General features: G+C 66.5%; 56 protein-coding genes (1 of these 56 cut by a window edge). 23 read left to right on the top strand and 33 right to left on the bottom strand.

Annotated features, from left to right (window positions below; translation table 11 throughout):
- Positions 1 to 52 precede the first annotated feature (52 nt).
- From P1K30_RS10445 to P1K30_RS10435, 3 genes are all read left to right on the top strand, one after another.
- Positions 53 to 307, top strand: a complete 255-nt coding sequence (locus P1K30_RS10445; RefSeq protein WP_275632668.1) for a GlsB/YeaQ/YmgE family stress response membrane protein — start codon at positions 53 to 55, stop codon at positions 305 to 307.
- Between the two features lie 126 nt (positions 308 to 433).
- Positions 434 to 772, top strand: a complete 339-nt coding sequence (locus P1K30_RS10440) for a hypothetical protein (RefSeq protein WP_275632667.1) — start codon at positions 434 to 436, stop codon at positions 770 to 772.
- Positions 769 to 1,401 carry an HAD hydrolase-like protein gene (locus P1K30_RS10435; protein WP_275632666.1) on the top strand — a complete coding sequence of 211 codons (633 nt, stop codon included), beginning with the start codon at positions 769 to 771 and terminating at the stop codon, positions 1,399 to 1,401. Before P1K30_RS10440 ends, P1K30_RS10435 begins: the two co-directional genes overlap by 4 nt.
- A gap of 75 nt (positions 1,402 to 1,476) precedes the next feature.
- Here P1K30_RS10435 and P1K30_RS10430 read toward each other — a convergent pair whose 3' ends face one another.
- On the bottom strand, positions 1,477 to 2,550 hold the full coding sequence (locus P1K30_RS10430) for a Hint domain-containing protein (RefSeq protein ID WP_275632665.1): 1,074 nt from the start codon (positions 2,548 to 2,550) through the stop codon (positions 1,477 to 1,479).
- Positions 2,551 to 2,581: 31 nt separating this feature from the next.
- Positions 2,582 to 4,174 carry a Hint domain-containing protein gene (locus P1K30_RS10425; RefSeq protein WP_275632664.1) on the bottom strand — a complete coding sequence of 531 codons (1,593 nt, stop codon included), beginning with the start codon at positions 4,172 to 4,174 and terminating at the stop codon, positions 2,582 to 2,584.
- A gap of 310 nt (positions 4,175 to 4,484) precedes the next feature.
- Here P1K30_RS10425 and dapE point away from each other — a divergent pair, with 310 nt between their 5' ends.
- From dapE to P1K30_RS10405, 4 genes are all read left to right on the top strand, one after another.
- Positions 4,485 to 5,636 carry a succinyl-diaminopimelate desuccinylase gene (gene dapE, locus P1K30_RS10420; RefSeq protein ID WP_275632663.1) on the top strand — a complete coding sequence of 384 codons (1,152 nt, stop codon included), beginning with the start codon at positions 4,485 to 4,487 and terminating at the stop codon, positions 5,634 to 5,636.
- 38 nt (positions 5,637 to 5,674) lie between these two features.
- On the top strand, positions 5,675 to 6,250 hold the full coding sequence (locus P1K30_RS10415; RefSeq protein ID WP_275632662.1) for a TIGR04282 family arsenosugar biosynthesis glycosyltransferase: 576 nt from the start codon (positions 5,675 to 5,677) through the stop codon (positions 6,248 to 6,250).
- Between the two features lie 32 nt (positions 6,251 to 6,282).
- Complete coding sequence (gene rnr, locus P1K30_RS10410) at positions 6,283 to 8,556, top strand: ribonuclease R (RefSeq protein WP_275632661.1); 2,274 nt, start codon at positions 6,283 to 6,285, stop codon at positions 8,554 to 8,556.
- Positions 8,557 to 8,645: 89 nt separating this feature from the next.
- Positions 8,646 to 9,920: a lytic murein transglycosylase gene (locus P1K30_RS10405; RefSeq protein ID WP_275632660.1), complete on the top strand. Its 1,275-nt coding sequence runs from the start codon at positions 8,646 to 8,648 to the stop codon at positions 9,918 to 9,920.
- Positions 9,921 to 10,154: 234 nt separating this feature from the next.
- Here the strand turns inward: P1K30_RS10405 and P1K30_RS10400 are convergent, their stop codons facing one another.
- The 15 genes from P1K30_RS10400 to mdh all read right to left on the bottom strand — a co-directional run bounded on the left by P1K30_RS10400 (position 10,155) and on the right by mdh (position 27,119).
- Positions 10,155 to 13,112, bottom strand: a complete 2,958-nt coding sequence (locus P1K30_RS10400) for an error-prone DNA polymerase (RefSeq protein ID WP_275632659.1) — start codon at positions 13,110 to 13,112, stop codon at positions 10,155 to 10,157.
- Between the two features lie 65 nt (positions 13,113 to 13,177).
- Positions 13,178 to 13,534 (bottom strand): SH3 domain-containing protein, encoded by a 357-nt coding sequence (locus P1K30_RS10395; protein WP_275632658.1) that lies wholly within the window; start codon positions 13,532 to 13,534, stop codon positions 13,178 to 13,180.
- Position 13,535: 1 nt separating this feature from the next.
- Complete coding sequence (gene lpdA, locus P1K30_RS10390) at positions 13,536 to 14,924, bottom strand: dihydrolipoyl dehydrogenase (RefSeq protein ID WP_275632657.1); 1,389 nt, start codon at positions 14,922 to 14,924, stop codon at positions 13,536 to 13,538.
- A 75-nt stretch (positions 14,925 to 14,999) separates the two neighbouring features.
- Complete coding sequence (locus tag P1K30_RS10385; protein ID WP_275632656.1) at positions 15,000 to 15,425, bottom strand: MAPEG family protein; 426 nt, start codon at positions 15,423 to 15,425, stop codon at positions 15,000 to 15,002.
- Between the two features lie 3 nt (positions 15,426 to 15,428).
- Positions 15,429 to 15,692 (bottom strand): hypothetical protein, encoded by a 264-nt coding sequence (locus tag P1K30_RS10380; RefSeq protein ID WP_275632655.1) that lies wholly within the window; start codon positions 15,690 to 15,692, stop codon positions 15,429 to 15,431.
- 81 nt (positions 15,693 to 15,773) lie between these two features.
- Positions 15,774 to 17,297 carry a 2-oxoglutarate dehydrogenase complex dihydrolipoyllysine-residue succinyltransferase gene (odhB, locus tag P1K30_RS10375; RefSeq protein ID WP_275632654.1) on the bottom strand — a complete coding sequence of 508 codons (1,524 nt, stop codon included), beginning with the start codon at positions 17,295 to 17,297 and terminating at the stop codon, positions 15,774 to 15,776.
- 11 nt (positions 17,298 to 17,308) lie between these two features.
- Positions 17,309 to 20,260 (bottom strand): 2-oxoglutarate dehydrogenase E1 component, encoded by a 2,952-nt coding sequence (locus tag P1K30_RS10370; protein ID WP_275632653.1) that lies wholly within the window; start codon positions 20,258 to 20,260, stop codon positions 17,309 to 17,311.
- Between the two features lie 121 nt (positions 20,261 to 20,381).
- Positions 20,382 to 20,912, bottom strand: coding sequence for a DUF805 domain-containing protein (locus P1K30_RS10365; RefSeq protein ID WP_275632652.1), 531 nt, complete (start codon positions 20,910 to 20,912; stop codon positions 20,382 to 20,384).
- 115 nt (positions 20,913 to 21,027) lie between these two features.
- Positions 21,028 to 21,909 carry a succinate--CoA ligase subunit alpha gene (gene sucD, locus P1K30_RS10360; RefSeq protein WP_275632651.1) on the bottom strand — a complete coding sequence of 294 codons (882 nt, stop codon included), beginning with the start codon at positions 21,907 to 21,909 and terminating at the stop codon, positions 21,028 to 21,030.
- A gap of 17 nt (positions 21,910 to 21,926) precedes the next feature.
- Positions 21,927 to 22,472 (bottom strand): hypothetical protein, encoded by a 546-nt coding sequence (locus tag P1K30_RS10355; protein ID WP_275632650.1) that lies wholly within the window; start codon positions 22,470 to 22,472, stop codon positions 21,927 to 21,929.
- A gap of 11 nt (positions 22,473 to 22,483) precedes the next feature.
- A complete protein-coding gene (locus tag P1K30_RS10350; protein ID WP_275632649.1) occupies positions 22,484 to 22,882 on the bottom strand; it encodes a hypothetical protein in 399 nt (132 codons plus the stop codon).
- A 125-nt stretch (positions 22,883 to 23,007) separates the two neighbouring features.
- Positions 23,008 to 23,331, bottom strand: coding sequence for a hypothetical protein (locus tag P1K30_RS10345; protein WP_275632648.1), 324 nt, complete (start codon positions 23,329 to 23,331; stop codon positions 23,008 to 23,010).
- Positions 23,332 to 23,436: 105 nt separating this feature from the next.
- Positions 23,437 to 24,630, bottom strand: a complete 1,194-nt coding sequence (gene sucC / locus P1K30_RS10340; RefSeq protein ID WP_275632647.1) for an ADP-forming succinate--CoA ligase subunit beta — start codon at positions 24,628 to 24,630, stop codon at positions 23,437 to 23,439.
- Between the two features lie 206 nt (positions 24,631 to 24,836).
- A complete protein-coding gene (locus P1K30_RS10335; protein WP_275632646.1) occupies positions 24,837 to 26,027 on the bottom strand; it encodes a hypothetical protein in 1,191 nt (396 codons plus the stop codon).
- 129 nt (positions 26,028 to 26,156) lie between these two features.
- Entirely contained in the window at positions 26,157 to 27,119 is a 963-nt protein-coding gene (gene mdh / locus P1K30_RS10330; protein WP_275632645.1) for a malate dehydrogenase, read from the bottom strand.
- A gap of 178 nt (positions 27,120 to 27,297) precedes the next feature.
- Between mdh and P1K30_RS10325 the strand changes: the two genes are divergently transcribed.
- The gene (locus tag P1K30_RS10325) at positions 27,298 to 28,047 is read left to right on the top strand and encodes a sulfite exporter TauE/SafE family protein (RefSeq protein WP_275632644.1); all 750 of its coding nucleotides are present in this window, start codon (positions 27,298 to 27,300) and stop codon (positions 28,045 to 28,047) included.
- A 32-nt stretch (positions 28,048 to 28,079) separates the two neighbouring features.
- On the opposite strand, the gene P1K30_RS10320 is transcribed toward P1K30_RS10325, so the two are convergent.
- Positions 28,080 to 28,394 (bottom strand): hypothetical protein, encoded by a 315-nt coding sequence (locus P1K30_RS10320; protein ID WP_275632643.1) that lies wholly within the window; start codon positions 28,392 to 28,394, stop codon positions 28,080 to 28,082.
- A gap of 318 nt (positions 28,395 to 28,712) precedes the next feature.
- On the opposite strand from P1K30_RS10320, the gene P1K30_RS10315 reads away from it, so the two are divergent.
- The 8 genes from P1K30_RS10315 (at position 28,713) to sdhA (ending at position 35,040) form a co-directional block, all read left to right on the top strand.
- A complete protein-coding gene (locus tag P1K30_RS10315; RefSeq protein WP_275632642.1) occupies positions 28,713 to 29,573 on the top strand; it encodes an HpcH/HpaI aldolase/citrate lyase family protein in 861 nt (286 codons plus the stop codon).
- Positions 29,570 to 30,130: an NnrU family protein gene (locus tag P1K30_RS10310; protein ID WP_275632641.1), complete on the top strand. Its 561-nt coding sequence runs from the start codon at positions 29,570 to 29,572 to the stop codon at positions 30,128 to 30,130. Before P1K30_RS10315 ends, P1K30_RS10310 begins: the two co-directional genes overlap by 4 nt.
- An 18-nt stretch (positions 30,131 to 30,148) precedes the next feature.
- Positions 30,149 to 30,355 carry a DUF1737 domain-containing protein gene (locus P1K30_RS10305; RefSeq protein WP_275632640.1) on the top strand — a complete coding sequence of 69 codons (207 nt, stop codon included), beginning with the start codon at positions 30,149 to 30,151 and terminating at the stop codon, positions 30,353 to 30,355.
- Positions 30,355 to 31,383, top strand: coding sequence for a MaoC family dehydratase (locus tag P1K30_RS10300; RefSeq protein ID WP_275632639.1), 1,029 nt, complete (start codon positions 30,355 to 30,357; stop codon positions 31,381 to 31,383). Before P1K30_RS10305 ends, P1K30_RS10300 begins: the two co-directional genes overlap by 1 nt.
- A gap of 143 nt (positions 31,384 to 31,526) precedes the next feature.
- The gene (locus P1K30_RS10295) at positions 31,527 to 32,255 is read left to right on the top strand and encodes a DUF4344 domain-containing metallopeptidase (protein WP_275632638.1); all 729 of its coding nucleotides are present in this window, start codon (positions 31,527 to 31,529) and stop codon (positions 32,253 to 32,255) included.
- A gap of 199 nt (positions 32,256 to 32,454) precedes the next feature.
- Complete coding sequence (gene sdhC / locus P1K30_RS10290; protein WP_275632637.1) at positions 32,455 to 32,841, top strand: succinate dehydrogenase, cytochrome b556 subunit; 387 nt, start codon at positions 32,455 to 32,457, stop codon at positions 32,839 to 32,841.
- An 11-nt stretch (positions 32,842 to 32,852) separates the two neighbouring features.
- A complete protein-coding gene (sdhD, locus tag P1K30_RS10285) occupies positions 32,853 to 33,224 on the top strand; it encodes a succinate dehydrogenase, hydrophobic membrane anchor protein (RefSeq protein WP_275632636.1) in 372 nt (123 codons plus the stop codon).
- 10 nt (positions 33,225 to 33,234) lie between these two features.
- Entirely contained in the window at positions 33,235 to 35,040 is a 1,806-nt protein-coding gene (gene sdhA / locus P1K30_RS10280; protein WP_275632635.1) for a succinate dehydrogenase flavoprotein subunit, read from the top strand.
- A gap of 84 nt (positions 35,041 to 35,124) precedes the next feature.
- On the opposite strand, the gene P1K30_RS10275 is transcribed toward sdhA, so the two are convergent.
- Positions 35,125 to 36,249, bottom strand: a complete 1,125-nt coding sequence (locus P1K30_RS10275) for a glycosyltransferase (protein ID WP_275632634.1) — start codon at positions 36,247 to 36,249, stop codon at positions 35,125 to 35,127.
- Positions 36,250 to 36,327: 78 nt separating this feature from the next.
- Between P1K30_RS10275 and P1K30_RS10270 the strand changes: the two genes are divergently transcribed.
- The 5 genes from P1K30_RS10270 (at position 36,328) to P1K30_RS10250 (ending at position 39,895) form a co-directional block, all read left to right on the top strand.
- Complete coding sequence (locus P1K30_RS10270) at positions 36,328 to 37,347, top strand: polysaccharide pyruvyl transferase family protein (protein ID WP_275632633.1); 1,020 nt, start codon at positions 36,328 to 36,330, stop codon at positions 37,345 to 37,347.
- Between the two features lie 4 nt (positions 37,348 to 37,351).
- Positions 37,352 to 38,134 carry a succinate dehydrogenase iron-sulfur subunit gene (locus tag P1K30_RS10265; RefSeq protein WP_275632632.1) on the top strand — a complete coding sequence of 261 codons (783 nt, stop codon included), beginning with the start codon at positions 37,352 to 37,354 and terminating at the stop codon, positions 38,132 to 38,134.
- Positions 38,135 to 38,227: 93 nt separating this feature from the next.
- Positions 38,228 to 38,428 carry a hypothetical protein gene (locus P1K30_RS10260; RefSeq protein WP_275632631.1) on the top strand — a complete coding sequence of 67 codons (201 nt, stop codon included), beginning with the start codon at positions 38,228 to 38,230 and terminating at the stop codon, positions 38,426 to 38,428.
- A gap of 251 nt (positions 38,429 to 38,679) precedes the next feature.
- A complete protein-coding gene (locus P1K30_RS10255; RefSeq protein ID WP_275632630.1) occupies positions 38,680 to 38,910 on the top strand; it encodes a hypothetical protein in 231 nt (76 codons plus the stop codon).
- Between the two features lie 127 nt (positions 38,911 to 39,037).
- Entirely contained in the window at positions 39,038 to 39,895 is an 858-nt protein-coding gene (locus P1K30_RS10250; protein WP_275632629.1) for an urea carboxylase-associated family protein, read from the top strand.
- Between the two features lie 3 nt (positions 39,896 to 39,898).
- Here the strand turns inward: P1K30_RS10250 and P1K30_RS10245 are convergent, their stop codons facing one another.
- From P1K30_RS10245 to gspG, 12 genes are all read right to left on the bottom strand, one after another.
- A complete protein-coding gene (locus tag P1K30_RS10245; RefSeq protein ID WP_275632628.1) occupies positions 39,899 to 41,110 on the bottom strand; it encodes a type II secretion system F family protein in 1,212 nt (403 codons plus the stop codon).
- A complete protein-coding gene (locus tag P1K30_RS10240; RefSeq protein WP_275632627.1) occupies positions 41,110 to 42,540 on the bottom strand; it encodes a GspE/PulE family protein in 1,431 nt (476 codons plus the stop codon). The genes P1K30_RS10245 and P1K30_RS10240 overlap by 1 nt, the downstream gene beginning before the upstream one ends.
- A 101-nt stretch (positions 42,541 to 42,641) precedes the next feature.
- Entirely contained in the window at positions 42,642 to 44,573 is a 1,932-nt protein-coding gene (locus P1K30_RS10235; RefSeq protein ID WP_275632626.1) for a secretin N-terminal domain-containing protein, read from the bottom strand.
- Positions 44,560 to 45,426, bottom strand: a complete 867-nt coding sequence (locus tag P1K30_RS10230; protein WP_275632625.1) for a hypothetical protein — start codon at positions 45,424 to 45,426, stop codon at positions 44,560 to 44,562. The genes P1K30_RS10235 and P1K30_RS10230 overlap by 14 nt, the downstream gene beginning before the upstream one ends.
- Positions 45,427 to 45,513: 87 nt before the next feature.
- Positions 45,514 to 46,248: a type II secretion system protein N gene (gene gspN, locus P1K30_RS10225; RefSeq protein WP_275632624.1), complete on the bottom strand. Its 735-nt coding sequence runs from the start codon at positions 46,246 to 46,248 to the stop codon at positions 45,514 to 45,516.
- Positions 46,245 to 46,742, bottom strand: a complete 498-nt coding sequence (gene gspM, locus P1K30_RS10220) for a type II secretion system protein GspM (RefSeq protein WP_275632623.1) — start codon at positions 46,740 to 46,742, stop codon at positions 46,245 to 46,247. Before gspM ends, gspN begins: the two co-directional genes overlap by 4 nt.
- Entirely contained in the window at positions 46,739 to 47,869 is a 1,131-nt protein-coding gene (gene gspL, locus P1K30_RS10215) for a type II secretion system protein GspL (protein WP_275632622.1), read from the bottom strand. The genes gspM and gspL overlap by 4 nt, the downstream gene beginning before the upstream one ends.
- Positions 47,870 to 47,942: 73 nt before the next feature.
- Positions 47,943 to 48,860, bottom strand: coding sequence for a type II secretion system minor pseudopilin GspK (gene gspK, locus P1K30_RS10210; protein ID WP_275632621.1), 918 nt, complete (start codon positions 48,858 to 48,860; stop codon positions 47,943 to 47,945).
- Entirely contained in the window at positions 48,857 to 49,453 is a 597-nt protein-coding gene (locus P1K30_RS10205) for a type II secretion system protein GspJ (protein WP_275632620.1), read from the bottom strand. The genes gspK and P1K30_RS10205 overlap by 4 nt, the downstream gene beginning before the upstream one ends.
- Entirely contained in the window at positions 49,450 to 49,833 is a 384-nt protein-coding gene (locus P1K30_RS10200; protein ID WP_275632619.1) for a type IV pilus modification PilV family protein, read from the bottom strand. Before P1K30_RS10200 ends, P1K30_RS10205 begins: the two co-directional genes overlap by 4 nt.
- The gene (locus P1K30_RS10195) at positions 49,824 to 50,264 is read right to left on the bottom strand and encodes a prepilin-type N-terminal cleavage/methylation domain-containing protein (RefSeq protein WP_275632618.1); all 441 of its coding nucleotides are present in this window, start codon (positions 50,262 to 50,264) and stop codon (positions 49,824 to 49,826) included. Before P1K30_RS10195 ends, P1K30_RS10200 begins: the two co-directional genes overlap by 10 nt.
- Complete coding sequence (gspG, locus tag P1K30_RS10190) at positions 50,249 to 50,704, bottom strand: type II secretion system major pseudopilin GspG (protein WP_275632617.1); 456 nt, start codon at positions 50,702 to 50,704, stop codon at positions 50,249 to 50,251. The genes P1K30_RS10195 and gspG overlap by 16 nt, the downstream gene beginning before the upstream one ends.
- A 169-nt stretch (positions 50,705 to 50,873) precedes the next feature.
- Between gspG and P1K30_RS10185 the strand changes: the two genes are divergently transcribed.
- Positions 50,874 to 52,007, top strand: a complete 1,134-nt coding sequence (locus tag P1K30_RS10185; protein ID WP_275632616.1) for a hypothetical protein — start codon at positions 50,874 to 50,876, stop codon at positions 52,005 to 52,007.
- Positions 52,008 to 52,028: 21 nt separating this feature from the next.
- Here the strand turns inward: P1K30_RS10185 and P1K30_RS10180 are convergent, their stop codons facing one another.
- The gene (locus P1K30_RS10180; RefSeq protein ID WP_275632615.1) at positions 52,029 to 53,507 is read right to left on the bottom strand and encodes an NAD-dependent succinate-semialdehyde dehydrogenase; all 1,479 of its coding nucleotides are present in this window, start codon (positions 53,505 to 53,507) and stop codon (positions 52,029 to 52,031) included.
- A 79-nt stretch (positions 53,508 to 53,586) separates the two neighbouring features.
- On the opposite strand from P1K30_RS10180, the gene P1K30_RS10175 reads away from it, so the two are divergent.
- The gene (locus P1K30_RS10175) at positions 53,587 to 54,381 is read left to right on the top strand and encodes an alpha/beta hydrolase (protein ID WP_275632614.1); all 795 of its coding nucleotides are present in this window, start codon (positions 53,587 to 53,589) and stop codon (positions 54,379 to 54,381) included.
- Between the two features lie 24 nt (positions 54,382 to 54,405).
- Here P1K30_RS10175 and P1K30_RS10170 read toward each other — a convergent pair whose 3' ends face one another.
- A protein-coding gene (locus P1K30_RS10170; RefSeq protein WP_275632613.1) for a P1 family peptidase crosses the window boundary here: on the bottom strand, positions 54,406 to 54,773 show its final stretch. The gene runs 622 nt beyond the window's last position; only the last 368 of its 990 coding nucleotides appear in the window; its start codon lies off the right edge, out of view; its stop codon occupies positions 54,406 to 54,408.

Genomic DNA, 54,773 nt, shown 5'->3' with positions numbered 1-54,773 from the left:
TCTCCCTGCAACAGCCCGCAACGGCGGGCCCTTCAAATCAAGGGAGACGACCATGACCGGCATCGGCTGGCTTGCCGCCATCATCATCGGCGGTATCGCGGGGTGGCTCGCGGAACAATTCATGAAATCCAACATGGGCATCCTGATGAACATCATCCTCGGGATCGTCGGCGCCGTCGTGCTGAACGCGATCCTGATGGCGGTGATGGGCGGCACGCTGGGTGGCTGGATCGGCCAGCTGGTCGTGGGCTTCATCGGCGCCTGCCTGCTGATCTGGGTCGCACGGATGTTCCGTCGCACGGCCTGATCTCCGCAGATCGACACCAGTTACGTAACGAGTTCGAACGGCCCGACCGCATCCCGCGGCGGGCCGTTTTACATTGGTCGGCGCCGGCACTGGCGGCGGACCGCGCGCGATGCTACGACCGCCGGCATGGCGAAGGAAAAGAAACCCCAGCAGGTCTACACGCTGCTTGTTCAGGTCGGCCGCAAGGCTGGCGACGGTCTGCCCGACGGCGCGACCGGCGCGGCGCTGATGTGCTACGCCTCTGGCGTGGACGAGGCCGAAGCCGTGCGCGAGACGGTCGCGATCCTGAAGCAGGCCGACCTCAACCCGCTCGACGTGACCGGCTACGGCACGCTTGAAGAGCGGCTGGAGGAAGGCCACGACATCGCGGACGAGGAACGGGACCTGATGGCCCGCGCCCTTGCCGAGAATTCGGTGATCGTCGCGCAGATGACGCCCTTCTTCGGAGATGAGGACGACGCGTGAACGCAGTCTTCCTCGACCTCGACGGCACCCTCACCGACCCGAAGCCGGGCATCACGGCCGCGGTGATCCACGCGCTGACCCGGCTTGGCCATGAAGCGCCTGCGGCCGACGACCTGACATGGGTGATCGGCCCGCCGCTGATCGACAGCTTCGCGAAAATGGGCGTGGCGGACCCGAACAAGGCGCTGGCGCTCTACCGCGACTACTTCTCGGATCGCGGCCTGTTCGAGAACGCGGTCTACGATGGCATCCCCGCCGCGCTGGACGCCCTGCGCGCCGACGGTCACCGGCTGTTCCTTGCCACCGCCAAGCCGCATGTCTACGCGCGCCGGATCACCGCCCATTTCGGCCTCGACCGGCATCTCGAGGCACAGTTCGGCCCCGAGCTTGACGGCACCCATAACGACAAGGCCGATCTGCTGGCGCATGCGCTGGCGGACCGGGGCATCGACGCGTCGGACGCCGTGATGATCGGCGACCGCAGGCAGGACGTCGCGGCGGCGCAGGCCAACGCGATGCCGTCCATCGGCGTCACGTGGGGCTACGGGGCGGATGGCGAACTGGCGGACGCCACGGTGTTGTGCCACGCGCCGGATCAGCTGGCCAAGGCCGTGCGCCAACTGGCCTGACCCGGCTTCTTCTCTTTCGAAATACCTCGGGGGGCCGCGCAGCGGCGGGGGCAGAGCCCCCTCCGGCGCGGGACGTCAGGCGCAGCGGCCGGACACCAGCACCATCGCCTCGAACGGCTTCAGCAACGGCCCGGCCACCTCGGCATGCACCGGAAGGCGGGCGGGCGCGACCCCGGCCAGCACCGAGCTTGCCAGCCGCACCGGCCGACGGGCGAGGCGACCGATATACAAGCTCTCGGACCACGTTCCGGCGGTGTACAGGCAATCGTGCATGTCCAGCACAAGCTGATGATACCGGACGACGGGCCCTTGAGCCGTCTCGGCCCCCGTCGCGGCGGTCGGGGCGGCCATCGGCTGCAGATGCCGCGCCTCGACCATCACGGTGTCGGTGCCGAACAGGTACTCGGCGTCCGATCCGTCGATCATCACCCGGTGGTGCGGGGCGACGCACATGTCGGTGCGCAGCCCGAGAAACGGCGCGCGCAGCCGGACGGGGCGGTACTGTCCCACCGCCGGAACGGCGCGGGACACGACGTGCCGTACGGGCTGCAGACCGCGACCGGCGGTGACGACAAGGTCGCCGGGCCGGATCGTTTCGATCCGCCGAGTGCCGGCTGCGGTCTCGATCAATGTGTCGCGGGCGAAACCGGGCATCGGGCCGATGGGTTCCAGCCGGTTCGACGCGGCCAGCAGCGACACGCGCGGGTCGATCCGGCTGCCGCAACCGGCTTCGGCCAGCAGGCGCAGATCGGCGGTCGGCATCGGGTGCGGCGCCGCGACGGCGACCTGCTGGGCCGCGGCGCTGTCGACGTTCTCGGCGGTCAGCGTGCCGCGCCGCGCGGGGGCGTCCCAGCCATATGTCAGCCGCAGGGTGTCGTTGGCCATCAGGCGCGGCGCGTGAACCGTCGCGCGCGCGGCCGACCGGCCCTGCCGATGTTCGACCGTGACACGGCCGTCCGGTGACAACGACACGCGCAGGCTTCGGGGCCAGCCGTCCCGGCACTCCATCGTCAGAAGATCCACGGTGGCGTCACGGTCGCCGTGCGTCTGTGCCTCCAGCACAAGGGTGCCGGTCGCCAGCAGCTCGGGCGCCGTGTTCGACGGACGGCGCAGGCAGGACCGACCGTCGCTGATTGCCAGCCAACTCATCGGGCGCGCATCCCCGCGCAGTGCGGCGATCTCATGCGGCCAGCCGCCCCTGTGCCAGAACCGCGCGGGCCAGAACCCGGCCTTCGAATTCTTTCAGCGTGCGCCGCGCCGCGGGGCCGTATCCGTCGCCGGTGCGCGGGTCGAGTTCGGGGAACAGGGTGCAGATCTCGTCCAGGATGTCGGCTTCGAACACCGCCGTGGTTTGCGGGCCGGGCAGGAAGCTTTCGGTCGGCAGCCCTTCCGAGAACACCACCTCGTGCGCGTCGAACAGAAGGTGCACGTATTCCACCATTCCGCCTTCGACGCGCCGCACCGACCGGCCGTTGACCAGATGCCGCGCGGCGACCAGCACCTCGGTCTCGCCGAACAGCAGTTCGGACGCCGCGTTGCGGACCAGCACCCGGTGCTGCGGCGATACGCGCAGCGGACGGTGCGTGCCAAAGGTGTTGGCGTCGATGTGGATGGGCGCGAAGCGGTCCGTGGCGGCGGTCTTGCGGCGCCCGATCCAGCGCAGCGGCTGCGGGCCGTGATCCTGCGTATCGACAAGGTCCCCGACCCGCAGGCGTTCGACGGGCACCTCTCCGCCCGGGGTGCGGATCATCGTGCCGGACACGAAGCACGGCACCGTCGAGACCGTGACAAAGCCGGTGTCGGTATGGCCGGTGTCGTCTTCGATGGAATAGGTGAAATTGGCGACCTCTTCGTCGGAATCCACGGCGATGGTGAAGGTTCCGTCGGCGTTCAGAGTCACGGCTTGTCCGTTCGGCAGGGTCACGGTATCCCCCGCCGAGACCGCCACGCCGTTGATGTGGGTGACGGTGATCACCCCGTTCGAGGCCGAAAAGTCGTTGCCAAGCACGTCCAGTACGGCCTCTTGGCCGGGGTCGATGCGAACGGCATCCTCATGCGCGACCAGCACCGTCTGCACGCTGTCCCCCGCGATCAGGATGTTGGAATCGTAGTTCGAATCCATCACGTCCGCGATCCCGATGCGCAGCGTGTTCACCTGTCCGGGGATCACCTGCATGGTCAGCGTCATCGTGACGGTGAAACCGTCCATCTCGGTGTTGAACGCGTCCGAGGTGTTGTCGTTGTACAGGTTGATGTTGTTGACGTGGTTGACGTTGCCAACGCTGGTGTGGCCGTTGCCCACCTCCATCGACGCAGGCGCGCCGTTGACCCAGACCCCCACGGCGTCGTTGTAGATGGACCCGGTGTATTCCGGGTATTCCTCGGACGAGAACACGAACTCCATGGTCAGCGTGTCGCCGGTCGGGATGAAATCAACCGTCAGGAACGATGCGTCGTAGGTGTTCGCGCCCACAAGGTCGTTGAACGCCGCGTCATTGTTCACGCCGCCGGTGTTGGTCGACTGGTTGTTGTCCTGGTTCGCCTGTCCGCGGTTGTTGGCGAACTGGCTTGCGCGGCCCGTCGACAGGATGACCCCGGTGTCGCCGGGCGTGACGTCGCCCGAGATCTTGTCCCCGTTCGAGTAGATCCCCGACGACCCGTTGTCGCCGCTGTAGGACGCGGCGACCACGTTCACCCCGTCCCCGAAGATGGCGTCCGCCATTTCCGTGGCGGATGCGCCCGTGTCGACGGGCAAGCTCTTGGCCTTGACCATTCCGTGTCGTCTCCTGCCTCTTTGGGGCAGGGCGACGGGACAGGCAGCCGGGCACCGCCCCGTCCGGGACGGTGGTGATGGTCTGGTTTTGCCTGTCCGCCTGCGCGTGGCCGTCTTTGCGCGGCCTGCCTGCCTTTTGATTTTTCGGGAAGCTGCCGGAGAAGCGGTCGAATTGCCTAGTATTAATCATGTTAGTTTCCGGCTTCGGGCATGATTGTTTCGAAATCGCCACAAGTTACGCAACTTTCGCGTGTGATTGCAGTGCGCGCGGTGCGGGGCTAGCAAGGCAAAGCAACAAGGAGTCCCGCCGATGTCCCAGCCCGTCGATCCCGTCGACCTGACCGCCCGCCTGATCCGCTGTCCCTCTGTCACCCCTGAAGAGGGCGGTGCGCTGGTGCTGCTGGATAAGCTGCTGACCGATGCCGGGTTCACCTGCACCCGCGTGGACCGGGGCGGCGTGTCGAACCTGTTCGCGCGCTGGGGGGCGAAGGGCAACGTGAAGACCTTCGGCTTCAACGGGCATACGGATGTGGTGCCCGTGGGCGACGCCGGGGCGTGGACCCACGATCCCTTCGGCGGAGAGATCGAGGACGGCATCCTGTGGGGCCGTGGGGCCACCGATATGAAATCCGGCGTGGCCGCCTTTGCCGCGGCGGCGGTGGACTTCGTGCGCGAGACGCCCCCCGAGAACGGCGCCGTCGTGCTGGCGATCACCGGCGACGAAGAGGGCGACGCGATCGACGGTACCACCGCGCTTCTCGACTGGATGGCAGAGCAGGGCGAGCGCATGTCGGCCTGTCTTGTCGGGGAACCGACCTGTCCCGAGACGATGGGCGAGATGATGAAGATCGGCCGCCGCGGGTCGATGAACGCGAAGTTCGTGGCGCAGGGCGTGCAGGGGCATTCAGCCTATCCGCACCGCGCGAAGAACCCGGTTCACGCGATGGCGCGGCTGTGCGACCGGCTGGCCAGCCATGTTCTGGACGAGGGCACCGACCACTTCGACGCCTCGACCCTTGCCGTCACGGGGATCGACACCGGCAACCCGGCCACCAACGTGATCCCGTCCAGTTGCAGCGCGATGGTCAACATCCGGTTCAACGACAGCCATACCGGCGCGGGCCTCAGCGACTGGCTGCGGGCGATGGCGGATCAGGTCGCGGTGGAAACCGGCGTGTCCTTCGAGGTGTCGATCAAGATTTCGGGCGAAAGCTTTCTGACGCCGCCGGGCGAATTGTCGGACCTGATCGGTCGGGTGGTTCAGGCGGAAACCGGCGTGACGCCGGAACTGTCGACCTCGGGCGGCACCTCGGATGCGCGGTTCGTGAAAGATCACTGCCCGGTGGTGGAATTCGGGCTTGTCGGCAAGACGATGCACAAGGTGGACGAACAGGTGCCGGTCGAACAGATCGAGCAGCTGAAGCGGATCTACCGCCGCATTCTCGAGGGTTACTTCGCTTGAAGCCCCGGGCGCGGTCCCGCAAGCCCACGTTGATCGTCATGCTGAAGGACCCGCGTCCGGGTCGGGTGAAGACCCGGCTGGGGCGCGAGATCGGCATGGTCCCCGCCGCGTGGTGGGTCCGGCACCAGACCGCGCGCCTGTTGCGCCGCCTGACCGATCCGCGCTGGCATCTGGTGCTGGCCGTCGCCCCCGACACCGCGCTTGCCAGCCGCGCGTTTCCCGGTGATCTGCCGCGCGTGGCGCAAGGTCCCGGAGACCTTGGCGCCCGGATGGCACGGCTGCTGCGCGCGGCGCCGCCGGGGCCGGTCCTGCTTGTCGGGGGCGACATTCCCGGCCTGACCGCTGCCCATGTTGCGCGCGGCTTCGCGGCGCTGGGCGGACACGATGCGGTGTTCGGCCCGGCCACCGACGGCGGCTTCTGGCTGGTCGGTCTGAAACACCCCCGTGCCGTACCGGCAGACCTGTTTCGGGGCGTCCGCTGGTCCACCCCGCACGCCCTTGCCGACAGCTTTGCCACGCTGCGGGACCGGCGCGTCGCGCGGGCCGATATGCTGTCCGACGTCGACACGGCGGCGGACCTGCGCGCGGCCTCGGAGGCTTGCCTTTCCGAATGACGTCTCTGCGCGTCCGTGCTACCGCTGACGCCATGAGCAGCCTGCCGACAAAACAGCAGATCCTCGAGTGGATCTCGGATAACCCGACCCAGACCTCGAAGCGCGACATCGCCCGCGCGTTCGGCATCAAGGGTCAGTCCCGCATCGACCTGAAGCGGATGCTGAAAGAGCTTGAGGCCGAGGGTCACCTTGAAAAGCGGCGCAAGACCTACCGCGACCCGGACAAGCTGCCCCCGGTCTCGGTGCTGGAGGTCCTGCCGCCCGATGCCGACGGCGACCTGTTCGCGAAACCGCTGGAATGGCAGGGCGAGGGGCTCGAGCCCCGGGTGCTGATCATCCCACGCTCGTCCGATCCCGCGATGGGCGGCGGCGACCGCATTCTGGGCCGCCTGACCGAGGTGAACGAGGACAGCCATGCCTATGAGGCGCGGCTGATCCGCAAGATCGGCACCAACCCGCGCCGCATCCTTGGGATCTTCCGCAAGGGCGCCGAGGGCGGTCGCATCATCCCCATCGACAAGGGCGTCGACAAGGAATGGCGCGTCGGCCCCGGCGCGACCCACGGTGCGAAGGATGGCGAACTGGTCGAGGCCGAGGGCGCCGGTCCGAAGGCCCGTATGGGGCTGCAGAACGCGCGCATCGTCTCGCGGCTGGGCGACCCGACCGAACCGCGCGCGGTGTCCCTGATCGCGATCCACCAGCACGGCATCCCGGACGACTTCCCGGACAAGGTCGTGGCCGAGGCCGACCGCGCCAAACCGGAAGGGCTGGGCAACCGCGAGGACCTGCGCGACCTGCCGCTGGTCACGATCGACCCGGCCGACGCCCGCGACCACGACGACGCCTGCTTTGCGCGTGCCGATGACGACCCTAAAAACCCCGGCGGGTTCCGTTTGTGGATCGCCATTGCCGATGTCGCCGCCTATGTCACGCCGGGCTCGGCGCTGGACCGCGAGGCGCGCAAGCGCGGCAACTCGACCTATTTCCCCGACCGGGTGGTGCCGATGCTGCCCGACCGGCTGTCGGGCGACCTGTGTTCTTTGCACGAGGGCGTGCCGCGCGCCTGTATCGCCGTCGAGATGACGCTGAACGCGGACGGCGACAAGATCCGGCACCGGTTTACCCGGGGCCTGATGAAATCGGTCGCGTCGCTGAACTATCGCGAGGTGCAGGAGGCGCAAGACGGCACCCCGAACGACAAATGCGCGCCGCTGCTCGACGATATCATCCATCCGCTGTTCGCCGCCTACGAATGCGCCAAGCAGGCCCGCGCCCGACGCCAGCCGCTGGATCTTGATCTGCCGGAACGGCGCATCGAACTGTCCGAGGACGGCAAGGTCGCGTCGGTCGCCTTCAAGGACCGGCTGGATGCCCACAAGCTGATCGAGGAGTTCATGATCCTCGCCAACGTGGCCGCCGCGGAAGAGCTGTTCGCCCGCAAACGGCCGCTGCTGTACCGTGTGCACGAGGAACCCGACCCGACGCGGCTGGACGCCCTGCGCGAGGTGGCGCAGGCGTCAGGCTTCAACCTTGCCAAGGGGCAGGTGCTGCACACCCGGCACCTGAATTCGTTGCTGGGTCAGGCCGAAGGGTCCGAGTTCGACGAACTGATCAACATGTCCACCCTGCGGTCGATGCAGCAGGCGTATTATCACCCGGACAACTTCGGCCACTTCGGGCTGGCGCTGAAATCCTATGCCCACTTCACCTCGCCGATCCGGCGCTATGCCGACCTTCTGGTGCACCGGGCGCTGATCTCGGGGCACGGCTGGGGCAAGGACGGGCTGTCGCCGGAAGACATCGAACAGCTGGAACAGACGGCGCAGCACATCAGCGACACGGAACGCCGCTCGATGGCTGCCGAGCGCGACACCAACGACCGCTATCTTGCCGCCTATCTCGCCGACCGCGTCGGCAACGAGTTCGCGGGGCGGATCTCGGGCATCCAACGGTTCGGCGCCTTCGTGCGGCTGGACGAGACCGGCGCGGACGGGTTGATCCCGGTGCGCACGATGGGGCGCGAGTTCTTCCACTATGACGGACAGTCGCAGACGCTGATGGGGTCGGACAGCGGTCTGGTGATCAGCGTCGGCGACGAGGTAACCGTGCGCCTGACCGAGGCAGAGCCAGTGACCGGCGGGCTGATGCTGGAGATGCTGGAACTGCGCGGCAAGGCGATACCCAAGGGCCCGTCGCGCGGCGGTAAATCGGGCGGCAAATCTGGTGGGCCCCGGCGGTCCAAGGCGGTGAAATCGGGGGTCCGGAAACAGAAGGCGGCGCGCAAGGTAAAGCGGACACGACGCTAGCGGCCTCTCGCTCATGGTGTGCTGCGCGGTTCCGTTTTATCAACCCTTTGGCTAGTATCCGCGCGGGGAGAGGACCGAAAGGACGTGGAATGCAGTTTCGCCGCTTTGCCGCTCTTCTGGCCACGGGTCTGGCCGCATTGTGCTGGACACCCGCGGGTCTGGCCGAGCCTGCCGTCGCCAGCTCTCCCGTACCCGAACTGCGGCCCGGAAGCGATATCGTGACCGCCACCAACAGCCCCGATCCCGAGCTGGCCTTCCCGGCCTGGATCGAGCAGTTTCGCGCCCGCGCGCTGGCCGAAGGCATCCGCGCCGACGTCTACGACGCGGCGATGCGCGGTATCTCCTTCCAGTCGAAGGTGGTCCTGCGGGACCGTACGCAAGCCGAGTTCACCAAGCAGATCTGGGACTACCTCGACACCGCCGTGTCCGACCTTCGGGTGAAGAACGGCCGCGCCGCGCTGGCGGCGAACGGCGACCTGCTGTCCGAGATCGAGGCGCGCTATGGCGTCGAGGCCGAGGTCGTCGCGGCGATCTGGGGGCTGGAGACGGCGTTCGGCACCTTCAAGGGCGACACCCCGATCGTGGCGGCGATGGCGTCGCTGGCCTATGACGGGCGCCGGGCGGACTTCTTCGAAGAGCAACTGATCGCCGCGCTCGAGATCATCCAGTCCGGCGACACCGACGCGGACCAAATGGTCGGCAGTTGGGCGGGGGCGATGGGTCACACCCAGTTCATGCCCGGGTCATACCTTGCCCACGCGGTGGACTTCACCGGCGACGGCAGGCGCGACATCTGGGGCGACGACCCGGCGGACGCGCTGGCCTCGACTGCGGCCTACCTGCGCCACCACGGCTGGACCAAGGGTCAGCCCTGGGGGATCGAGGTGGTGCTGCCCGAGGGCTTCGACTTTTCCGAGACCAGCGAACGGGTGAAGAAGCCCGCGTCCTACTGGAACGAACGGGGCGTGCGGGACACGGCGGGCAACCCGTTGCCCGACAACGGCCCGACCTCTGTCCTGCTGCCCGCGGGGCACCGGGGCGCGGCCTTCGTGATCTACGACAATTTCCACGTCATCGAGAAATACAACACCGCCGACGCCTACGTGATCGGCGTGGGCCACCTGTCGGACCGCATCGCGGGCGCGGATGCCCTGCGCGCGGGCTGGCCGCGCGAGGATCGCGCGCTGTCCTTCGACGAAAAGCAGGAAATGCAGCGCCGTCTGCTGGCCGCTGGGTTCGACCCCGATGGGGTCGACGGCATCATCGGCCCGGACACCATCGCCGCGGTCAAGGCCTACCAGTCCTCTGTCGGCATGGTGCCGGACGGCTATGCCTCATTGGAAATCCTGAAGCGCCTGCGCTGATCGCCGGCCGTCGCGCGCGCGGCGCGTGCGGGAGCCTCCGGCGGGGATATTTCAGGACCAAAGAGGCAAGGTTTTGGTAACCACTTTGGTCCAGATTTTCCGGGCGGTACAGGCGGGGACGCCGATGACCGTGACCGAAGACGGTGCCCTGTCCCGGCAGTGGGGCAGGGCGCTGCTTCTTTGGTCCTAAAATATCCCCGCCGGAGGCAAGAAAGGTCCTGCGCGCGTTTGGCGTCATGCGAAATGGCGGACGTCGCGCGGATGGCTTCGCATGCTCACCGCAGCCGGGCGTGCCGGTGCGCGGGGCTGGGGCGGCGGCGTGCCCGTCGGGGTCAGCCGGTCGCGCAGCAGCGAAAGCGGGTGCGCGCGCAGGGTCAGGCGGAACGAGACGTAGTCTTCGACCACTTCCTCGCCAATCGTCATCGCGGGCAGGGGGACCGCCGGTTCGCGGATCCCCTCGCCATCAAGGTCGCCCCTGAACAGGGGCAGTTCGCCGCTGTCGGGCAGGGCGCGCGCGGCCCAAAGCGCCTGTCGGCGGGGAATCTTCAGGCCGGCGAAGGCGTCCGCCTCGGCCAGTGTCCTGATGTGTTTCGAGGCAAGGCCGGCGCGGCGCCACACGTCCTCGATCGCGCGATAGCCGTTGCGGCGGGTCGCGATCAGCCACTGGGCGTCTTCCTCGGGCAGGGCGCGCACCTGCCGGAACCCCAGCCGCAGGGCAAGGTCGCCTTCGTCGGTGCGTTCCAGCGCGTTGTCCCAGAAGCTGCGGTTGACGTCTACGGGGCGGACCTCGACCCCGTGTTCGCGGGCGTCGCGGATGATCTGGGCGGGGGCGTAGAAGCCCATCGGCTGGGCGTTCAGCAGCGCGCAGGCGAAGATCGCCGGGTGGCGGTATTTCAACCAGGCAGAGGCGTAGACCAGCAGTGCGAAGCTGGCGGCGTGGCTTTCGGGAAAGCCGTAGGAGCCGAAGCCTTCGATCTGCGAGAAGCACCGCGCGGCGAAGTCGGCGTCATAGCCCTTGTCGCGCATCCCGTTCAGAAAGCGGGCGCGGAATTCGCTGACGTTGCCGTGCTTCTTGAAGGTGGCCAGTGCGCGGCGCAGGCGGTCGGCTTCGTCCGGGCTGAAGCCGGCGCCGGTGATCGCGATCTGCATCGCCTGTTCCTGAAACAGCGGGACGCCCAGCGTCTTGCCCAGCACCGCGCCCAGTTCGTCCGAGGGAAAGGTGACCTGTTCCTCGCCGTTGCGCCGCCGCAGGTAGGGGTGAACCATGTCGCCCTGGATCGGGCCGGGGCGGATGATCGCCACTTCGATCACCAGATCATAGAAGCAGCGGGGCCGCATCCTAGGCAGGAAGTTCATCTGCGCGCGGCTTTCCACCTGAAACACGCCCAGGCTGTCGGCCTTGCACAGCATATCGTAGACGCCCGGGTCCTCGGGCGGCAGGCTGGCGAGATCGTAGTCGATGCCGTGGTGTTCACGGATCAGGTCGAAAGCCTTGCGGATGCAGGTCAGCATTCCCAGCGCCAGCACATCGACCTTCAAGATCCCCAGCGCGTCGATGTCGTCCTTGTCCCACGGGATCACCGTGCGGTCCTCCATCGTCGCGTTTTCGACCGGGCACAGTTCGTCCAGCCGACCCTCGGTGATGATGAAGCCGCCGACGTGCTGGGACAGGTGGCGGGGGAAGCCGATCACCTCGTGGATCAGCGCCATCGTCTGCTGCAGGTGGCGGTCGCCGGGGTCTAGGCCGATCTCGCGGAACCGTTTCTCTTCGACGGCGTCAGCCGAGAAGAAACCCCAAAGCTGCGAACTGAGGGCGCCGATCGTGTCCTCGGTCAGGCCCATCGCGCGGCCGACCTCGCGGATGGCGCGCTTGCCGCGATAGTGGATCACCGTGGCGCACAGCCCGGCGCGGTGGCGGCCGTAGCGGTCGTAGATGTGCTGGATGACCTCTTCGCGGCGCTCGTGCTCGAAATCGACGTCGATATCGGGCGGCTCGTCGCGGGCTTCGGACACGAAACGTTCGAACACCATCGTGCCGATCTCGGGCGAGACCGAGGTCACCCCAAGGCAGTAGCACACCACCGAGTTCGCCGCCGACCCGCGGCCTTGGCAGAGGATGTCGCGGGACCGGGCGAAGGCCACGACGTCGTGCACCGTCAGAAAGTAGGGTTCGTACTTCAGCTTGGCGATCAGGGCGAGTTCGTGGGCCAGCAGGTCGCGGACCTTCTGCGGCGCGCCGGATGGATAGCGGCGGTCCAGCCCTTCGTATGCAAGACGCGACAGGCGGTCGGACGGGGTTTCGTCACCGGCGATCTCGGACGGGTATTCGTAGCGCAGCTGGTCTAGGTCAAAGACGCAGCGGGCGGCGATCTCGGCGGTGCGGGCGACCGCGTCCTCGTGGCCTTCGAACAGGCGCAGCATTTCCGGTTCGCTGCGCAGCCGCTGTTCCGAGTTGGCGAGCGCGGCGCGGCCAAGCTGGTCGACGCGCACGCCTTCGCGGATCGCGCTGAGCACGTCGGTCAGTTTGCGCCGCGCGCCGTGGTGCATCACCGGCGCGGCCGAGGCGGCGGTGGGCAGGCCGAGATCGGCGGCCAGCGCGGACAGGCGGCCAAAGCGGGCGCTGTCCTGCCCGTCGTAGCGCGGCGCCATCAGAAGCGTCACCTGTCCGGGAAAGCGGTCCGACAGACGTTCGGCGCGGGTGCGCCAGTCGCCCGGCGCGCGTCCAGCGGGATGCAGCAGCATCTCTTGCCCTTCGCCCCACTCGAGCAGGTCGTCGAACCGCAGGTCGCATTCGCCCTTGGGCGCGCGCAGGCGACCGGCCGAGATCATCCGGCTGAGCCGTGCCCAAGCGGCCCGGTCGCGGGGCAGACAGGTGACGGTGAAGCCATCGGTCAGGACGATGCGCGCGGCGGGCACCAGCCGGGGAACGTGAAAGATCGGCGCCGAGGGGGGATCGGGCAGGTGATCGGGTTTCGGGGGGCCGATGGGATCCGCCGCGCGCCGCAGCCGGACCTCGCGCGCGATCTCCTTCGCGTGGGTATGGGCGCGGACGATTCCCGCCACCGAGTTCACGTCGGCGATGGCCAGCGCCTGAATCCCCAGGATGGCGGCGCGGGCCATGTATTCCTCGGGGTGCGAGCCGCCGGTGAGGAAGGTGAAGTTGGAGGTGGAATCGAGTTCGGCGAAGGGCATGCGTGAAGTATATTCACGTTTTGTTCTCATGGCGAGTCCATCGACGAGGCATGCGCGGGACCCTGTCAGGAAGTGGCCAAGCACTCGTCGGGCACCCAGCCCGCCGCGCCATCCGGGGTGCGGCAGAAGGACCAGCCAAGACGGCGGGCGGTGATCTCGACGGTGTCGCCTTCGGCCACGGTCAGTTCGGTGGTGTCGAAATCGTCGATTGCACGGGCGGGCGGAGCGTCGGTGTCAGTGGGGATGTCGCTTGGGATGTCGACCAAGGCGTCGGGCAGCCAGTCGCCAAGGCCCGTCGCATCCGTGCACCAGCGCCAGCCGGGATGTTCGTCGTCCAGCTGGCCGGGGGTGAGGGGATCCCCGGCCCTGACACGCAGGGCCGGGTCATAGCTTTTCGTCCAGGCCTTCGCGACCCGGGCCATGTCAGACGTGAATCGGACCGTCGCCGCAGGCCAGAGCGGCCTCGCGCACGGCTTCCGAATAGGTCGGGTGGGCGTGGCAGGTGCGGGCGACGTCCTCGGCGGCGGCGCCGAATTCCATCGCGACGCAGATTTCGTGGATCAGATCGCCGGCACCCGGGCCGATGATGTGGCAGCCCAGAACGCGGTCGGTGTCCTTGTCGGCAAGGATCTTCACGAAGCCGTCGGCGGCGAAGTTGGCCTTGGCGCGGCCGTTGCCCATGAAGGGGAACTTGCCGACCTTGTAGGCGCGGCCCTGTTCCTTGAGCATCTCTTCGGTGGCGCCCACGGCGGCGACCTCGGGCCAGGTGTAGACCACGGACGGGATCACGTCGTAGTTCACGTGACCCGCCTGACCGGCGATGATCTCGGCTGCGGCGAAGCCTTCGTCCTCGGCTTTGTGGGCCAGCATCGGGCCGGTGATGCAGTCACCGATGGCATAGACGCCCTTCACACTGGTGGCGAAGTGACCGTCGGTCTTGATCTCGCCGCGCTCGGTCATCTCGACGCCAAGCGCCTCGAGCCCCAGGCCGTCGACATAGGGACGGCGGCCGGTGGCGACCAGAACGGTGTCGGCGTCGATCGTCGCTTCCGAGTCGTCCTTCTTCAGCTTGTAGGTGACCGTGGCCTTGGTCTTCGTCGCGTCGACCTTCTGCACGGCGGCGCCCATCACGAAGTCCAGCCCCTGCTTTTTCAGCGTGCGCTGGAAGGTCTTCGAGACCTCGGCGTCCATGCCGGGCGTGATGTTGTCGAGGAACTCGATCACCGTCACCTCGGAGCCGAGCCGCTTGTAGACCGAGCCCAGTTCCAGACCGATGACACCGGCGCCGATCACCACGAGTTTCTTGGGGATCTTGCCCAGTTCCAGCGCGCCGGTGGAGGTCACGACGACCTTCTCGTCGATCTCGATGCCGGGCAGGGCGCTGGCCTCGGAGCCGGAGGCGATGATGATGTTCTTCGCCTCGTGCACCTCGTCGCCGACCTTGACCTTGCCGGCTTCGGGGATCGAGCCCCAGCCCTTGAGCCAGTCGATCTTGTTCTTCTTGAACAGGAACTCGATACCCTTGGTGTTCTGGCCGATCACGTCGTCCTTGTAGGACAGCATCTGCTTCCAGTCGACCGAGGGGGATTTGCCCTTCAGGCCCATCTTGGCGAAGTTCTCTTCCGCCTCGTGCAGCTGGTGGCTGGCGTGCAGCAGCGCCTTCGAGGGGATGCAGCCGACGTTCAGGCAGGTGCCGCCAAGGCTTTCGCGGCCCTCGACGCAGGCGGTCTTGAGGCCCAGCTGGGCGCAGCGGATGGCGGCGACGTAGCCGCCGGGGCCCGCGCCGATCACGATGACGTCGTATTGTGCCATGTTCGGTTTCCTTTCCTAGATCGGGGAGGGGGCTCTGCCCCCGCCGCGCGTCCCGCGCGGCCCCCCGGGATATTTTCAGACAGAAGAAGGCGCGAAGAGCGCGGCCAGAAGGAGAAGCCCGGTGGCAAGCCAGCCAAGGCCGAAGATGATCGAGCGCCACGGGACCCAGCCAAGGGCATAGGCGGGCACATAGGCGATCCGGGCGGCGAGGTAGATCCACGCCAGCGTCGCGGTATAGCCAGAGGATGCGCCGGAGAGCGTTACCGCGATCGCGGCGATCGCGAACAGCAGCAGCGCCTCGTTGTGGTTGTTGTAAGCGCGCGCGAGGCGGCCGGTGGGCACGCTGACCTGTTCCATCAGCGGCTTCTTCAGCCGGTAGGGGTCGCGCGGCGACAGGGTCTTGCCGGTGCCCAGTTCCAAGTTGGCGGGCACGGCAAAGAACACGAGCTGCAGCATGTGCCACAGCGCGGCGAGGATCAGGACTTTGAGTTCGGGTGTCATCGGTCAGAGGGTGTCCAGCATGTGGTATTCGCTGGAGGTGATGCCGGCGCGCCCCTCCATCAGGTCGGTGCGCAGGCCGTCGACATAGGCGCGGGCCTTCTTGGCGTCGTTGATGCCGAACAGCACCCAGGCGCTGTCGGCGCTGCCCGCCTCGCGCCAGATCTGAAGGACGGTCAGGCCCGCCTGGCCGCGCCGTTCCGCGTCATCGTCGAAAGCGGATTTCCAGCGGTCGAAGTCCTCGAAGGCAATGCGGCAGAGCATCTGCATGACGTGGTTCCCCGTGCTGGCTGCGGTTGCGGGCGAAAGGCCCGCGCCCGGATCGGGGCGCGGGCCGAGACTTTGGCGGCCTTACAGGTCCATCAGCAGGCGGCGCGGATCCTCGAGCGCTTCCTTGACGCGCACGAGGAAGGTCACCGCGCCTTTGCCGTCGACGATCCGGTGGTCGTAGGACAGCGCAAGATACATCATCGGGCGGGCGACGATCTGGCCGTCCACCACCATCGGGCGCTGCTGGATCTTGTGCATCCCGAGGATGCCCGACTGCGGCGGGTTCAGGATCGGCGAGGACATCAGCGAGCCGTAGACGCCGCCGTTCGAGATGGTGAAGGTGCCGCCCTGCATGTCGGCCATCGACAGCTTGCCGTCGCGGGCCTTGATGCCGAGTTCGGCGATCGTCTTCTCGATCTCGGCGAAGGACATCTGGTCGGCGTCGCGCACCACCGGCACCACAAGACCGGTGGGCGTGCCCACGGCGATGCCCATGTGGACGAAGTTCTTGTAGACCACGTCGGTGCCGTCGATCTCGGCGTTGACGTCCGGGACCTCTTTCAGGGCGTGAATGCAGGCCTTGGTGAAGAAGGACATGAAGCCAAGCTTCACGCCGTGTTTCTTCTCGAACAGGTCCTTGTATTCCTTACGCAGATCCATGACCGCGCCCATGTCCACCTCGTTGTAGGTGGTCAGCATGGCGGCGGTGTTCTGGGCGTCCTTCAGGCGGCGCGCGATGGTCTGGCGCAGGCGGGTCATCTTGACCCGTTCCTCACGGTCCGCATCGGCGGCGGTCGACGGGGCGCGCGGCGCGGGCTTGGCGGCCGGGGCGGGCGCGGCCTTGGGCGCCGAGGCGGCCTTCAGCACGTCTTCCTTCATGATGCGGCCGTCCTTGCCGGTGCCGGTCACCTGATCGGGCGACAGGCCCTTCTCGGCCATCAGCTTCTTGGCGGAGGGCGCATCCTCGACGTCCTTGCCGCCGGACGCTGCGGGCGCTTCGGCGGGCGCGTCCGACGCGGCGGCCGGGGCCGAAGCGGCGGCGCCGTCACCCGACGACAGAACGGCAAGCTGGCCACCGGCTTCGACAGTGTCGCCTTCGTTCTTCAGGATCTCGGTCAGGGTGCCGGACGCGGGTGCCGGAACCTCGACCGAGACCTTGTCGGTTTCCAGTTCGCACAGCATCTCGTCCTGGCTGACGGTGTCGCCCACCTTCTTGAACCAGGTCGCGACGGTCGCCTCGGTGACGCTTTCGCCGAGGGTCGGAACCATAACGTCGACGCTTTCGCCACCCGAGGACGCCGGTGCGGCGGCGGGTTCTTCGGATTTGGCCGGGGCCTCTTCCTTGGCGGGCGCGGCGGCGGCGCTACCGCCTTCCGCGAGGGTGGCCAACAGGGCGTCGACACCCACGGTCTCGCCTTCGGCGGCGACGATTTCGCCCAGGGTGCCGGCGGCGGGCGAGGGAACCTCGACCGTTACCTTGTCGGTTTCAAGCTCGCACAGCATTTCGTCGACGGCCACGCTGTCGCCCGGTTTCTTGAACCAGGTCGCGACGGTGGCTTCGGTGACGCTTTCGCCCAGGGTGGGCACGCGGACTTCGGTGCTCATGGTGTCTACTCTTATCCTTCGATTCCAAGCGCGGCGTTGATCAGCGCCTGCTGTTCAGCCTTGTGTTGCGATGCGAGGCCCGTGGCGGGCGAGGCCGAGGCGTGACGGCCGGCATAGATCGGGCGCTGGTTCTGCGCGCCGATGCGGGACAGCACCCACTCGATATTGGGTTCGATGAAGGTCCAGGCGCCCTGGTTCTTCGGTTCTTCCTGACACCAGATCATCTCGGCGTTCTTGAACCGTTCGAGTTCCTTCACCAGCGACAGGGCGGGGAACGGATAGAACTGTTCGATCCGCATCAGGTAGACGTCGTCCAGACCCTCGGCGTCGCGCTTTTCAAGCAGGTCGTAGTAGACCTTGCCCGAACACATCACGACGCGCTTGATCTTGTCGTCCGCCGCCAGTTGCAGATCCGAGTTGCCGCGTTCCGCATCGTCCCAGAGGACGCGGTGGAAGCTGCCGTCGGTGAAATCCTCGGCGGTCGAGATCGCCATCTTGTGCCGCAGCAGCGACTTCGGCGTCATCAGGACCAGCGGCTTGCGGTAGGACCGGTGCAGCTGCCGACGCAGGATGTGGAAGTAGTTCGCCGGGGTCGAGCAGTTGGAGACGATCCAGTTGTCTTCGGCGCACATCTGCAGGAACCGTTCAAGACGGGCCGACGAGTGTTCGGGGCCCTGACCCTCGAAGCCGTGCGGCAGCAGCATGACCAGACCGGACATCCGCAGCCACTTGCGTTCGCCGGAGGAAATGAACTGGTCGAACATGATCTGGGCGCCGTTGGCGAAGTCGCCGAACTGGGCTTCCCACATCACCAGCGCGTTGGGTTCGGCCAGCGAATAGCCGTACTCGAAGCCCAGCACCGCATATTCGGACAGCATCGAGTCGATGACCTCGTACTGCGCCTGTCCGTCGCGGACGTGGTTCAGCGGGTAGTAGCGCTCTTCGCTGTTCTGGCTGACGATCGCCGAGTGCCGTTGCGAGAAGGTGCCGCGCGCCGAGTCCTGGCCGGACAGGCGGACGGGGTAGCCTTCCGTCAGCAGCGAGCCGAAGGCCAGCGCCTCGGCCGTGGCCCAGTCGAAGCCCTTGCCGGTCTCGAACATCTCTTTTTTCGAGTCGAGCAGGCGCGAGACCGTCTTGTGCAGCGGGTATCCGTCGGGCACCGAGGTCAGCGCCTCGCCGATCTGCTTCATCGTCTCGGGCTTGATCGCGGTTTCGCCGCGCTGGTATTTCTCGCCCTCGCGGTCGAGATGCGACCAGCGGCCGTCCAGCCAGTCGGCCTTGTTGGGGCGGTATTCCTTGCCGGCCTCGAACTCTTCGTTGAGGTGCGCCTGGAACGCGGCCTTCATATCCTCGATCTCGCCCTCGGGGATCAGGCCGTCTTTCACCAGACGGTCGGTGTACAGCGACAGGGTCGTCTTGTGACCCTTGATCTTCTTGTACATCACCGGGTTGGTGAACATGGGCTCGTCGCCCTCGTTATGACCGAAGCGGCGGTAGCAGAAGATGTCGATCACGACGTCCTTGTGGAACTTCTGCCGGAACTCGGTCGCCACCTTGGCGGCGTGAACCACGGCCTCGGGGTCGTCGCCGTTGACGTGGAAGATCGGCGCTTCGACCATCAGGGCGATGTCCGTCGGGTAGGGCGAGGACCGCGAGAAGTGCGGCGCGGTGGTGAAACCGATTTGGTTGTTCACAACGATGTGGATCGTGCCGCCGGTGCGGTGGCCACGCAGACCCGACAGGCCGAAGCATTCCGCGACAACGCCCTGACCCGCGAAGGCCGCGTCGCCGTGCAGCAGGATCGGCAGAACCGCGGTGCGGTCGGCGTCGTTCAGCTGGTCCTGCTTGGCGCGGGCCTTGCCGATGACGACGGGGTTCACCGCCTCGAGGTGCGAGGGGTTGGCGGTCAGCGACAGGTGGACCTTGTTGCCGTCGAACTCGCGGTCAGACGAGGCGCCAAGGTGGTATTTCACGTCGCCCGAACCATCGACGTCTTCGGGTTTGAAGCTGCCGCCCTGGAATTCGTTGAAGATCGCCTTGTAGGGCTTCTGCATGACGTTCGCGAGGACCGACAGGCGGCCCCGGTGGGGCATGCCGACGACGATTTCCTTCACGCCAAGGTTGCCGCCCCGCTTGATGATCTGTTCCATCGCGGGGATCAGTGCCTCGCCCCCGTCCAGACCGAACCGCTTGGTGCCCATGTACTTGACGTGCAGGAACTTCTCGAAGCCCTCGGCCTCGACCAGCTTGTTCAGGATGGCGCGGCGGCCTTCGCGGGTGAACTGGATCTCTTTGCCCAGCCCCTCGATCCGCTCTTTCAGCCATGCGGCTTCCTGCGGGTTCGAGATGTGCATGTATTGCAGCGCGAAGGTGCCGCAATACGTGCGCTTCACGATGTCGAGGATCTCGCGCAGCGAGCCGAATTCCAGACCCAGCACGTTATCAAGGAAGATCGGGCGGTCATAATCGGCTTCGGTGAAGCCGTAGGATTTCGGATCTAGCTCGGGGTGCGGGGTCTGTTCGCGCATGCCCAGCGGATCGAGGTCGGCGACAAGGTGGCCGCGGATCCGGTAGGCGCGGATCAGCATCAGGGCGCGAAGGCTGTCCAGCACGGCGCGTTTGACCTGTTCGTCCGAGACTTTGACGCCCTTCTCTTCGGCCTTCGCGGCAATCTTCTTGCCGGCGTCCTTCATCTCTTCCTTGGCCCACTGACCATCCAGCGCCGAGGTGAGTTCGTCGTTCGGGACGGGCGGCCAGTCGGCGCGCAGCCAGCTGGGGCCGGCGGCCTCTTGCTTCACGTCCTGCCGTTCGTCGCCCATCTGGCGGAAGAACTCGGCCCAGGATTCGTCCACCGCCGCGGGGTTGTCGGCGTAGCGGGCATAGAGCTGCTCGATGTAATCGGCGTTGTGCCCTTGCAGGAAGCTTGAGGCGTGGAACTGGTCGTTGGGGCTTTGTTCGGTCATCGGGACTCACCCAGGGGTTCAGGGGTTTCTAGCGTTGCATGTAGGTTGGTAACGTAACGGAGGTTAACGAAACCGCACCGGCTTCCGTGGCGGACGTGCCGGAAAAGTGAGGCGGCGCAGGTCATCGCGCCCCCTTCGGAGGCACAGGCCCCCATTGGTTCTGATGCGGCTGCGTGGGGCGCGTGAGCCACCACAGCACCAGCAGCGGAGAGATGAAAAGGACCAGCGCGGCAAGCAGCGCGATCAGCCCGACGCCGCCGCCGATGAGCGCGCCGAATTCACCGCTGAACAGCGGACGGAAGCCGTAGGCGAACCCGAGGAAGGTGGTGATGCCGACCATCACGATCAGCGGATACAGCAGGTACAGCCCGGATCGGCCCGTGTCGTGCATCCGGCGCCAGCCGACGGCCAGCGCGGGGATCAGGGTTGCCAGCGCGAAGATCCGGCCCAGAACCGACCGCACCTCGACATCGTAGACACCCGGGGCGCGTTCGACTTCAACCGTGCCGAACAGCGCGCCGTCGATGAAGCCAAGAACGACGCTGCCAATGAACAGGAACAGCGCGAACCACCAGTATTCGGGCCGGCGCGCGCGGCCCGAGAAGGTCGCGTATTTGCGAAAGCAGGTCTTGATGGCGTCGGTGAAGCTCATGACCGGTCTCCCGCTGGATGGGCCAAAACCGTTACCGTGCAAAACGCCGTAACGCGGCAGCCCGATCGGGTTGCCGCGTTGTTTGCGCGATATGGGGCACGGCCCGGCATCGGTGTTAGCCGATCGCCTTCAGCACGGCTTCGCCGAGCTGCGCGGGGCTGTCGGCCACGACGATCCCGGCGGACTTCATCGCCTCGATCTTCGATTCCGCGTCGCCCTGACCGCCCGAAACGATGGCACCGGCGTGGCCCATGCGGCGGCCCGGAGGCGCGGTGCGGCCGGCGATGAAACCGGCGGTCGGCTTCCAGCGGCCTTTTTTCTTTTCGTCCGCAAGGAACTGCGCGGCTTCTTCTTCGGCGGTGCCGCCGATCTCGCCGATCATGATGATCGACTCGGTCTCGTCATCGGCAAGGAACCATTCCAGCACGTCGATATGCTCGGTCCCCTTGATCGGGTCACCGCCGATGCCGACGCAGGTGGACTGGCCAAGGCCGACGTCCGAAGTCTGCTTGACGGCTTCGTAGGTCAGGGTGCCCGAACGAGACACGACGCCGACCGAACCGCGACGGTGGATGTGGCCGGGCATGATGCCGATCTTGCACGCGTCCGGGGTGATGACACCCGGGCAGTTCGGGCCGATCAGGGTCGAGTTGGAGTTCACCAGCGCGCGCTTCACCTTCATCATGTCCAGCACCGGGATGCCTTCGGTGATGCAGACGATCAGCGGGATTTCCGCGTCGATCGCTTCAAGGATCGAGTCGGCCGCGAACGGGGGCGGAACGTAGATCACGGTCGCGTTCGCGCCGGTCTGGTGCACCGCCTCGTGGCACGAGTTGAACACCGGCAGATCCAGGTGCGTCTGGCCGCCCTTGCCGGGGGTCACGCCGCCGACCATCTTGGTGCCGTAGGCGATCGCCTGTTCCGAGTGGAAGGTCCCCTGCGAGCCGGTGAAGCCCTGACAGATGACCTTGGTGTTTTCGTCTACGAGGACTGCCATGTCTGTCCCTTTTTCCTTTACACGCGGTAAGAACTGTAGAAACGGCTGGTGCCGTTTGCGACGCAGCCGGCCTCGCCGTCGAGCGAGATGACGCCCACGACATGACCGATCGGATTGGTGGGGTCCTCGTACCGGACACACTCGACCGGCTGGCCGGTGGCCGGGTCGACGGGACCCGTAGTGACGAAGCGGACGTAGCCCGGATAGCGGGCCGGAACGACGGCATCGAGGATCGCGTTCGCGCCGGCCACGCCAAGGTGGGTGCTGGACGGCGAACAGAATTCAGGCATCTCACCGTAGTACAGCTCGATGCTGACGGTGTCGGCGGGACCCGTGAACGTGTGGGTCGTGTCGCTGTTCACGCTGCTGCGTTCGACCTGCTCGGCGAAGCCGGCGTTGCGAAACGCCTGCGCCCAGGCCTCGTGGCCAGGCGCGTCCAGCAGGCACAGGCGCAGGCCAAGACGCATGTTGTCCTCGACCGCCTGCTCGAAGCTTTGCGGCAGGGCGGGAGTGGCAAGCGACAGTGAAAGCGATGCAATCAGTGTGGAAGTGGCAATACGCATCTTCATAATCCCTACAAGTTCAAAATGATTGCGCTGGTGCCGTCCACGTTGCACTCGCCAGAGTTTCCGGCGGCGGCATAGTGGACCCAGATCAGCGATTGTGGGGCGAAAATGGAAAGCCCGTCGCACGGAGACGATAGCCCGCGTTCGGGATGACCTTCTTGGACCATGTCGGGAAAAAGGGTGCCTGCAAGGGCGCTTCCCATCGCGATCGCGTCGGCCAGCGGCACGTCCGTCGACTGGAAAGAGCAATAATTCTGGCTCGGGTCGACCCAACCGAAAATGCGGGGGCCGGTTACTTCGCTGACGCCTTCGTCCATCCCGGGCACCAGCGTGAATCCCGCCGCTTCCAGCGCGGCCGGAATCTCCGCGGCAGAGCGATAGTTGCGCAGGCAGATCTCGGTCGCCATGCGCATTAGCTCGGTCGGGGCAGGTTCCGGCGCGGGGGCCTCAGACACGGACGGCGCGGCGCCGGTTTGTCCGGACTTGCCCTGCGCGGCGGCGCCGGTGGTGGCCGCCGCCAGCAAGACCAGCCCTAGCGATGCGGCCCGGACAGTTCGTCCAGCAGACGGGTAACCATCAGCGCGGTTCCGGCGATCACCATCGACCGTCCGACCGAAACGCCAAGATTGTCCGGCGCGACAAGGCTGACCCCGTTCCGCGACTTCCGCACGGCGCGCTGCAGGGCGTTCGACTGCCTTGCGTCGTCCATCGGCATCGGGTCGGGGATGTTCAAAGCCTGCGGCTTGGTGCGCCACAGATAGGCCCCGGCGGCCAGCAACCCCGCGCCGATCGCCAGCGGCAGGATGCGCTTCGTCGTCGGCTCGGAGACCGGGATGGTTTTGGGTAGGGTCGGCATCTTCAATGTCATGGCAGTGCACTCCGTTTGACGAAGAACACGCCAGGGCCGCCGCGGGTTCCGCGGCGGCGTCCAGAAGCTTATGAAAGCCGACCCCGATCACGGTCAGCCCTTGACGGCCTTCACGATCTTTTCGGCGCCGTCCTTCAGGTCGTCCGCCGCGATCACGTTCAGGCCAGAGTTCGCGATGATCTCTTTGCCCTTGTCGACGTTCGTGCCTTCGAGACGCACGACCAGCGGAACCTCAAGGCCGACTTCCTTCACCGCGGCGATCACGCCCTCGGCGATGACGTCGCAGCGCATGATGCCGCCGAAGATGTTCACAAGGATACCCTTCACGTTCTTGTCGGACGTGATGATCTTGAACGCCTCGGTCACCTTTTCCTTCGTGGCGCCGCCGCCGACGTCAAGGAAGTTGGCCGGTTCCGCGCCGTACAGCTTGATGATGTCCATCGTCGCCATCGCAAGACCGGCGCCGTTGACCATGCAGCCAATCTCGCCGTCCAGCGCGATGTAGTTCAGGTCGTACTTGGAGGCCGCCAGTTCCTTGGGGTCCTCTTCCGTTTCGTCGCGCAGGTTGGCGACGTCGGCCTGCCGGTACATGGCGTTGCCGTCGAAGCCCAGCTTGGCGTCCAGAACTTTCAGGTTACCGCCCGGCATCAGGATCAGCGGGTTGATTTCCAGCATCTCCATGTCCTTCTCGACGAAGGCTTTATAGAGCTGACCCATCAGCTTGACGCACTGTTTCTGCGCCGGCCCTTCAAGGCCCAGCGAGAACGCGACGCGGCGGCCGTGGAACGGCTGGTAGCCGGTGGCCGGGTCGACGCTGAACGACAGGATCTTCTCGGGGGTCGACGCGGCGACCTCTTCGATGTCCATGCCGCCCTCGGTCGAGCAGACGAAGGACACGCGGCTGGTCTGGCGGTCCACCAGAAGCGCGAGGTACAGTTCGCGTTCGATGTCGGAACCGTCTTCGATGTAGATGCGGTTGACCTGCTTGCCCGCCGGGCCGGTCTGGTGCGTGACCAGCGTCTTGCCCAGCATCTTCTTGGCTTCGTCAGCGGCCTCTTCGACCGACTTCGCAAGGCGGACGCCGCCTTTTTCGCCGGCCTCGGCCTCTTTGAACGAGCCCTTGCCGCGGCCGCCGGCGTGGATCTGCGCCTTGACCACCCAGAGCGGACCGTCGAGTTCGCCAGCTGCGGTCTTGGCGTCGGCGGCGTTCAGGACGACGCGACCGTCCGAAACGGGGCAGCCGTACTCGCGCAGAAGCGCCTTCGCCTGGTATTCGTGGATGTTCATGAAGCTTTTCCTCGCTCGTGAAGTCGGGGATCGTTATGTCGCGAATTCCATGCCACGATACACCGACAGGCTTAAACAGGTTTTACGCCTGATTGCGCGAACGTCCGCCATTTTCCCGGATTTGTGATCACACGCGGAAATCGTGTGATCACAAACGGCAAAAACCTTGTCCTGTTGAGAGAATCAATGCGATCCGGAAGGCGGGGTCAGTTCAGGAACACGACGAACATCATCGTGTCACCGCGGGCAAGCCGCGTGAAATCCAGCCAATTGTCGCGCGCTAGGCGCTGTCCTTCCTCGGCATAGCGCATCAGGCCGACCCCGTGAACCCATTCGGCAATGTCGACCGGGATCGGGTCTTCGAACATGGATTGCAGGTTCAGACCGGCGCCCTGGCGAAGTCGCCAGTAGGGGATCAGAACCTCTCCGTTCAGCAGTTTCTCGGCGTCGTCCAGCACCGCCAGCCAGCGCGCCCCGGTTCCGGCGGGCACCTCTAGCCCAAGGCCCTGCTGCTGCAGGTCGTTGGGAATCCATTCGCCGTTGTTGTCCGTTTCGGCGGCGACACGGGACCAGAACACGCGGTTCTGCGCGATCATCTGCAACAGGTGCTCGCGGGCGGCGCGGGTGTGTTCAGCGTCGGGCGGCTGGCGCAGGGACAGGTAGATCGCGGCGATCCGGTCGACCTGTTGCCCGAACTGCATGTCCATCGCGTTGACATACGGCGTGTCGGCCGCCAGTGCGTTCATCTCCTGCGAGGAGGCCGCGATGCGGGCGATCTGTTCGGTCGGATCGAAGGCCAGCACCAGTTCCGAGAAGGCGGCCAGAAGGTGCGTGTAAGCCGCCAGCCACGCGGCGTCGGACGTGTCGAACACCAGGGGCGGTAGGCGGTCGGCGTCCATCCCGCGCCCGGTCAGGGCAAGCCCGGCGACATTGACCAGACCCTCGCCCTCGTCGCGGGTTCCGTTCATGTTGATGTCGAACCACATCTCGTCCAGCCGGATCGGCAGCGAGACGGCGTCGTCGTCCCCGATCGTCAAAAGCGGTGCGCGGGCGGCATCCATGTCCGGCAGCATCTGCGTGAACAGCGCGGTGATCGCGGCGGGATCGAACGGTTCGGGCGAAAGGTTCGGCGGCACCGGCAATCTCAGCACCGGCAGTTCTGTGCGCGCGGCGTTGAAGCCCATGCGCCAGCGTGTCTGAAGCGTGACCTCGATCGCGCGCAGGAACCTGACCCCGCCAAGGGCGAACCGTTCGGTCGGGTCAGGGTCGGGCAAGGCGGCAAGATAGGCCTCGGTCGGGGCGATCCCTTCGTCGCGCAGGCGGTCGGTGATGTCGGGCGCCTGTGCCCAAGCGGGCAGGGCGGTGCAGATCAGGATGGCAAGGCTGTAACGGAACATCGGTCTCCCCCCGTGCGTCCGGGTCCGACGGCGGGACCCTGAAACGAAAATGCGCGCCCAGGGGCGCGCATTCAACGGGGGATTTCCGGACCGGCCGGGGTGTCCCGACCGGTTCGTGTGACCCGTAGATCAGGACAGGCTGTCGTCGATGCCCTTGCAGGCCTCGACCAGACCTTTGACGGCGTCGACCGATTTGTCGAACATTGTCTGCTCTTCCTTGTTGAGCTTGATGTCCACGACCTTCTCGATCCCGCCGGCGCCGATGATCGTGGGCACGCCCACGTACATGCCCTTCACGCCCAGTTCGCCGTCGCAATACGCGGCGCAGGGCAGAAGACGCTTCTGGTCCTTGAGGTAGGCCTCGGCCATCTCGATGGCGCTGGTGGCCGGGGCGTAGAACGCCGAGCCGGTTTTCAGCAGGCCGACGATCTCGGCGCCACCGTCACGGGTGCGCTGCAGGATGGCGTCCAGCTTGTCCTGGGTGGTCCAGCCCATTTCCACGAGATCGGGAAGGGGGATGCCGCCGACGGTCGAGTAACGCACCGACGGGACCATCGTGTCGCCGTGGCCGCCAAGGACGAACGCGGTGACGTCTTTCATCGACACGCCGAATTCCAGCGACAGGAAGTGGCGGAAGCGGGCCGAGTCCAGCACGCCGGCCATGCCGCAGACCTTGTTCGCGGGCAGGCCCGAGAACTGCTGCAGGGCCCAGACCATCGCGTCGAGCGGGTTGGTGATGCAGATCACGAACGCATCCGGAGCGTGCGCCTTGATGCCTTCACCGACCGACTTCATGACCTTCAGGTTGATGCCCAGCAGGTCGTCGCGGCTCATGCCCGGCTTGCGCGGGACACCGGCGGTCACGATGCAGACGTCGGCGCCGGCGATGTCGGCGTAGTCCTGCGTGCCCTTCAGGCTGGCGTCGAAGCCTTCCGACGGGCCGGATTCGGCGATGTCCAGCGCCTTGCCTTCCGGAACGCCCTCGGCGATGTCGAACAGGACGACGTCGCCCAGTTCCTTCATTGCCGCCAGGTGGGCGAGCGTACCACCGATCTGTCCCGCCCCGATCAGGGCAATTTTCGGTCTGGCCATTTGATCCTGTCTCCGGTCCAGTTGATTTTCCACGCGATGCCTAGTCTTTCCCATGCTGCGGTGCAAGCCGCGCCGGGTGGGCGCGCAAATCGCGATACATGGCATACCATGGGGTACGAACGGCCTCGAACCGTTACAAGTGTATGTCGTGCAACAGAAAACTGATCGGGAGAGGCAAATGCAGCTGGATCCGGCATTCTTCGCGGTCGCGGTGCCCGCGGTGCTGTTCGCCGGGGTATCGAAAGGCGGTTTCGGTTCAGGCGCGGCCTTCGCCGCGACGCCGCTTCTGGCGCTGATTCTGGAACCGGGGCAGGCGCTGGGCCTGATGCTGCCGCTGCTGATGCTGATGGATGTCGGCGCGCTGCGCCCGTACTGGCGCCAGTGGCACTGGCCCTCGGCGCGGGCGTTGCTGATCGGATCTGTGCCGGGCGTCGCGCTTGGCGTGGTGCTGTGGCGGGTCGCCGACGCCGACGCGATACGCCTGCTGATCGGGGCCGTGTCGTTGGGCTTTGTGGCGTTTCGCGGTGCAAGCGCGATGGGCCTGCTGCGTCCGTCACGGCCTTTGTCCGACCGTGCCGGAATGCTTGCGGGCGGTGTGGCGGGTTTCACCAGTTTCGTCAGCCATGCCGGCGGACCGCCGGCGGCGGTCTACCTGTTGTCGCGCCCGCTGACGAAAACGGAATTTCAGGCCACGACGGTTCTCGTGTTCTGGCTGGTGAACCTGCTGAAGTTCCCACCCTATGCAGGGCTGGGAATCTTCACGCGCCAGACGCTGCTGGCGGATCTGCTGCTGGCGCCGCTCGCCTTTGCCGGGGTCTGGCTGGGCGTCTGGATGCACCGGCGGGTGTCGGGGCGACTGTTCTTCGCCCTGACCTATGTGTTTCTGACCTGCGCGGGGCTAAAGCTGATCTGGGACGCGCTGACCTGATCCGGGGCCCGGTCGGGCGCCCCGCGCCGGCGTTACAGGCGAATGCCTGCGGGCGTCAGTTCTTCGTCCAGACGTTCGAAGGACTGGCCGGATGCCACAAGGCAGGTCTGACCGTTCGGCAAGGTGACCGTGATCGTCCATGTGCCGGTCTCGATCGAGGCGAAAATCTCGATCACCGAGTTGTTGGCCCCCATTCCCATCGACTGCCGGCTTTCGCCGTAGCCTTCGGCAAGGCGGTCGACGACGGTTTCGCGATCCGCGCAATTGCGGCCCTGGCCGATCGCCTGATCCGCGAAAAGGACACAGGCACCGACACCAAGAGAGAGGGCGAGAAACGAGCGTTTCATTCTGTCTTTCCCTTTTTCTGTCAGGCGCATCCGTCCTGGCCTGCCACGCGGCGGGCGGTCGCACCTTCGATCCGATACACGCCGGACGTCGTTTCCGCATTCTACCGGAGACCGTCTTCACGGCCCTTCCCCCGACGAGCGGCGTGATCTCAAGGTCGTGCGAACTGGCCAAAAAATGGTTAACGGTCCGGCCGTCAAACGCTTCAAAATCGCAAGACGCTGATAACGATCAAGATTCTGCGCTGCGGCAAAACAATCCTTGCCTCGCGCAACGGCTCGTGTTCGTTTCCCGAGCATAGCGAGAGGAGAGCGAGAATCATGACGGAAGACGTACGGCCCTATCGATCCGTCCTGTATATCCCCGGCTCGAAGGACCGCGCGCTGGACAAGGTCCGCTCGCTTCCCGCCGACGCCATCATCTTCGATCTCGAGGACGCCGTGGCCGCCGATGAGAAGACGAACGCCCGCGCCACGCTGGCCGCCGCGCTGGCGGAGGGCGGCTATGGCGCACGCGCGCGGATCGTCCGCGTCAACGGGCTGGACACCGATTGGGGGCGCGAAGATATCGCGATGGCCGCAAAGGCCAAACCGGACGCGATCCTGCTGCCCAAGGTTGGTCGTGCCGCCGATCTTGATGCGGTGGCGGATCTGGCGCCCGGCGTCGACCTGTGGGCGATGATCGAAACGCCCGCAGGCATCCTGCACGCCGAAGAGATCGCCGCGCATCCCCGCCTGACGGGCATGGTGATGGGCACTAACGATCTGGCCAAAGAGTTGAACTGCCGGTTCCGCGCCGACCGCCTTCCGCTGATCACCAGCCTGCAGATCGCCCTTCTGGCGGCGCGGGCGCACGGGGTGGTCTGCGTCGATGGCGTCTATAATGCCTTCAAGGACGAGGACGGCCTGCGCGCGGAATGCGAACAGGGGCGCGACATGGGCTTCGACGGCAAGTCGCTGATCCACCCGGCGCAGCTGGCCGTTGCGAACGCGACCTTCGCGCCGTCCGAGGACGAGGTCGACCTTGCCCGCCGCCAGATCGAGGCGTTCGAATCCGCCGAGGCCGAGGGGCAGGGCGTTGCCGTTCTGGACGGCCGCATCGTCGAGAACCTTCACGTCGCAACGGCCCGCGCCACGCTGGCCCGCGCGGCGGCAATTACCGCACTGGAGCTTGCGCAATGATCCTGCTGCTTGTCGGAATCTTCCTTTGGTGGGCCGCTCACCTGTTCAAGCGCCTTGCCCCGGCGCGCCGCGCCGCGATGGACAACCAGATGGGGTCGGGCGCGAAGGGCGTCTTCGCGCTGGTCCTGCTGGTGTCGGTGGTGCTGATGGTGCTGGGCTTCCGGTGGAGCGAGTGGGTCCCCGTCTATGACCCGCCGTCTTGGGGGCGCCATCTGAACAACTTGCTGATGCTTATCGCCGTCGGGCTGCTGGGTGTCGGGCATTCGAAAAGCCGCCTGCGGGCCAAGATGCGCCATCCGATGCTGCTTGGCGTGCTAACATGGTCCTTTGCCCACCTTCTGGTGAACGGCGACCTGTCCTCGGTTCTGCTGTTCGGCCTGCTCGGCGTCTGGGCCGTGGTCGAGATCGTCGTCATCAACCGTGCGGAACCCCTTCGGACGTCTTGGCAGGGCGGCAGCATCGCCGGAGACGTGCGGCTGGGCCTGATCACGCTGGTGGTGTTCGCGGTGATCGCGGCGATCCATACGTGGCTCGGCTATCCTCCGTTCCCGATGTAATTCCGAAGTGAGACTGACATGAAAGCCTACCGACTGCTGACCGAGGAAGACACTTCGGCCTTCTGCCACAAGGTGACGCTGGCCCTGTCCAAGGGGTGGGAACTGCACGGGTCGCCCGCCTATGCGTTCGATGCGGAAACCGGGAAGATGCGCTGTGCCCAAGCCGTCACGAAGGACGTCGACGGCGTGGTGTACGATCCCGACATGAAGCTAGGTCAGCTCTGATGACGAAGACGGCGGCCGGACGGTTCTTCGAGGACTATGCCCCCGGACAGCTGATCCGCCATGCCGTTCCGCGCACGGTGACCACGGGCGAACGCGCCTTGTACCACGCGCTGTATCCCGCGCGTCATGCGCTGATGTCGTCCGACGCCTTCGCGCGGGCCTGCGGGCTTCCGGCGTCGCCGCTGGACGACCTTGCGGCATTCCACGTCGTGTTCGGTAAGACCGTGCCGGACGTGTCGCTGAACGCCGTCGCGAACCTTGGCTATGCCGAGGGCCGCTGGCTTCACCCCGTCTGGCCGGGCGACACATTGCGGGCCGAATCCGAGGTGATCGGGGTTAAGCAGAACTCTAATGGAAAATCCGGTGTCGTCTGGGTTCGCACGCGTGGCCTGAACCAGGATGACGTGCCGGTGCTGGAATATGTCCGCTGGGTGATGGTGCGGAAAGGCGATCTTTCGGCCCCGGCGCCAGAGACCGTGATCCCGGACCTTGCGCCGGCCGTCGACCCTTCGGCGCTGGTGATCCCGGACGGGCTGGACTTCACCGGCTATGATTTCGAACTGGCCGGAGAGCCTTACCGGTGGGGCGACTACGAGGTCGGAGAGATCATCGACCACGTCGACGGCGTCACGATCGAGGAAGCCGAGCACATGATGGCCACCCGCCTGTGGCAGAACACGGCCAAGGTCCATTTCGACGCGACACACCGGCCTGATGGACGGCGGCTGATCTATGGCGGCCACGTCATCTCTATGGCGCGGGCGCTGTCATTCAACGGGCTGGCCAACGCGCAGGTGATCGCGGGGCTGAACGCGGGGGCGCATGCGAACCCCTGTTTTGCTGGCGATACGGTGCGGGCCTGGTCAGAGGTGCTGGACAAGGCGCCGACTTCGGCGCCGGGCGTCGGCGCGATCCGTTTGAGGCTGGTCGCTACCAAGGGGGAAGCTGGCGTTCTGAAGGACGATGCCGGTAAGTACCTGCCCGACGTTCTTCTGGATCTCGACTATTGGGCGCTGATGCCGCTCTGATCGGGCGGCGCCTTGCACCGCTTGGGGCGTTGGCCGACGTGGTCTCGCCACAACTTGCCCGGACCTGTTCCAAAGCCCTCCTCGGGTCTTGACCGAACGTCTGTGCGGGGCCTTTAATCCGCGGCATGAAACAAGTCATTGCCTTGCTTATTGCCCTTTGTCTCGCGGTGCCCGCCGACGCGGCCCGCCTGCGGCACGAACGCCAAGACTATCTTGACGCGAACCTGCGCGCGATCTTCTACCACGAGCTTGGCCATGCGCTGATCGACGTGATGAAGCTGCCGATCTTCGGGCAAGAGGAAGACGCCGCCGACGTGCTTTCGGTGTTCCTGATCGACGCGCTGTTCGACAACGACCTTGCGGTCGAGATGGCGTACCACACCGCGCGCGGTTTTCTGGGCGAAGCGAAGGTGAGGACCGGCGCCGAGCCCGCCTATTGGGATGTGCACGGCCCTGATCTGCAACGCTATTATACCTTCGTCTGCCTGTTCTACGGGGCAAAGCCGGGTCAACGGCGCGCGGTTGCGCGGGACCTTGAGCTGCCCGAACCGCGGCAGGCGACCTGCCGGGACGAGTACGAACAGGCGCGCGAAAGCTGGGGCGAGGTGATTAAGCAACTGTACGAGAACGGGCCGGGTAAATCGATCCGGTTCCTGACCGACCACCGCGTCGACGAATACGGCCGTTTCACCGCCGCCGTGATGCAGCAGGTGATCGACGAAATGAACGCCGAGATGTCGCTGCCGAAACGTGTGCTGGTGCGGGTCGAGGATTGCGGCACCGCCAATGCCTTCTACGACGGCAAGACCCGCGAAATCATCATGTGCACCGAGTTCGCGCGTTACCTTCACGACCTTGCGCCCAACCGCTGAGGACGTTGCGGGCCGGGATTCGGGGACGGATCGCCGTTAGCGCCCGTAATGTGATCACACGTTTGATTTCTGTGATCACAACGGGTGGGAAAACTGAAAATGCGGCAATTTTCCACCGTGCCTGCGCAGCATTCCTGCGTGACTTGGCCCGAAAATATACGCTATGGGAGGTCAGCCACTGCCACGCAAAGGAGCCGACATGCCAGAGAAACCTGTGGAACGGCCGCTTTCTCCATTCATGTTGGGGCAATACTATCGCCTCCAGATGACGTCGGTCAGCTCGCTGCTGACCCGGATCACCGGAAACGCCCTGATCGTCGCCGCCTTCCTGATCGTCTGGTGGCTTGTGGCCGCAGCGACCGGGCCGGATTACTTCGCCACCGCGAACGGGTTCATGACCTCTTGGTTCGGCGATCTTGTCTTCACCCTGTCCGCGCTGGGCATGTGGTACCACTATCTTGCCGGCCTGCGGCACTTCCTTTTCGACGCGGGCCACGGCCTCGAAGTCGAAACGGCGGAAAAGCTGGGCTGGGCCTGCATCATCGGCTCGGTCGTGCTGACCGTGCTGACCATCATCATCGTCTGACGGAGGCGTTCATGCGTTACCTGACCGCCCGCAAGCGCGCCGAAGGCAAAGGCGCCGCACATCACGGCACTGAACATCACTGGTACATGACCGTGTCCGGGGCCGGGCTGGCCCTACTGGTGCCGATCTTCATCTTCATCTTCGGGCGCGCCCTTGGCGGCAGCTATGAAGAGGTTGTCGCGACCTTTGCCCGCCCGTTCCCCGCCATCATCACCGGCCTCGTTCTTGTCGTCGGGCTGCGGCACTTCGTCAGCGGCTTCACGATGATGGTCGAAGATTACACCCACGGCTCCACGCGCAAACTGCTGGTGATCGGTGTGATCACAGTTTCCTACTTCCTCATGGCCGCCGGTCTCTTCGCGCTGGCCAAGCTCGCACTTTAAGGAGCATCCAATGGCCGCTTACGACTACGAGACGCATGACTATGACGTCGTGGTGATCGGGGCCGGTGGCTCCGGCCTGCGCGCCACGCTTGGCATGGCCGAGCAGGGCCTGCGGACCGCCTGCGTCACCAAGGTGTTCCCGACCCGGTCCCACACCGTTGCCGCGCAGGGGGGCATCGCTGCCTCGCTTGGCAACATGGGCCCCGACAGCTGGCAATGGCACATGTACGACACCGTGAAGGGGTCGGACTGGCTGGGCGACACCGACGCAATGGAATACCTTGCGCGTGAGGCGCCCAAGGCCGTGTACGAGTTGGAGCACTACGGTGTGCCATTCTCGCGGACCGAGGAAGGCAAGATCTACCAGCGTCCGTTCGGCGGCCACACCACCGAATTCGGTGAAGGCCCCGCGGTTCAGCGCACCTGCGCCGCCGCCGACCGGACCGGCCACGCGATTCTACACACGCTGTACGGCCAGTCGCTGAAGCAACAGGCCGAGTTCTACATCGAATACTTCGCCATCGACCTTCTGATGTCCGAGGACGGCGCCTGTCGCGGTGTTCTGGCGTGGAAGCTGGACGACGGCACGATGCACGTCTTCAACGCGAAGACCGTGGTGCTGGCCACCGGCGGTTACGGTCGCGCCTACTTCTCGGCCACCTCGGCGCACACCTGCACGGGTGACGGCGGCGGTATGGTGGCCCGTGCGGGCCTTGCGCTGCAGGACATGGAATTCGTTCAGTTCCACCCGACCGGCATCTACGGCTCGGGCTGCCTGATCACCGAGGGCGCCCGCGGCGAGGGTGGTTATCTGACCAACTCCGAAGGCGAACGGTTCATGGAGCGGTACGCGCCCCAGTACAAGGACCTTGCGCCGCGCGACTATGTCAGCCGCTCGATGACGATGGAGATCCGCGAAGGCCGCGGTGTGGGCGAACACGGCGACCACATCCACCTGAACCTGTCGCACCTGCCGGCCGAGGCGCTGGCGGAGCGTCTGCCGGGCATCTCTGAATCGGCGAAGATCTTCGCTGGTGTCGACGTGACCAAGGAACCGATCCCGGTTCTGCCGACCGTGCACTATAACATGGGCGGCGTTCCGACGAACTATTGGGGCGAGGTTCTGAACCCGACCGCCGAGGATCCGACCGCGATCGTTCCGGGCCTGATGGCCGTGGGCGAGGCCGGCTGTGCCTCGGTGCACGGCGCGAACCGCCTTGGTTCGAACTCGCTGATCGACCTCGTGGTCTTTGGCCGCGCCGCCGCGATCCGCGCCGGCAAGGTGGTCGATCCCGACACCGCCGTCCCGACCGCGTCCAAGGCCGCCATCGACAAGGCGTTCGACCGCTTTGATGCGGTGCGCAACGCCAACGGCGGCACCCCGACGGCAGACCTGCGCGACGAGATGCAGCGCACCATGCAGGCCGACGCGGCAGTGTTCCGCGCCAGCGACTCGCTGAAGGACGGCGTCGAGAAGATGACCGCCATCGCGGCCAAGCTGGACGACCTGAAGGTCACAGACCGTTCGCTGGTCTGGAACAGCGACCTGATGGAAACGCTGGAACTGACCAACCTGATGCCGAACGCGCTGGCCACCATCGTGGGCGCCGAAGCGCGCGAGGAAAGCCGTGGTGCCCACGCGCACGAGGATTTCCCCGAGCGCGACGACGACAAGTGGCGCGTCCACACCGTCAGCCGTGTCGACGGCAACAAGGTGGACCTAAGCTATCGTCCGGTCATCATCGATCCGCTGTCGACCGAGGAAGAAGGCGGCATCAGCCTGAAGAAGATCGCGCCGAAGGCGCGGACGTTCTGATCAGGGCGCTGCCGTGAGGGTGAGCCAACCTGCCTGCAGCGATGCTGCGAATGCCGGCCAGCGGCCGGCGTTCGGGCGCATCGTTCAAAGGCCGGTCAGGCCCATCCTGTCGCGCAGTGTCTCGATGGCGTGGTCGATGGTGAAGGACGCGCGAACCCGCGCGGCCGCCGCATCGCCAAGCCCCGCGCACATCGCCGGATCGGCCAGCGCGCGGTCAAGCACCTGTGCCATTGCCTCGGTATCGTGCTCGTCCACCAGCAGACCGCTGTCGCCGTCGATGACTGCCTCGGGGATGCCAGAGTGACGGGTCGACACCACGCACAAACCGGCCGACATGGCCTCGAGCACGGACACGGGCAAACCTTCGGTGTTGCCGTCCGGCGTGGTCACGGAATGCTGCAGGAAGATCGACGCCTCGGACATCATGCGCCGGACCGTGTCATGTGGCTGGACGCCGTGGAACACGACGCGGCCTTCGGGCAGATCCATGCCGGCGACTTCGGCCTTGCACTCTGCAAGGCGCGGGCCGTCGCCGATCACGTCCAGCCGGGCGTCCGGGTGATTGTCCGCGACGCGTGCGAAGGCGCGGATGCTGACCAGCGGGGCCTTCTTGTCGACCATGCGCCCCACCATGATGCACCGGCCCGGCACGCGGGCGGACATCGGGAACGCGTCGGGATCGACGCCGCAGGGCGTCACCGCGATCCGGTCGGCGGGGCATCCGACGGCGATCAGCTTGTCCGCGATAAAGCGGGACGGCGCGAAGAAGCCCTGCGCGCGGGCCCACAGATCGTCGTACAGCCGCAGCACCTTCGGGTCGGACAACACACGCGACGCGTCCCAGCCGTGGAAATGCACGAAGTAGCGCACGTCGCTGCGCCGTGCCGCGTCCAGAAGCTTGCAGGCGAAGACGCCGAATTCGCCCATCGCCACCTCGGTGCCGGTATCGCGGAAAAAGCGCGCCGCGTGCCGCGTGCGGCCAGCGTGCAGCAGGCCGACGGGAAGCGTCGTGCGCGACATCTCGGATCCCCCCGCGCCCAGCCGGCGCGGTCGGCGGCCGAGATCGGCCAGAACGGGGCCATCCAGCGGCGGTTCGGGTGCGGCGTCGTAGGTCACGAACGCGGTGTTGCCCGGCGCGATGCCACGGGCGTGCTGACGGATGAAGGTTTCCGAAGCCTGGTTGAAAGACCTGGCGGCGAGTGCGAACATTCCGGGGCTCCGAAGCAAGGCGGCATACTGATCCCACTTCGAAGCGCCGACATCAAGCCACGACAGACGGAGCGACGGGTGATCCGGCACGTACATCTCATCGATACATCGATCGCCTCTGACAATGTCGGCGACGAGATCATTGTGCAGGAATCCCGCAAGCATCTCGAAGGGCTGTTTCCGGGCGCCTACATCAGCAGTTCTGCCGGGCACGACGGCCTTGGCGCGTCCAGCCGCAAACTTGTGGCCGACGCGGATATCGCGCTGCTGTTGGGGTCGAACGCGTTGGCGCCGCATAACCAGCGCAAGAACAGGTTTGTCTGGCAGGTCACGCGGCGCGACATCCCCCTGCTGGCCGGGAAGGTCGTTCTGTTCGGCGTGGGCGCGAACCGGGATTTCGACCGCATTCATCCCCGGCAGGCGCGTCTGCTGAAGCGGCTGCTGTCCCGCGACTATGTGCATTCGCTGCGTGACGGGCTTGGCCTGAAGATCGTCGAGACACTTGGCCTTCGCGGGCTGAACACCTCTTGCCCGACGCTGTGGCGCTATGCCGATCAGGGTCCGAAAGTGCCGCAGGGCAAGGCGGACACGGTGATCTTCACGCTGACCGCACATAAGGCCGATCCGGCGGACGCCGCGATGCTGGATATCCTGCGGGCGCAGTACGACCGCCTGCTGTTCTGGCCGCAGCAGCCACGCGACGGCGACTATCTGACCAAGCTGGGCGATCACGGGATCGAACGTCTTGCGCCCTCGCTGGCCGCCTACGATGCCGCGCTGGCGGCGGGGCCCTGCGACGTCGTGGGAACGCGGCTGCACGGATCGATCCGGGGCCTTTCCCACGGGCGCCGTATCATCGTGGTTGCCATCGACAACCGCGCCCGCGAAATCGGCGCCGAAACCGGCCTGCCGACCGTCGCGCGGGCCGAGCTTGCCGATCGCCTGCCTGCGCTTGTCGCGGGCGCGTTCGAAACGAACATCTCTCTGCCGCGCGATGCGGTGCGGTCCTACCTAGAACAGTTCGGCGATCCCGATGTCGCCGCGCCCGAAAACACCCGCGCCGCCCTCAGCGCGACCAGTCAACCGAAAGGGGTCTGATCTCATGGTCCAACTCACTCTCCCCAAGAACTCCCGTATCCGTACCGGCAAGACCTGGCCGAAACCCGAGGGCGCCACGAACGTCCGCGAGTTCAAGATCTATCGCTGGAACCCCGATGACGGTGAGAACCCGCGCGTCGACACGTACTTTCTAGACATGGACAAGTGCGGTCCGATGGTTCTGGACGCGCTGATCAAGATCAAGAACGAGATCGACCCGACCCTGACCTTCCGCCGGTCCTGCCGTGAAGGCATCTGCGGGTCCTGCGCGATGAACATCGACGGGATCAACACGCTGGCCTGCATCTACGGGATGGAGGATATCAAGACCCCGGTGGTCAAGATCTACCCGCTGCCGCATATGTCGGTGATCAAGGACCTGATCCCCGACCTGACGCATTTCTACGCGCAGCACGCCAGCATCATGCCGTGGCTCGAGACCAAGACGAACCGGCCGCAGAAGGAATGGAAGCAGTCCATCGAGGACCGCAAGAAGCTGGACGGCCTGTACGAATGCGTCATGTGCGCGTCGTGCTCGACGTCCTGCCCGTCCTACTGGTGGAACTCGGACCGCTATCTTGGGCCGGCTGCCCTGCTGCACGCGTATCGTTGGATCATCGACAGCCGCGACGAGGCGACCGGCGAGCGCCTGGACGACCTTGAAGATCCGTTCAAGCTGTACCGCTGCCACACGATCATGAACTGCGCCAAGACCTGCCCCAAGGGTCTGAACCCGGCGGCGGCGATCGCCGAGATCAAGCGCATGATGGTCAACCGGATCGTCTGAGCTAGCTGACACGACATCCAAGGGCCGTTCCGAAGTACCGGGGCGGCCCTTTGTCTTTCCGATCCCGTTGACCGGGATGCTGCAGGTGTCGCCGTGATCTTCTTCATCTTTCTCGCCATCGGCGTTGTCTTCTATCTCTGGTGGAAGCGAACCTACACGACGCTGAGTCGCGATTGCCGCTGGCGGCAGGACAAACCGGCGGGCGACTGGCACTGCGTTGCCTGCGGTGCGCGCACTGTTCCGCCCCCGAACCAATCGCCGCGGCACTGTTTGCGCTCGGATCGCACCGGCTGATCCCGTCTTGCTGACCTGATTGTTACAGCCTTGCCACAGGTTCGGCGGGTTCGCGCCTGACTCTGACCGGATTTCAGCCTGCCGCCGGGGGGTAAGGATTTTGTGACTTTGCCGGAATCACAAGCCGTGGCTACTTGGAGGAAAGAGCAGAACAAAAACAAACGGTGATCTTAATGATTGCAATCAGAGAAACCTCTCGCGCGTTCCGGTTCTTGCCGCGCCGCGCAGCCTTGGTTCCGAGCCCCCGGACCGTGGCAAAGACTTCAGGCTTCGACGGCGACCTTGTCCGCGAGCAGTGGCAGACGATCTACGCCTTCTGCACGCAAGACGAACTGGAGCTGGAATTGAACCGGCTCCAGCGCGAGCGGGCGGCGATGCGCGACTGCGAGACGACCGAGAAGCGCGCCAAGCGCATCAACCGGATCCGCACCGAGCTTGTCGATGCCCGGCTTGCTCTGCTGACGTCCCGCGCGGACGGCTAACCGGCCTTTGTATCTGCGCCGGTGCTTTACGCGCCGGGGCGGATCGTCCTAGATCGGCCTCGCAACACGCGGTGCCGGATGTCCTGTCGCGCCGTACACCGGATCTTGGGACAGTAGGGGCACCGCGATGACCGACAGACAAAGCCACCCGCCCGCCGACGCCGAGGCGCGCCGCGCGATCGCACCGGTCGTGGCGTATCCCGATACATCGTTGCCGCCGCCGGATCTTGCGCTGTACACCCGCGCCCGCGAAGGCGCCACGCTGGTGGCCGAGACGGTTGCCGCCCCCCGCGAGGCCGCAACCTTCCGGGTGCCGGCGGGGCATTTCTTTCGGATCACCTCGATTCAGGGGCCGCAGGTCGGGGACCTGAACCTGTGGGCGGCGAACGATCTGTCGGAACGCTTCTTCTCGGGCAAGACCCGCGCCCTGCACGGTACGCATGTCACCACCGGCGACAGGTTGTGGAGCTGCTTTCCCTATCTTCGCCCGATGGCGACGATCACCGAGGATACGCTGGCGTGGTACGGCACCGACCCGCACGGCGGGCGCGTGCACGACGTCATCGGGACGCGCTGCGACCCGTACACGCACCACCTGCTGGCCGGGGACGACTATCACCACTGCTGCCATTCCAACCTGTCCCGCGCGCTGGCGGCCGAGACCGGGATGCCTGTGACAAAGGCCGAGCTGCTGGTTCACGACGTGCTGAACGTCTTCATGTGCACCGGTTTCACTGCCGACACGGGGCAATACTTCATGAAGGCCAGCCCGGTGCGGCCCGGCGATTACCTAGAGTTTTTTGCCGAGATCGACCTGTTGGGCGCGCTGTCGGCCTGTCCCGGCGGCGACTGTTCCGCCGAACATTCCAGCGACACCGCTGCCTGCTATCCCCTGTTGATCCAGGTGTTCGAGCCTGCGGGCGGCGCGCTGCAGGGATGGACGCCCGCGACGATGAATGGCTACGACCGCAGCCACGGTCTTTGACCGTTACTGCATCACCGCCGATTGCAGGTCGAAGATCGGCAACAGCACCGCCAGCACGACGATCAGGACGAAGCCGCCGACCACCATCATCAGCACCGGGTCAAGGATCGCGGCCAGCCGCTTGCGGTCGTTCGCCAGCCACGTCTCGACAAGGATCGCGGCGCGTTCGGCCATCGGGGCCAGCCGGGCCGAGTCTTCTCCGACGCGGATCAGTTGCAGCGCGACCGGAGGCAGGATCGGAAGCCGCCGCAGCGCCGCGCCAAGGCTTTCGCCCTGCCGGACGGCGGTGACGACCGCGTCGGCCTCGGCGCGGTGGGTCGACACATCGACGACCTCTGCCGCCCCCGTGGCCGCGTTCAGCGCGGTCTGGCGGCTGCCCAGCACGACCGACAGGGTCCGCAGGTACTGTGCCGCGATGGCCATCCGCTTCAGCCGTCCGAACACCGGCACCTTCAGCCCGGCGCGCCGCATCCGGTCGCGGCTGGACGGGACGCGCCATGCGGCAACCACGGCCAGCACCGCGGCGACCAACGCGGCGGACAGGCCGATCCAGTGCGTTTCGATCCAGCCTGATACGGCCAGCACCGTTCGCGTAATGCCGGGCAGCGGCTGGCCGGTGACTTCGAACATCCCGACCAATTCAGGCGCGACCGTCGTCACGAGAATGGCGCAGACCACCAGCGACACGGCGGCGACGAAGCCGGGATAAACCAGCGCCGTCGCGATTTCCGCGCGGTTCGCGCCTTGCGCTTCCAGATAGTCGGCCAGCCCGCCGAACACCGCCGCCAGTTCGCCCGATCCTTCACCTGCCCGAAGGCTGGACGCGTAGTAGGGCGCGAACCCGGCGCGGCTGGTCTCGATGGCGTCCGACAGCGGGTAGCCTTCCAGCGTGGCCGCCTTCAGTTGCGCGGCGAAGGCCTGCATCGCCTTCGACCCGTCACTTTCTATGACGGCGTCCAGCGCCTTTTCGACCGGCAGATCGGCGGCCAGCAACACCGCCATCTGGCGGGTGAACAGCGCGCGTTCGTCGGCGTCCAGCCGTGCCCCGCGGCGGGCTGTCCGGTTGGGGCCAGTGTCGGCCCGCGCTTCGATCTCCGAGGCCATCAGGCCCTGTGCCTTCAACGCGTCGAAGGCCGCCTTCTCGGAATCCGCGACCAGCGTCCCGGTCCGGCGCTGGCCTTTCGCGGTATAGGCGACGTAGGCGAAGGGCTGCACTAGAGGTCGCCCAGAACTCGGCGGACCTCGGCAAGGCTGGTCGCGCCTTCTGCCGCCAGCGCAAGGCCCTGCGCCAGAAGCGAACCGTCCTTCGGGATCGCCATCTTGCGCAGCTCCAGTTCGCTGGCGTTCTCGCCGATCCGGGCCGACAGCGCCTCGTCGACCTCGACGATCTCGAACACGCCTTGCCGCCCGGCAAAGCCGGTGCCGCCGCAGGTGTCGCAGCCATCGGCGTGGCGCAGGGTTTCGGGCGGCTCCAGCCCGGCGGCGCGGAACAGGGCGGCTTCGTCGGGGGTCGTTGGCGCCGTGGTGGCGCAGGTGCACAGCCGCCGCAAAAGGCGCTGCGCAAGGATGCCGCGCAGGGTCGCGGCGATCAGGTAGTTGTCCAGCCCAAGGTCGCGCAGCCGGGTGACGGCGGCGACCGAGTTGTTCGCGTGCAGCGACGAGAAGACAAGATGCCCGGTCAGCGACGCCTGTGCGGCGACCTGCGCCGTCTCGCCGTCGCGGATCTCTCCGACAAGGATCACGTCGGGGTCCTGCCGCAGCGTGGCGCGCAGCCCGGCGGCGAAGGTCATGCCGATCTCGGCGTTGGTCTGGGTCTGGCTGATGCCGGGCAGGTGATACTCGATCGGGTCCTCGACCGTGACGATGTTGCGCCGCCCGTGGTCCGCAAGCTGCAACAGCGAGTACAGCGTGGTGGTCTTGCCCGATCCGGTCGGCCCGGTCGCCAGCACGATCCCGTCGGGACGGTCGGCAAGGCGGCGCAGCACGGCCTCTTGCGCGGGTTTCAGCCCCAGCGCGTCCAGCGGCAACAGGCCCGAGTGCCGGTCCAGCATCCGCAGCACCACGCGTTCGCCGAACTGGCCGGGCAGGGTAGAGATACGCACGTCGATGTCGCGCCCGCCATAGCGCAGGCCGATGCGTCCGTCCTGCGGCAGGCGGGTTTCCGAGGTGTCGAGCCCGGCCATCACCTTTAGCCGCGACACCACGCGTTTCACCGGCACGTCGTCGCGGTCCATGACGCTGCGCAGCATGCCGTCGACACGGACCCGCGCCCGCAGCCCGCCTTCGTGCGGTTCGACATGCAGGTCCGATGCCGTGGCGCGGACGGTGCGGCGCAACAGCTGGTTCACCAGTTCGATCACCGGTGCCTCGGTCGCGTCTTCCAGCAGGTCGCGCAGCCCGGGACCGTTGCGGGTTTCAAGGTCGAAAGACAGGTCGGCTTCACCATCCTCGGCGCCCTGCCGATAGTGCGCGTTCAGCAGCGCATCGAAGGCGGCGGCGTCCAGCGTTTCGACGGCAAGCGGGCGGCGCATCCGGCGGCGGGCCTCGCGCAGGCCGAACGCGGTGGCGCCGGGGCCGCACAGCAGGCGGTCGCCTTGCAGTACTAGCTGCTGGTCGCGGGCAAAGACGAAGGGCAGGTCGGCCATGTCGGGACTTTACCGCAGGCGCGGCGCGCTAGGCGAGGGGGAACAGAATTTTCGCGAAAATTCTGGTGCCTCCGGCGGGGATATTTTCAGACCAAAGATGCTTACGGCGCGTTGAATTCCAGCCGCGACGGCAGCGGCGGGAAGGTGCGGGTGCGCGCGTAGGGGTCGATGAAGCCTGCGTCGAACGGCTGGTTCAGGTTGGCGCCGTCGAACGGAAAGCTGGAGGGCGGCATGTTCGGATAGCGGTCGTCCGGGTTCGGCTTGATCGCGTCCGACGCGCGCCGGGCGTCCAGCGCCAGTTCGGCGGTCAGGCGGTGTGCGTCCTCGTCGTTGTGCACGACGCGGGGGCGCAGCAGCAAAAGCAGCACGCGCTGATCGCGGTTAACCGAACGGCCCCGGAACAGGTTGCCGAACAGTGGCAGGTCCTTCAGGCCCGGCACGCCCTGGTTCTGGGCGCCAGAGCCGTTTTCCAGCAGACCGCCCAGCATGATGACGCGGCCGTCGCCGACAAGCACGTTGGTGTTCAGCGTCCGCTTCGAGGTGATCTCGCCCCCCGCTGCAGAGGTCGAATTGGTAAGGTTCGAGACCTCTTGTTCGATCGACATCCGCACCGTCGCATCGCCGGTGATCTGCGGGGTGACGCGCAGGGTCAGGCCGACGTCCTCGCGTTCGATGGTCTGGAACGGCTGGTCGGGCAGGGCGCTGTCGCCGACGGTGGAATAGCTGCCGGTGACGAAGGGCACCGACTGCGCCACGACGATCTCGGCCTCTGTGTTGTTCAGGGTCAGCACCGAGGGGGTCGACAGCAGCCGGGCCGAAGTCGATCCGGTCAGCGCGGTGATGAACCCGAGGAAGCCGTCGTCGCCGTTCTGCCGTCCGACGCCAAGCACACCGCCCTGACCGGGGCTAAGCACGTTGCCGTCGATGGCGGCGGACACCAGCGAGGTCAGCGACGGGCGGCCGCCGATCGAAAACTCGGCCCCGCCGAACAGCGCGTTGTTCAAAAGCGCGCCGAACTGGGCCGACAGGTCCGACAGGGTCTGCACCGAAAGCTCGAAGATGACCGCTTCGACCAGCACCTGGCTGGGACGCTGGTCCAGTCGGCGGATCGCGGCGGTGATGGTGCCGATGCGGTCGGCGGGGGCGGTGATCAGCAGCGAGTTGGTCTGCGGCTCGGCGACGATGGTCACCTCGCCCGGCTGATCCTGCGCGCCGGCCAGAACCGACCGGGCGATGACCGATTCCAGTTCCACCGCGTCGGCGTAGTTCAACGAGACGACGGCGGTCGAGACGGACCGTTGCGGCGTGTCGAGCTGGGTCACCACCTGCCGGATGCGGCTGCGGAATTCGTCGTTGCCGGACACCACGATGGCGTTCGACCGCTGGTCGGCGGACAAGCTGCCGCCGGGCGGCACGATGTCCAGCGATTGCAGCGTTGCAAGGATCTCGGTCGCGATGGAATGGCTAAGCCGGATCGTTTCGATCGTCTGGCCTGCCGGTCGGTCAAGCTGGTTGATCAGCCGGTCGATGCGGTCGATGTTTTCGCGCCGGTCCGAGATGACCAGAAGGCTGGACTGGTCGATGGTGGACACCACCGCCTCTGCCGGAAGCAGCGGGCGGATGACGTCGACCACCTGCGGCAGCGGGATGTTGCGGATCGCGAAGACGCGCGTCTCGAACGCGCCGCCAGCGGTCCGAACCCGTTCGCCGGGCGCCAATTCGCGGGCAAGGTCCAGCGGCACGATGCGGTCGACCTGCTGACCCTCGATGATGGTCAGCCGGTTAAGTTCCAGCACGTTGAGGAAGACTTCGTACAGCGCGGCGGAATCCACCGTGCCCGGTGCGATCACGGTCACGGTGCCCTGCACGCGCGCGTCCAGGGTGAAGTTCCTGTTGGTCGCCTCTGCTACGATTTCGACGAAGCTGCGCAGATCGGCGTCCCGAAGGTCGAGAGCGATCTGGGCACGTGCGGTCGAAAGCGTTGCGCATATCAGCGCGAGGGCGACAAGGACTGCTCTGCTAACCTTGCCCAAGGTTGACCTTTATGATCTGGCGGGTTCCATCGCGAAGGATTTCAAGGTCGATGGTCCCGCCTTGCGTTATGGCGTCTGGCAGATGTGCCAGCAGGTCTGGATTCTCCACCATCGACCCATTGATGCGCAAGATTTTATCGCCTGTGCGCAGTCCGATGCGCTCATAAAGCTCGCCCTGTCGTATCCAGACAACATCCAGCGCACTGGTTCCGTCGTCTTCGTCGGTCATCACAAGGCGTCCGGCGGCCTCGAAGGTGCGCTGCAGAAACCGGCGATCCATTCGTTCGATGGTCACGTCGACCTCTCCCAGCGTCTCTGGGGGCGCAGCAGGTTCTGTGGGCGTGATCGTCATGAACAGGCTGCTGTCGGTGCGGTACACCGGGATCAGCTGTGGCAGTCCGCGCCATGTGATCCAGACGCCCTTGTCGTCGATCCGTTCGACGATCTCGCCGCCGTCCAGTTCGTCGCCGACCCGGATCAGCTGTTGCAAGCCACCGGCCGACACAAGCGCCCAGCCTTCGCGGTCGCCCGCGACGATGCCGGCGAGGATATAGTCATAGCGGATTTCCGGTTCGGGTTCGGGGGCTGGTTGCGGCGCTGGTTCAGGCGCCGGTGCGGCGACGAGTTCCGGGGCAGGCTCGGGGTCCGGCGCCGGGGGCGGCACCGTGCCGAACACCTCGGGCCACTGCGGCGACAGGGTCGGCGCCGCCGCCAGTTCGACCGCAACGCCCGCCGGTTCAGGCGCTACGAAACTGGTTGGTTCCGGGGCTGTCGCGGTCAGCGCGACGCCGCCCGCCGTCACGCCAAGCGCGGCGACAGAGGCATACAGTGCGATGTTCGACAGGACGGTCATGGCTGAAACGGCTCCGGGGTCCGCCAATGCATTAGGAAACCGGCGATTTCATGTCTATCATCGTTTGCGGCTTGGGGCCATTCCCGCTCAGCGTGTGGCTTGCGATCCCTCGATCACCCATCCGCTGCCCTCTGGGCGACCGACCCGGTCGAGGATCGCGACCATTTCCGAGGGAAGCGCGCCGGTGTCCTCGATCCGCACGACATAGGTCACGATATCGCTGTCTATCGTACCTTCGGCTTCCGCCTCGACGGGGGCTGCGCCGTCGGGAAGGGCAAGTTCGGCGGTCCAGCTGCCGTTTTCGGCAAGCGTGGCGCGCAGCGGGCCGTCGCCAAGATCGGTTCCGGCGATGCTGATGCCGACCGCTTGGGCGGTGATCTCGCCCGTCACCACAGGGGCATCCGCCGTCCCGCCGAGGTCGACCACGCCGATCGCGCCGCTTATGTCGCCGGTCAGGCCGACGACACCCGGGGCCAGCGCGGCGACCGGCATATGGCCGTCGGTGATCCGGGCGCGCAGCGGCGTGGGCCAGAACGGCACCGCCACCCGCGCCGACGCGTCGATGTCGGTGCCGTGCAGCCGGACGTCCCATTGCCAGCCGCTGCTGTCGGGTAGCCGCGCGATCCATGACAGCCTGAGACCGGCGACCGGCACTTCTTCGGGAAGGATCGCGGTGCCTCGGCGAACGGTCGAGTCCGGGGTAATCGCGTCGGTCCATCCGGGAAGCGCCGTGGCCGACCGCAGGTGGTGCATCCGCCCTTGCCACGCCAGCGCCGCCAGCAGGCCCACGACGAAAATGACCAGAAGGACAAGCGTCCTCATTCCGTGGGCTCCAGCGAAAACGCGGCGCGGGCAAGGCCGGGCGTATCGCGCTCTAGCCGGAACGCCGCTACGTCATAGCCCCAGCCGGGTGCGACGTTGGCGAGCCACGCGATGAGATCGGTGAAAGGCACCGGGCCGAAGCCAAGTTCGATGCCGCCGCCATCGCGGTTGGCAAGTTCCGTGACGCTGTCGCGCAGCCCGGCGGCGACAAGGCTTTGTTCCAGCGCGCTCAGACCCATCGGGGGGGCGGTGTCGGGCAGGCCCGCATCGCTCAGGCCGGATGGAGGCAGGTCGGTCACGCGGGCGGCAACCCAGTCGCGCAGCGTCTCGGCTTCGGCCACGTCGGCGCGGGCCTCGGCCCGGGCGCCAAGCAGGGGCATCGCGACAAGGAACAGCACGGCCAGCGGCACGATCACCGCCGCAAGTAGGGCAAGCAGGATGCGTTCGCGATCCGAAAGCTGCGACAGGCGATAGCTGATACGGTCCATCGTCATGCCCCCGCCGGGTCCAGCCGCAGTCGGGCCGAGACGCCACCGCCGGACCGCACGCCGGTGTCCTGCTGCTCGACCTCGAACCCGGCGGACTGCAGGTCGGCCACGATCTGTTCCAGCGTGGCGAAATCACGAAGGGCGATGGACGCGACCAGACCGGTTTCGGGTTGCCACGCGATTGACTGCAACTCGATGCCATCACCGGTCAGCCACGGAGCGGCGGTCTGGAACAGCAACAGCGCGTCGGGGTCCGGCGCATCGGGTGCGGCGGCCTCGGCCAATGCGCGCTCGACCTGCGCGCGGATGTCGAGGATCGGGCCGCTGGGCACGAAATGCGTGCGCACCATAGCCATCGTATCGTCCTGAGCGGCGCGGGCGCGGGCGGCAAGGTCTGCGGTTTCCCACGCGATGCCGCCCAGCCAGACCGCAAGCGCCAGCGCCGCCGCCACTGCGGGGGCGGCCCACCTGCGCAAGCGGGCGCGGATCCGGTCGAAGCCGGCCTGCGGTGGGGTCATCAGGTCCAGCCCGGCCGTCGCTTGGGCCCAGCCCAAGGGTGCGGCGTTGCCCGCAGCCTGCAGCGCGGCGGCGTCGTGGTGGACCGGCACGCCGATCGCGGCGATGGCGGCGTCGACGGCGGCATCCGGGGCGCCAAGGCGCAGCACCGCTTCGGGCGGCGCGGCATCCGCCAGCAGCAACGCGGCAAGGTCGGGTTCCGCGCTGAAGCCGTCCGTTTCGCCCAGCCGGGCGCGGACCATGCCGTCCTCGACCAAGACGGTCCAGACGCGGGCGTGGCAGGGCAGGGCGGCAAAGTCGGGCAACAGCGCGGTGCAACCGGGCATCAGCCGCGACCGCCAGTCCGCAAGCTGGCCGGCATCCGCGACCACGGCGCGGTCCCAGCCAGAGGCGGTGCGCAGGCAGGGCCGGATCTCGACCGTCTCAGAGGGCAGTCCCAGCGCCTCGGCCAGCAGCCGACGGCCGACGCGCTCGCGCGCGATGCCTTTCAGCGTGTCGGGCAGATCGACTGGCAGCAACGGCGTGTCGGCGCCGGGCACAAGCGCGACGTGCGGCCCGCGCGGCGCCTCTCCGTCGTCCAGTCGCCACAACGCGGGCTGTCCCTGTCCCCGTTTCACGCGTGTTCTCCGTCTGCCTGCGGTTGCGGCTGCCTGTCCGCAGGTCGCACTATGGGCGCAAGGCGCGGCGGCTTCAATCGGGCAGCGCCCAGCGAAGGACGACCCGTGGCTGTGCGTCGTCCAGGTCTACCCGGTGCAGGATCACGCGGCGCGACGCGGTGCGGCCCTCGTGCTCGGCGTGAATGTCGGCGGCGAACCAGCGGCTGGTGACGGTCATGCGGTCCAGCGGCAGGTCCGACAGATCCTCGGTTTCCAGCACCGCGATGGTCAGGTCGCGCAGTTCTTTCAGGTGCTCGATGGGGCCGTCGCGGTCGGGGCGCAGGAACTCTGCCCGGACGTCCGCGGGAAAGGGGGCCAACAGCGCCGCCAGCACGGCGGGCGGCGCGGTGTTCAGGTTGACGCGGCTGTCCCACGGCAGTGCGGCGGCGTAATCGGACAGGGTGGCGAAGGACGCGGCGTCGAAGCCGTTGACGATGCGCAGCGCCTCGAGCGTCGGCGCGGGGCCGCCGCGCGGCTGCACGGGGAAACTGCGCCGCAGATAGGTAGGCAGGCTGCGCGGCCCGCCGGGCGCGAGGTAGTCACGCAGTTCGTCCAGCAAGGGCAACGGCAGTTCGATCTGCTGAAACAGCCGCGTGAAGGCGTCCTTAACCATCTCGTCCTCGGACCCGGCCAGCCAGTTGACGTTCATGCGGCCCTGAAGATCGGTGATCCGGATCCGGACTTGCCCGTCGCCGATGCGGTAAACGTGGGTCTCGGCTGCCCAGTCCTGACCGGGGTGGACGATCTGCCCGTCGCGGCCCGCCTCGGCCAGCAGCATCTGCACAAGGTTCTCGGCCGCGTCCAAATGGTGGTCCAGCCGTTCCGCGTCCTGCACCGACACGGCGCGCATCATCGCCGCGCCGGACCGGGTCAGCAGCGTGGCCGAGACAAGCGCCAGCACCAACACGACGATCAGGGCGTTCAGCAGGACGATGCCGCGATCATTCCTCATCGCAGGGCCACCACCGTGGCGATCATGCCCAGCGTGCGGTGATCGAGCGTGACGCGTATGGCGTCGGGCAGCGTGTCGGTGTCCGCGTCCGGTTTCGGATAGCCGACCGTCCAGCCATCCGCCGCGTCATAGCCTTCCACGGTCAGCGAGGTGACGTCTTCGAACACCGTGACCTGCGGGCTTTCCAGCCGGACGTCGCCGGGGATCAGGGCGGGCCAGTGTTGGCGCGTGACGACGCCCGTCACCGGGTTCAGCGCCCATGTCACGCGGGCTTGCACCGGGCTTGCGCCGTCGAAACCCGGCTGGCCGCCAAGGCTAAGCGCGAACCGCGATTGCCGGGCGGGCGCGTCGAAGGCGGGCAGCGGCAGGTTGCCGGGCGGGTAGAAGGGCAGGGCGATGGCGGCGCCAAGGTCGTTGCGCAAAAGCGCAAGGCCATAGGCAAGGTCGGCACTTGCCTCGCTTGTTTCGGCCATACGCGCGTCGGACCGGACCGCCTGCGCGATGACCTGCGCCCCGATCAGCGCAATCACCGCGAAGATCGCCATGACGACGACAAGCTCCAGCAGCGTGAGACCTCTGTCCCGCCCGCTCATTGCGTGGCCTCTGGGGCCTCGGGCAGCACGTAGGTGACCACCGATGCGCCGGGAAGCCCGTCCGCGCTGGCAGTGACCGTTGCCTCGACGAAACCGCCGGCGGTGGCGGTTCCGGTCACTTCGATCCGCCAGTCCCACGGGCCCATCGCTACCACGTCCGGCAATGCGCTGCCCGCCGCCATGCCCAGCAGCCGAAGTTCTTCCGCGCGGTTCAGGGCGGCGTGCCGGGCCATCAGGCGCGGGGACTCTTCGCCGATCACCCGGCTGGCCTGCCCCAGCCCGCGAAAGCCTGCGGCGACGCCGATCGACAGGATCAGCACCGCGATCACCACCTCGATCAGGCTAAGGCCCGTATCGTGATCTGTGCGTCTCAGCCGCATTCCAGCGCGCTCCAGCCGTCGGCCTCGCAACTGCGCATCCCGTCGGCACTGCCGAACCGCACAGAGACGGGAGTGCTGCGGCCGTCGGGAAGGAAGGTGACGACGGCGCCGGGTTCGAAGGGGCGCTGAATGCGCACCGGGCCTTGCCAGTCGCCTCCGGTTCCGTCCGCCTGCCAGATGCCATCGACGCGGCGCATCCGGCGAAAGCCGCTGTCGTTCAGTTCCAGCCCCAGCACCTGCCGCCCCAGCACCGCCTGTTCGCGCAGGCTTTCATGCAGCGTGGCGAAACGGCTCCAGTCTTGGCCGCGCGCCATGCGGGGGCGGTTGGTGCCAAGGGTGACGGTCAGGGTCAGCACGGACAGGATCGCCACCACGACGACCAGTTCGACGAGGGTAAAGCCCCGGTCGCCGGGCGTCACTCGCGGTTCCATGTCCCGATGTCCGCATCCGGCCCGTCACCCCCCTGCGTGCCGTCCGCGCCGAAGGTGAAGATGTCGAACTCGCCATGCACGCCGGGCGACAGGTACTGATAGTCGTTGCCCCACGGGTCTTTCGGCAAACGCTCGATATAACCGCCGTCGGACCAATTGGCCGGGGCCGGTTCGCCAGAGGGGCGCGTCACCAGAGCCTCTAGACCCTGTTCGGTGGTGGGGTATCGGAAGTTGTCCAGCTTGTAGAGGTTCACCGCGCTTTCCAGCGCCGCAAGGTCCGTCTGGACCCGCACGACGCGGGCCTGATCCGGGCGGTTGATCACACGGGGCACGATCACCAGTGCAAGGATCGATAGGATCACCACGACCACCATCAGTTCAAGCAGCGAGAATCCCGCGTCCTCGCGGTCTGCGTCAGGTGCAGTGGCGGGGTGATCCATGTTGAAGCGTCCCGGAAACAGTATTGTCTTCGAGACCTAGCAAGTAAGGTACGGGGCCTCAACGACCAAGGAGTCCCGTGAACGCCCAAAAAGGTCAGGGATGCCCGACCTGACAATTTCGTTTGGCATCGGGCAATCTGCGGCTAGGGTGACCGAACAGGGAGTATTCATGCGGCAATTGTTTCTGCACATCGGACAAGAGCGCACAGGGTCTGGTTTCCTGCAGTCGGTTCTTGCTCGCTCTGCCGACGTGCTTGCGGCCGGTGGGATCGAATATCCCGGCGGCGACGAAAGCGCCGTGGTCGGCAACGGGATGCGGCTGGCCAAGATCAGCGAAGCGGGCCACCGTTTCGACGCCGACAAGGTCCTGTTCAGCCACGTCGGGCTGTCCGGCCTGTTGCAGGACGTCGCGTTCCGCTCTCGGTTGCACCGCATCTGCGAGAAAAACGACATCGGCGCCGTCAAGATCCTGATGTTCATCCGCGACCCCGTTGCCCATGCCGAAGCGATGTACCAGCAAGAGATCCGCCGGCGCGGCGCCAGCTATGATCCGGCCGAAGGCTTTCGGCGGTTCCGGCAGCCGGCGCTGGCGCGGAAATTGCTGGAAACCGATCTTGGGCTGCCCGATGTCGAGTGGACGGTGCTGAACTACGACCGCCACCGGGACAGCCTGCGCGGCAGGCTGGCCCGGTTTCTTGGCAAGAAGCCCGGTTTCTTCACGGACCCCGGACGCGGGGTGGTGAACCGGGCGATGACGCGGGGCGAACTGGCGCTTTTGCGCGCGGTCAACGGCAAGGTGCGCGGCGGCGCGGCCGCGCTTGGAGAGGCGCTGGCCGACCGACTGCCCGAAGTGACCCCCGACCGGCATTTTCCGACCGTCGAGGTGCAGGAAGCGATGATCGAACGCTTGCGGGCCGACATCGATGCGGTGAATGCGCTGATCCCGGTGGAAGAGGCGTACCGCATCAACTACGTGAAGCGGCCTCGCCGCTGGCCGGTGCAGGAACTCGACGCCGAACAGATCGCCGTTGCCGGTGAAGTTCTGGGCCGCGCTATCGGCGACACGCAGCGGGCGAATCTTGTCCTGCGGACAGAGGTCGCGCTGCTGAAGGCGCGGATGATGTTGGACCGGGACCAGCCCGTGCAGGCGCAGGACGAACTAGACCGTGTGCAGACGCTGCTGGAACGGATGGCGAAGTTCGTGGAACTCGACCAGCAGCACCGTCGCTTCACCTCGCGGCTGCAGCGTCTGACGGGCCGCATCCGTGCCGGTGATGCAGAAAAGGAAAAGCGGCTGCACTAAGCCGCTTTTCCGGTTTGGGCGTCAGACGCTCATGCAGATGTATTTCATCTCGAGATAGTCCTCGATCCCGTGGCTGGACCCTTCGCGGCCAAGCCCCGACTGCTTGACGCCGCCGAACGGCGCGACCTCGGTCGAGATGATGCCGGTGTTCACGCCGACAATGCCGTATTCCAGCGCCTCGGCCACCTTGTACACGCGGGACAGGTCCTTGGCGTAGAAGTACGACGCGAGCCCGAAGATCGTGTCGTTCGCCATGTCGATCACCTCGTCCTCGTCCTTGAAGCGGAACAGCGGGGCGAGGGGGCCGAAGGTCTCCTCCGTCGCGAACTTCATCGACGTGTCCGCGCCGGTGATGACGGTGGGTTCGTAGAACAGCGGGCCCGCGTCATGCGGCGCGCCGCCGTAGATCACGCGCGCGCCTTTTTCCGACGCATCGACGACGTGCTCTTTCACCTTCGCTACGGCTTTCTCGTCGATCAGCGGCCCGAAATCGGTGCCCTCGACAAGCCCGTCGCCGGTCTTGCGCTGTTTCAGCGCTTCGACCAGCTTTTCCGCGAATTTGTCATAGACGCCGTCCTGCACGTAGATCCGGTTGGCGCAGACGCAGGTCTGGCCGTTGTTGCGGAACTTGCACATCATCGCGCCCTCGACCGCCGCGTCGATGTCGGCATCGTCGAACACGATAAAGGGCGCGTTGCCGCCCAGCTCCATCGAGCACTTCATCACCTGATCGGCGGCCTGCCGCAGCAGGATGCGCCCCACCTCGGTCGAGCCGGTGAAGGACAGCTTGCGCACGACGGGGTTCTCGCAGAATTCCTTGCCGATGTCGGACGCCGCTTCGGACGGGATCACCGACAGCAGGCCCTTCGGCAGCCCGGCACGTTCCGCCAGCACCGCCAGCGCCAGTGCCGACAGCGGCGTTTGCGACGGCGGGCGAACGACCATGGCACACCCGGCTGCCAGCGCCGGGCCGACCTTGCGGGTGATCATCGCGTTCGGGAAGTTCCACGGGGTGATGGCGGCGCAGACGCCGATCGGCTGCTTGATGACCGTCAGCCGCTTGTCGGGCTGGTGGCCGGGAATCGTCTCGCCGTAAACGCGGCGCGCTTCTTCCGAGAACCACTCGATGAAGGACGCGCCGTACATGATTTCTCCCTTCGCCTCGGGCAGGGGCTTGCCCTGTTCGGCGGTCAGGATGGTGCCAAGGTCATCGGCATTCTCGACGATCAGGTCGAACCATGCGCGCATCAGGTTCGAACGATCCTTTGCGGTGCGCTTCGCCCATTCCTTCTGCGCGGTCTCGGCGGCCGCGATGGCGCGGGCGGTCTCGGCGCGGGACAGGTCGGCGACCTTGATCAGAACGTCCCCGCGGGCGGGGTTGGTCACGTCGAAGGTCGTGCCATCGTCCGCGTCGATCCACTCGCCCGCGACATAAGCCTTGCCGGTCAGCAAAGAGGAATCCTTCAGCAGGCCGGAGAGATCGGTGGTTGAATCTAGCATCAAGGGATCCTTTCGAAGGTCTGGCTAGCGTGACGCTTTCCCAAGGCTATAGAGTGCAGTTAACAACAGGGGCAAGAGCATGAACCTCACAGACGCCTACGAGAACGGGGCCTATATTCCCGGGTCCGCGCAATACCCTCCGCGGTGGACGGCGCTTGCCAGCGCCTTCCGCGAAACGATGGGGAACAGCGCGGAATGCGACATCAGCTATGGGCCGGGAACGCGGCAAGCGTTCGACCTGTTTCACCCAGAGGGTACACCGAAAGGTTTGGTGGTCTTCGTTCACGGTGGGTACTGGCGCCGGTTCGACCGGACCTTGTGGTCGCACCTTGCCGGGGGGCCGCTGGCGCAAGGATGGGCGGTGGCGATGCCGTCCTACACGCTGGCGCCCGACGCGTGGATTTCCGAGATCACGGTCGAGATCGCGACGGCGGTCGCGGCTGCGGCGGCGCGGGTGAACGGGCCGATCGTGGTGACGGGGCACTCTGCCGGCGGGCATCTGTCTGCGCGGATGCGCTGCCGGGACGTGGCGCTGCCGGACGCGGTTGGCCGGCGTCTGGAACGGGTGGTGCCGATCTCGCCACTGTCCGACCTGCGCCCGCTGATGCAGACCGAGATGAACCGGGACCTGCGGCTGCGTCGGGAAGAGGCGGCGTCGGAAAGCCCGGCGCTGATTCACACCCTGCGGGATACGGAAACGATCATCTGGGTCGGCGGCGCCGAGCGGCCTGCGTTCCTGGATCAGGCGCGCTGGCTGGCCGACGCGTGGCCCGGAAGCGCCCTGTACATCGACGAGGGCCGGCACCATTTCGACGTGATCGACGGTCTGGCCAAGAAGGACAGCGCCCTGACCCGCGCGGTGGTCGGGGGCTAGCCCGGCTCGGCAAGGCCGGATCCGTCAAGCGAAGCGGTCTTGCCACGTTGGGAAGGGGTCGGCCTTTGCGCCGGTCGCGTGAAAGACGCCGCGCGCGATGGCGCGGGACAGGCACAGCGCGGCCGCGTGCCCGATCTCCAGCAGGTCGCCCGCCGGGTCGGCAAGCGCGCGTGCGCCGGTCGCCGCCGCGAACACCAGATCGCCGTCCGACGGGGTGTGGCTTGGCACAAGCGCCCGGGCCATGCCGTCATGCGCGGCGGTGGCCACCCGGGTCGCCTGCGCCTGATCCAGCGCGGCGTCGGTGGCGACGATGGCGATGGTCGTGGCAGCGTTGCGCAGCCCGTGCTTGGTGGCGAACGGCAGCGGATCGTATGCGGCGGCCGGCCCCCGCC

It is taken from the genome of Psychromarinibacter halotolerans, from assembly GCF_029168315.1.
Taxonomy (GTDB): Bacteria; Pseudomonadota; Alphaproteobacteria; order Rhodobacterales; family Rhodobacteraceae; genus Psychromarinibacter; species Psychromarinibacter halotolerans.
The sequence above is the reverse complement of the archived record's forward strand: the minus strand, read 5'-3'. Positions and strand labels throughout refer to the sequence as shown.

What these genes read in the sequence shown, in the direction of transcription:
- P1K30_RS10445 (WP_275632668.1), top strand. Translation starts at nt 53, where the DNA reads ATGACCGGCATCGGCTGGCTTGCCGCCATCATCATCGGCGGTATCGCG.
- P1K30_RS10440 (WP_275632667.1), top strand. Translation starts at nt 434, where the DNA reads ATGGCGAAGGAAAAGAAACCCCAGCAGGTCTACACGCTGCTTGTTCAG.
- P1K30_RS10430 (WP_275632665.1), bottom strand. Translation starts at nt 2,550, where the DNA reads ATGAGTTGGCTGGCAATCAGCGACGGTCGGTCCTGCCTGCGCCGTCCG.
- P1K30_RS10425 (WP_275632664.1), bottom strand. Translation starts at nt 4,174, where the DNA reads ATGGTCAAGGCCAAGAGCTTGCCCGTCGACACGGGCGCATCCGCCACG.
- dapE (WP_275632663.1), top strand. Translation starts at nt 4,485, where the DNA reads ATGTCCCAGCCCGTCGATCCCGTCGACCTGACCGCCCGCCTGATCCGC.
- P1K30_RS10415 (WP_275632662.1), top strand. Translation starts at nt 5,675, where the DNA reads ATGCTGAAGGACCCGCGTCCGGGTCGGGTGAAGACCCGGCTGGGGCGC.
- rnr (WP_275632661.1), top strand. Translation starts at nt 6,283, where the DNA reads ATGAGCAGCCTGCCGACAAAACAGCAGATCCTCGAGTGGATCTCGGAT.
- P1K30_RS10405 (WP_275632660.1), top strand. Translation starts at nt 8,646, where the DNA reads ATGCAGTTTCGCCGCTTTGCCGCTCTTCTGGCCACGGGTCTGGCCGCA.
- P1K30_RS10400 (WP_275632659.1), bottom strand. Translation starts at nt 13,112, where the DNA reads ATGCCCTTCGCCGAACTCGATTCCACCTCCAACTTCACCTTCCTCACC.
- P1K30_RS10395 (WP_275632658.1), bottom strand. Translation starts at nt 13,534, where the DNA reads ATGGCCCGGGTCGCGAAGGCCTGGACGAAAAGCTATGACCCGGCCCTG.
- lpdA (WP_275632657.1), bottom strand. Translation starts at nt 14,924, where the DNA reads ATGGCACAATACGACGTCATCGTGATCGGCGCGGGCCCCGGCGGCTAC.
- P1K30_RS10385 (WP_275632656.1), bottom strand. Translation starts at nt 15,425, where the DNA reads ATGACACCCGAACTCAAAGTCCTGATCCTCGCCGCGCTGTGGCACATG.
- P1K30_RS10380 (WP_275632655.1), bottom strand. Translation starts at nt 15,692, where the DNA reads ATGCAGATGCTCTGCCGCATTGCCTTCGAGGACTTCGACCGCTGGAAA.
- odhB (WP_275632654.1), bottom strand. Translation starts at nt 17,297, where the DNA reads ATGAGCACCGAAGTCCGCGTGCCCACCCTGGGCGAAAGCGTCACCGAA.
- P1K30_RS10370 (WP_275632653.1), bottom strand. Translation starts at nt 20,260, where the DNA reads ATGACCGAACAAAGCCCCAACGACCAGTTCCACGCCTCAAGCTTCCTG.
- P1K30_RS10365 (WP_275632652.1), bottom strand. Translation starts at nt 20,912, where the DNA reads ATGAGCTTCACCGACGCCATCAAGACCTGCTTTCGCAAATACGCGACC.
- sucD (WP_275632651.1), bottom strand. Translation starts at nt 21,909, where the DNA reads ATGGCAGTCCTCGTAGACGAAAACACCAAGGTCATCTGTCAGGGCTTC.
- P1K30_RS10355 (WP_275632650.1), bottom strand. Translation starts at nt 22,472, where the DNA reads ATGCGTATTGCCACTTCCACACTGATTGCATCGCTTTCACTGTCGCTT.
- P1K30_RS10350 (WP_275632649.1), bottom strand. Translation starts at nt 22,882, where the DNA reads ATGGCGACCGAGATCTGCCTGCGCAACTATCGCTCTGCCGCGGAGATT.
- P1K30_RS10345 (WP_275632648.1), bottom strand. Translation starts at nt 23,331, where the DNA reads ATGCCGACCCTACCCAAAACCATCCCGGTCTCCGAGCCGACGACGAAG.
- sucC (WP_275632647.1), bottom strand. Translation starts at nt 24,630, where the DNA reads ATGAACATCCACGAATACCAGGCGAAGGCGCTTCTGCGCGAGTACGGC.
- P1K30_RS10335 (WP_275632646.1), bottom strand. Translation starts at nt 26,027, where the DNA reads ATGTTCCGTTACAGCCTTGCCATCCTGATCTGCACCGCCCTGCCCGCT.
- mdh (WP_275632645.1), bottom strand. Translation starts at nt 27,119, where the DNA reads ATGGCCAGACCGAAAATTGCCCTGATCGGGGCGGGACAGATCGGTGGT.
- P1K30_RS10325 (WP_275632644.1), top strand. Translation starts at nt 27,298, where the DNA reads ATGCAGCTGGATCCGGCATTCTTCGCGGTCGCGGTGCCCGCGGTGCTG.
- P1K30_RS10320 (WP_275632643.1), bottom strand. Translation starts at nt 28,394, where the DNA reads ATGAAACGCTCGTTTCTCGCCCTCTCTCTTGGTGTCGGTGCCTGTGTC.
- P1K30_RS10315 (WP_275632642.1), top strand. Translation starts at nt 28,713, where the DNA reads ATGACGGAAGACGTACGGCCCTATCGATCCGTCCTGTATATCCCCGGC.
- P1K30_RS10310 (WP_275632641.1), top strand. Translation starts at nt 29,570, where the DNA reads ATGATCCTGCTGCTTGTCGGAATCTTCCTTTGGTGGGCCGCTCACCTG.
- P1K30_RS10305 (WP_275632640.1), top strand. Translation starts at nt 30,149, where the DNA reads ATGAAAGCCTACCGACTGCTGACCGAGGAAGACACTTCGGCCTTCTGC.
- P1K30_RS10300 (WP_275632639.1), top strand. Translation starts at nt 30,355, where the DNA reads ATGACGAAGACGGCGGCCGGACGGTTCTTCGAGGACTATGCCCCCGGA.
- sdhC (WP_275632637.1), top strand. Translation starts at nt 32,455, where the DNA reads ATGCCAGAGAAACCTGTGGAACGGCCGCTTTCTCCATTCATGTTGGGG.
- sdhD (WP_275632636.1), top strand. Translation starts at nt 32,853, where the DNA reads ATGCGTTACCTGACCGCCCGCAAGCGCGCCGAAGGCAAAGGCGCCGCA.
- sdhA (WP_275632635.1), top strand. Translation starts at nt 33,235, where the DNA reads ATGGCCGCTTACGACTACGAGACGCATGACTATGACGTCGTGGTGATC.
- P1K30_RS10275 (WP_275632634.1), bottom strand. Translation starts at nt 36,249, where the DNA reads ATGTTCGCACTCGCCGCCAGGTCTTTCAACCAGGCTTCGGAAACCTTC.
- P1K30_RS10265 (WP_275632632.1), top strand. Translation starts at nt 37,352, where the DNA reads ATGGTCCAACTCACTCTCCCCAAGAACTCCCGTATCCGTACCGGCAAG.
- P1K30_RS10250 (WP_275632629.1), top strand. Translation starts at nt 39,038, where the DNA reads ATGACCGACAGACAAAGCCACCCGCCCGCCGACGCCGAGGCGCGCCGC.
- P1K30_RS10240 (WP_275632627.1), bottom strand. Translation starts at nt 42,540, where the DNA reads ATGGCCGACCTGCCCTTCGTCTTTGCCCGCGACCAGCAGCTAGTACTG.
- P1K30_RS10230 (WP_275632625.1), bottom strand. Translation starts at nt 45,426, where the DNA reads ATGACCGTCCTGTCGAACATCGCACTGTATGCCTCTGTCGCCGCGCTT.
- gspN (WP_275632624.1), bottom strand. Translation starts at nt 46,248, where the DNA reads ATGAGGACGCTTGTCCTTCTGGTCATTTTCGTCGTGGGCCTGCTGGCG.
- gspM (WP_275632623.1), bottom strand. Translation starts at nt 46,742, where the DNA reads ATGACGATGGACCGTATCAGCTATCGCCTGTCGCAGCTTTCGGATCGC.
- gspK (WP_275632621.1), bottom strand. Translation starts at nt 48,860, where the DNA reads ATGAGGAATGATCGCGGCATCGTCCTGCTGAACGCCCTGATCGTCGTG.
- P1K30_RS10205 (WP_275632620.1), bottom strand. Translation starts at nt 49,453, where the DNA reads ATGAGCGGGCGGGACAGAGGTCTCACGCTGCTGGAGCTTGTCGTCGTC.
- P1K30_RS10200 (WP_275632619.1), bottom strand. Translation starts at nt 49,833, where the DNA reads ATGCGGCTGAGACGCACAGATCACGATACGGGCCTTAGCCTGATCGAG.
- P1K30_RS10195 (WP_275632618.1), bottom strand. Translation starts at nt 50,264, where the DNA reads ATGGAACCGCGAGTGACGCCCGGCGACCGGGGCTTTACCCTCGTCGAA.
- gspG (WP_275632617.1), bottom strand. Translation starts at nt 50,704, where the DNA reads ATGGATCACCCCGCCACTGCACCTGACGCAGACCGCGAGGACGCGGGA.
- P1K30_RS10185 (WP_275632616.1), top strand. Translation starts at nt 50,874, where the DNA reads ATGCGGCAATTGTTTCTGCACATCGGACAAGAGCGCACAGGGTCTGGT.
- P1K30_RS10180 (WP_275632615.1), bottom strand. Translation starts at nt 53,507, where the DNA reads ATGCTAGATTCAACCACCGATCTCTCCGGCCTGCTGAAGGATTCCTCT.
- P1K30_RS10175 (WP_275632614.1), top strand. Translation starts at nt 53,587, where the DNA reads ATGAACCTCACAGACGCCTACGAGAACGGGGCCTATATTCCCGGGTCC.